The organism is Arthrobacter dokdonellae, assembly GCF_003268655.1.
In the GTDB taxonomy this organism is placed as follows: domain Bacteria; phylum Actinomycetota; class Actinomycetes; order Actinomycetales; family Micrococcaceae; genus Specibacter; species Specibacter dokdonellae.
The window spans coordinates 3,668,535-3,726,205 of sequence record NZ_CP029642.1 but is presented as its reverse complement, the minus strand read 5'-3'; the positions used below and the strand labels follow the sequence as shown (position 1 = coordinate 3,726,205).

Annotated in this window: 41 protein-coding genes (2 of these 41 cut by a window edge); 28 read left to right on the top strand and 13 right to left on the bottom strand. The window is 66.8% G+C overall.

Going from position 1 to position 57,671, the window contains the following annotated elements:
* The 4 genes from DMB86_RS16560 to DMB86_RS16545 form a co-directional block, all read left to right on the top strand.
* Positions 1 to 774: the 3' portion of an ABC transporter permease gene (locus DMB86_RS16560; RefSeq protein ID WP_113718754.1), read on the top strand. It extends 183 nt beyond the left edge of the window; the window shows 774 of its 957 coding nt (coding positions 184–957); its start codon lies beyond the left edge, outside the window; the stop codon is at positions 772 to 774.
* Positions 771 to 2,480, top strand: coding sequence for a dipeptide ABC transporter ATP-binding protein (locus DMB86_RS16555; protein ID WP_113718753.1), 1,710 nt, complete (start codon positions 771 to 773; stop codon positions 2,478 to 2,480). The genes DMB86_RS16560 and DMB86_RS16555 overlap by 4 nt, the downstream gene beginning before the upstream one ends.
* 81 nt (positions 2,481 to 2,561) lie before the next feature.
* Positions 2,562 to 3,053 carry a chorismate mutase gene (locus DMB86_RS16550; RefSeq protein WP_113718752.1) on the top strand — a complete coding sequence of 164 codons (492 nt, stop codon included), beginning with the start codon at positions 2,562 to 2,564 and terminating at the stop codon, positions 3,051 to 3,053.
* Positions 3,054 to 3,073: 20 nt separating this feature from the next.
* Positions 3,074 to 4,270, top strand: coding sequence for a uroporphyrinogen decarboxylase/cobalamine-independent methonine synthase family protein (locus DMB86_RS16545; protein ID WP_227878446.1), 1,197 nt, complete (start codon positions 3,074 to 3,076; stop codon positions 4,268 to 4,270).
* 510 nt (positions 4,271 to 4,780) lie between these two features.
* On the opposite strand, the gene DMB86_RS16540 is transcribed toward DMB86_RS16545, so the two are convergent.
* From DMB86_RS16540 to DMB86_RS16520, 5 genes are read right to left on the bottom strand one after another with little or no spacing between them, the layout of a single operon-like run.
* Positions 4,781 to 6,073 carry a DUF58 domain-containing protein gene (locus DMB86_RS16540; RefSeq protein WP_113718751.1) on the bottom strand — a complete coding sequence of 431 codons (1,293 nt, stop codon included), beginning with the start codon at positions 6,071 to 6,073 and terminating at the stop codon, positions 4,781 to 4,783.
* A 14-nt stretch (positions 6,074 to 6,087) separates the two neighbouring features.
* Positions 6,088 to 7,101: an AAA family ATPase gene (locus tag DMB86_RS16535; protein ID WP_113718750.1), complete on the bottom strand. Its 1,014-nt coding sequence runs from the start codon at positions 7,099 to 7,101 to the stop codon at positions 6,088 to 6,090.
* Positions 7,098 to 8,393, bottom strand: coding sequence for a DUF4350 domain-containing protein (locus tag DMB86_RS16530; protein WP_113718749.1), 1,296 nt, complete (start codon positions 8,391 to 8,393; stop codon positions 7,098 to 7,100). The genes DMB86_RS16535 and DMB86_RS16530 overlap by 4 nt, the downstream gene beginning before the upstream one ends.
* Positions 8,390 to 9,091, bottom strand: coding sequence for a DUF4129 domain-containing protein (locus tag DMB86_RS16525; protein WP_113718748.1), 702 nt, complete (start codon positions 9,089 to 9,091; stop codon positions 8,390 to 8,392). Before DMB86_RS16525 ends, DMB86_RS16530 begins: the two co-directional genes overlap by 4 nt.
* Before the next feature lie 14 nt (positions 9,092 to 9,105).
* On the bottom strand, positions 9,106 to 10,671 hold the full coding sequence (locus DMB86_RS16520; protein WP_129545576.1) for a DUF7847 domain-containing protein: 1,566 nt from the start codon (positions 10,669 to 10,671) through the stop codon (positions 9,106 to 9,108).
* A gap of 325 nt (positions 10,672 to 10,996) precedes the next feature.
* Here DMB86_RS16520 and mtrA point away from each other — a divergent pair, with 325 nt between their 5' ends.
* From mtrA to secA, 7 genes are all read left to right on the top strand, one after another.
* Positions 10,997 to 11,671: an MtrAB system response regulator MtrA gene (mtrA, locus tag DMB86_RS16515; RefSeq protein ID WP_113718746.1), complete on the top strand. Its 675-nt coding sequence runs from the start codon at positions 10,997 to 10,999 to the stop codon at positions 11,669 to 11,671.
* Between the two features lie 37 nt (positions 11,672 to 11,708).
* A complete protein-coding gene (gene mtrB, locus DMB86_RS16510; RefSeq protein WP_227878445.1) occupies positions 11,709 to 13,679 on the top strand; it encodes an MtrAB system histidine kinase MtrB in 1,971 nt (656 codons plus the stop codon).
* The gene (locus DMB86_RS16505; protein ID WP_113718745.1) at positions 13,676 to 15,463 is read left to right on the top strand and encodes an LpqB family beta-propeller domain-containing protein; all 1,788 of its coding nucleotides are present in this window, start codon (positions 13,676 to 13,678) and stop codon (positions 15,461 to 15,463) included. Before mtrB ends, DMB86_RS16505 begins: the two co-directional genes overlap by 4 nt.
* Before the next feature lie 167 nt (positions 15,464 to 15,630).
* Positions 15,631 to 16,632 carry a ComF family protein gene (locus DMB86_RS16500; protein WP_171814531.1) on the top strand — a complete coding sequence of 334 codons (1,002 nt, stop codon included), beginning with the start codon at positions 15,631 to 15,633 and terminating at the stop codon, positions 16,630 to 16,632.
* A 114-nt stretch (positions 16,633 to 16,746) separates the two neighbouring features.
* Positions 16,747 to 17,451: a ribosome hibernation-promoting factor, HPF/YfiA family gene (hpf, locus tag DMB86_RS16495; RefSeq protein ID WP_113718743.1), complete on the top strand. Its 705-nt coding sequence runs from the start codon at positions 16,747 to 16,749 to the stop codon at positions 17,449 to 17,451.
* A gap of 82 nt (positions 17,452 to 17,533) precedes the next feature.
* On the top strand, positions 17,534 to 18,778 hold the full coding sequence (locus tag DMB86_RS16490; protein ID WP_113718742.1) for a winged helix-turn-helix domain-containing protein: 1,245 nt from the start codon (positions 17,534 to 17,536) through the stop codon (positions 18,776 to 18,778).
* Between the two features lie 136 nt (positions 18,779 to 18,914).
* Positions 18,915 to 21,722 carry a preprotein translocase subunit SecA gene (gene secA / locus DMB86_RS16485; protein WP_113718741.1) on the top strand — a complete coding sequence of 936 codons (2,808 nt, stop codon included), beginning with the start codon at positions 18,915 to 18,917 and terminating at the stop codon, positions 21,720 to 21,722.
* Here secA and DMB86_RS16480 read toward each other — a convergent pair.
* Together DMB86_RS16480 and DMB86_RS16475 are read right to left on the bottom strand one after the other, a co-directional pair.
* On the bottom strand, positions 21,719 to 22,342 hold the full coding sequence (locus tag DMB86_RS16480; protein ID WP_113718740.1) for an Rv3235 family protein: 624 nt from the start codon (positions 22,340 to 22,342) through the stop codon (positions 21,719 to 21,721). The two genes, secA and DMB86_RS16480, sit on opposite strands and share 4 nt — an antisense overlap.
* 106 nt (positions 22,343 to 22,448) lie before the next feature.
* Positions 22,449 to 23,249: a LysM peptidoglycan-binding domain-containing protein gene (locus DMB86_RS16475; protein ID WP_113718739.1), complete on the bottom strand. Its 801-nt coding sequence runs from the start codon at positions 23,247 to 23,249 to the stop codon at positions 22,449 to 22,451.
* Positions 23,250 to 23,432: 183 nt separating this feature from the next.
* Here DMB86_RS16475 and DMB86_RS16470 point away from each other — a divergent pair, with 183 nt between their 5' ends.
* Complete coding sequence (locus DMB86_RS16470; RefSeq protein WP_113718738.1) at positions 23,433 to 23,993, top strand: hypothetical protein; 561 nt, start codon at positions 23,433 to 23,435, stop codon at positions 23,991 to 23,993.
* On the opposite strand, the gene DMB86_RS16465 is transcribed toward DMB86_RS16470, so the two are convergent.
* The gene (locus DMB86_RS16465; RefSeq protein ID WP_113718737.1) at positions 23,990 to 24,226 is read right to left on the bottom strand and encodes a helix-turn-helix domain-containing protein; all 237 of its coding nucleotides are present in this window, start codon (positions 24,224 to 24,226) and stop codon (positions 23,990 to 23,992) included. The genes DMB86_RS16470 and DMB86_RS16465 overlap by 4 nt on opposite strands.
* Positions 24,227 to 24,472: 246 nt before the next feature.
* Here DMB86_RS16465 and DMB86_RS16460 point away from each other — a divergent pair, with 246 nt between their 5' ends.
* The 4 genes from DMB86_RS16460 (at position 24,473) to DMB86_RS16445 (ending at position 33,507) form a co-directional block, all read left to right on the top strand.
* On the top strand, positions 24,473 to 25,108 hold the full coding sequence (locus DMB86_RS16460; RefSeq protein ID WP_113718736.1) for a CpaB family protein: 636 nt from the start codon (positions 24,473 to 24,475) through the stop codon (positions 25,106 to 25,108).
* A complete protein-coding gene (locus tag DMB86_RS21165) occupies positions 25,105 to 27,027 on the top strand; it encodes a nucleotide-binding protein (RefSeq protein ID WP_227878444.1) in 1,923 nt (640 codons plus the stop codon). Before DMB86_RS16460 ends, DMB86_RS21165 begins: the two co-directional genes overlap by 4 nt.
* A 58-nt stretch (positions 27,028 to 27,085) precedes the next feature.
* Positions 27,086 to 31,966, top strand: a complete 4,881-nt coding sequence (locus tag DMB86_RS16450; RefSeq protein WP_113718735.1) for an NAD-glutamate dehydrogenase — start codon at positions 27,086 to 27,088, stop codon at positions 31,964 to 31,966.
* A 65-nt stretch (positions 31,967 to 32,031) separates the two neighbouring features.
* A complete protein-coding gene (locus DMB86_RS16445) occupies positions 32,032 to 33,507 on the top strand; it encodes a sensor histidine kinase (RefSeq protein WP_113718734.1) in 1,476 nt (491 codons plus the stop codon).
* A 36-nt stretch (positions 33,508 to 33,543) separates the two neighbouring features.
* On the opposite strand, the gene DMB86_RS21160 is transcribed toward DMB86_RS16445, so the two are convergent.
* Positions 33,544 to 35,493, bottom strand: a complete 1,950-nt coding sequence (locus DMB86_RS21160) for a glycoside hydrolase family 3 N-terminal domain-containing protein (RefSeq protein ID WP_227878443.1) — start codon at positions 35,491 to 35,493, stop codon at positions 33,544 to 33,546.
* Between the two features lie 317 nt (positions 35,494 to 35,810).
* Positions 35,811 to 36,059, bottom strand: a complete 249-nt coding sequence (locus DMB86_RS16435; protein WP_038469266.1) for a WhiB family transcriptional regulator — start codon at positions 36,057 to 36,059, stop codon at positions 35,811 to 35,813.
* A 381-nt stretch (positions 36,060 to 36,440) separates the two neighbouring features.
* Here DMB86_RS16435 and DMB86_RS16430 point away from each other — a divergent pair, with 381 nt between their 5' ends.
* Entirely contained in the window at positions 36,441 to 36,797 is a 357-nt protein-coding gene (locus tag DMB86_RS16430; RefSeq protein WP_113718733.1) for a hypothetical protein, read from the top strand.
* A 9-nt stretch (positions 36,798 to 36,806) separates the two neighbouring features.
* Here the strand turns inward: DMB86_RS16430 and DMB86_RS16425 are convergent, their stop codons facing one another.
* Complete coding sequence (locus DMB86_RS16425) at positions 36,807 to 41,318, bottom strand: FHA domain-containing protein (RefSeq protein WP_171814530.1); 4,512 nt, start codon at positions 41,316 to 41,318, stop codon at positions 36,807 to 36,809.
* Positions 41,319 to 41,762: 444 nt separating this feature from the next.
* Between DMB86_RS16425 and glf the strand changes: the two genes are divergently transcribed.
* The 11 genes from glf to DMB86_RS16365 all read left to right on the top strand — a co-directional run bounded on the left by glf (position 41,763) and on the right by DMB86_RS16365 (position 56,131).
* Entirely contained in the window at positions 41,763 to 42,947 is a 1,185-nt protein-coding gene (glf, locus tag DMB86_RS16415) for a UDP-galactopyranose mutase (protein WP_236783341.1), read from the top strand.
* Positions 42,944 to 44,956: a glycosyltransferase gene (locus DMB86_RS16410; RefSeq protein ID WP_418202284.1), complete on the top strand. Its 2,013-nt coding sequence runs from the start codon at positions 42,944 to 42,946 to the stop codon at positions 44,954 to 44,956. The genes glf and DMB86_RS16410 overlap by 4 nt, the downstream gene beginning before the upstream one ends.
* A gap of 4 nt (positions 44,957 to 44,960) precedes the next feature.
* Positions 44,961 to 45,839 carry an ABC transporter permease gene (locus tag DMB86_RS16405; RefSeq protein ID WP_113719644.1) on the top strand — a complete coding sequence of 293 codons (879 nt, stop codon included), beginning with the start codon at positions 44,961 to 44,963 and terminating at the stop codon, positions 45,837 to 45,839.
* 1 nt (position 45,840) lies between these two features.
* Positions 45,841 to 46,569, top strand: coding sequence for an ABC transporter ATP-binding protein (locus tag DMB86_RS16400; protein ID WP_113718729.1), 729 nt, complete (start codon positions 45,841 to 45,843; stop codon positions 46,567 to 46,569).
* Positions 46,570 to 46,634: 65 nt separating this feature from the next.
* Complete coding sequence (locus DMB86_RS16395) at positions 46,635 to 48,659, top strand: acyltransferase family protein (RefSeq protein WP_236783380.1); 2,025 nt, start codon at positions 46,635 to 46,637, stop codon at positions 48,657 to 48,659.
* Positions 48,656 to 50,773, top strand: coding sequence for an acyltransferase family protein (locus DMB86_RS16390; RefSeq protein WP_113718727.1), 2,118 nt, complete (start codon positions 48,656 to 48,658; stop codon positions 50,771 to 50,773). Before DMB86_RS16395 ends, DMB86_RS16390 begins: the two co-directional genes overlap by 4 nt.
* Positions 50,774 to 50,925: 152 nt before the next feature.
* Positions 50,926 to 52,215 (top strand): nucleotide sugar dehydrogenase, encoded by a 1,290-nt coding sequence (locus DMB86_RS16385; protein ID WP_113718726.1) that lies wholly within the window; start codon positions 50,926 to 50,928, stop codon positions 52,213 to 52,215.
* A 45-nt stretch (positions 52,216 to 52,260) separates the two neighbouring features.
* Complete coding sequence (locus DMB86_RS16380) at positions 52,261 to 52,857, top strand: acyltransferase (RefSeq protein ID WP_113718725.1); 597 nt, start codon at positions 52,261 to 52,263, stop codon at positions 52,855 to 52,857.
* Entirely contained in the window at positions 52,854 to 53,945 is a 1,092-nt protein-coding gene (locus tag DMB86_RS16375; protein WP_113718724.1) for a DegT/DnrJ/EryC1/StrS family aminotransferase, read from the top strand. Before DMB86_RS16380 ends, DMB86_RS16375 begins: the two co-directional genes overlap by 4 nt.
* Before the next feature lie 3 nt (positions 53,946 to 53,948).
* On the top strand, positions 53,949 to 54,941 hold the full coding sequence (locus DMB86_RS16370) for a Gfo/Idh/MocA family protein (protein ID WP_113718723.1): 993 nt from the start codon (positions 53,949 to 53,951) through the stop codon (positions 54,939 to 54,941).
* The gene (locus tag DMB86_RS16365) at positions 54,941 to 56,131 is read left to right on the top strand and encodes a glycosyltransferase (protein ID WP_113718722.1); all 1,191 of its coding nucleotides are present in this window, start codon (positions 54,941 to 54,943) and stop codon (positions 56,129 to 56,131) included. Before DMB86_RS16370 ends, DMB86_RS16365 begins: the two co-directional genes overlap by 1 nt.
* Before the next feature lie 72 nt (positions 56,132 to 56,203).
* On the opposite strand, the gene wecB is transcribed toward DMB86_RS16365, so the two are convergent.
* Positions 56,204 to 57,268, bottom strand: coding sequence for a non-hydrolyzing UDP-N-acetylglucosamine 2-epimerase (gene wecB, locus DMB86_RS16360; RefSeq protein WP_113718721.1), 1,065 nt, complete (start codon positions 57,266 to 57,268; stop codon positions 56,204 to 56,206).
* A 9-nt stretch (positions 57,269 to 57,277) separates the two neighbouring features.
* Positions 57,278 to 57,671: the 3' portion of a glycosyltransferase family 2 protein gene (locus DMB86_RS16355; RefSeq protein ID WP_113718720.1), read on the bottom strand. Its footprint extends 743 nt past the window's final position; the window shows 394 of its 1,137 coding nt (coding positions 744–1,137); its start codon lies off the right edge, out of view; its stop codon occupies positions 57,278 to 57,280.

The window sequence follows — 57,671 nt, the reverse complement described above, 5'->3', positions numbered from 1 at the left end:
GCGCCGCCGTCGGCCGCCCACATCTGGGGCACGACGGCGGGGGGCTACGACGTGTTTTCCCGCACCATCTGGGGGACCCAGACCGCGGTCCTCGTGATTGTGGTGGCCGTGGCGCTGTCCATCTTCATCGGCGTGATCCTCGGCCTGCTCTCCGGCTACCTTGGCGGCTGGCTGGACAGGATCCTGGTGGTGGTGGCGGACGCCATCTACGCGTTCCCCACGCTGCTGCTGGCCATGGTCATGTCGATCGCCATCAGCAAGGGCCAGTCCAACCTGTGGTCGGGCGTCTTCTCCGCGGCGATCTCCATCACCGTCGTCTTCATCCCGCAGTACTTCCGCGTGATCCGGGCCGAGACCATCCGGCTGAAGGCCGAGCCGTTTGTGGAATCCGCCATTGTGGTGGGCGCCTCCAGCGCGCGCATCATGGCCCGGCACATCTACAAGAACGCCACCCGGACGCTGCCGCTGATCTTCACGCTCAACGCGTCCGAAGCCATCCTGACCCTGGCAGGGCTCGGATTCCTTGGCTTCGGCATCGAGCCGTCGTCCGCCGCGGAATGGGGCTACGACCTCAACCATGCCCAGACCGACGCCGCCTCCGGCATCTGGTGGACCGGCGTGTTCCCCGGCGCCGCGATTGTGCTGACGGTGCTGGGGCTGACACTGCTGGGAGAGTCCATGAACGACCTCAACGACCCGAGGCTTCGCGGGCGCAAGCGAGCCGGGAAGAAAAAGAACGGCCCTACCAAGAATGAGGAGCTGGTGGACGCATGAGCCGCCTTGACAAGCAGGCACCCGTCGAGGGGCACGGGCTGCGGCCCGTCCTGGACGTCGATGACCTCAAGGTTACCTTTGCCACGGACGCCGGGGACGTGTTTGCCGTCAAGGATGTCTCCTTCACGGTGGCACCCGGGGAGATCGTGGCCATTGTGGGCGAATCCGGCTCCGGCAAGACCGTCACGGCCAAGGCGATCCTGGGCCTGCTACCGGAGACGGCGCAGAGCAGCGGCGCCGTGGTGATCAGCGGCAACGACGTCATCAGCGTCAGCCCGCGCCAGCTGCGGCAGATCCGCGGCCGGGACGTGGCCATGGTGTTCCAGGAGCCCTCCACGGCGTTGAACCCCGTGTACACGGTGGGCTGGCAGATCGCCGAGGGCCTGCGCGCGCACCGCCCCGAGGGCAGGCGGGTGGGCCGCAAGGAAGCCCGCGGGCTGGCCATCGACGCGCTGCGCAAGGTGGGCATCCCCGAACCCGAAAAACGGGTGGACTACTACCCCCACCAGTTCTCCGGCGGGCAGAAGCAGCGCGTGGTCATTGCCGCCGCGCTGGCGCTGAACCCGGGGCTGATCGTGGCAGACGAGCCCACCACCGCCCTCGACGTCACCGTCCAGGCCGAAATCCTGGAACTGCTCCGGGAGCTGCGCGACCAGTTCGGCACCTCCATCGTGCTCATCACCCACAACATGGGCGTGGTGGCCGACCTGGCAGACCGCGTAGTGGTCATGTTTCAGGGCGACGTGGTGGAGGAGGCGCCCTCCCAGGTGCTCTTTGACGCGCCGCGGGAGGAGTACACGCAAAAGCTCCTGGCCGCCGTGCCGCACCTGGGCCGCAACTCCGCCTCGGAGGGCTTCACGGAGCGGGCGTTCCAGGACAAGGACGTGCTGGTCCGCGCCACGGACCTGGAAATCGAGTACCCGGGGCGCCTCGGCAGCCCGGCCTTCCGTGCCGTGGACAAGGTCTCGTTCACCATCAGCGCCGGCGAGGTGTTCGGCCTGGTGGGGGAGTCCGGCTCCGGCAAGACCACCATCGGCCGGGCCATCGCCGGGCTCAACCGGACCACGGGCGGTTCGCTGAAGGTGCTCGGCTACGAGATGCGCAACTACCGGGAGCGCACCTTCCGGCCGTACCGCAAGGACATCGGCTTCGTGTTCCAGGACCCGGCCGCGTCCTTCAACCCGCACCTGACCATCGGCGAGTGCGTGGCCGAGCCGCTGCTCATCCACACTGACCTCTCCGGCGGCGCGGTCACCAGGAAGGTGGAGGAACTGCTGGAATCAGTCCAGCTGCCGCGGACTTACGCCAGGCGCTTCCCGCACGAGCTTTCCGGCGGGCAGCGGCAGCGCGCGTCGCTCGCCAGGGGCCTGGCCCTGAAGCCGAAGCTGCTGATCGCGGACGAGCCGACGTCGGCCCTGGACGTGTCGGTCCAGGCCAAGGTGCTGGAGCTTTTCCGCGAGATCCAGCTCGAGATGGGCTTCGCCGCCCTGTTCATCAGCCACGACCTCGCCGTCGTGGACATCCTGGCTGAATGGGTTGGGGTGCTCTACAAGGGCAGGATGGTGGAGCAGGGGATCGGGAACCGGATCATGGGCAACCCGCAGGAGGACTACACCAAACGGCTCCTGGCCTCGCTGCCGGTGCCGAACCCCGCCGAGCAGGCAGAGCGGCGGGCCGCCCACCAGGCCCTGCTGGCCCAGCGGTAGGTTTTTGACGGCGCCATCTTGGGTGGTGCGCCGGCGTGGACACAGGTTTTGTCCGCCCGGTGCACCACCTAAACTGTTTTCATGACCGAACCGAGCCACGCGCACCACCTCTCCGTCGAAGATTTCGACCCGGCCGCCAGTTCCCTCACCGGCTCCGTGGATCCGGCCGTCATGGCCGAGCTGCTCTCCATCCGCTCCAGCATCGACAACTTCGACGCGACACTGGTGTACCTGCTGGCGGAACGGTTCAAGGCCACCCAGCGGGTGGGCATCCTCAAGGCCGCCCATCACCTTCCCCCGGCCGACCCCACCCGTGAGAAGGCCCAGATCCAGCGCCTGCGGGCCCTGGCCGAGTCCGCCCACCTGGACCCCGCGTTTGCCGAGAAATTCCTGAACTTCATCATCAGCGAGGTCATCCACCACCACCAGGCCATCTCGGAAAGCCACTCCGCCGTGGCCGCCACCGGCGTGGTCCCCGTGGTCAGCCAGGACGGCCAGGGCTTTGTGGGCGCCCCGGACGCTTTACGGCGGCCGGACGACGGGCAGACGCACGACGGCGGCGCGAACCTGTAGTGGGCACCGAGACGCGCCCGGTGGTCGATCCCCGGACGGTCCCCAACCTCGCAAGCTCGGCCGCGGACTCCTCGCGCCCGGGGCCCCATGTCGAGGCCCGGCGGAGCGAGGCCCAGGATTCCAGCTCCGAGGCCGTCACCGCCACCATGCTTGGGCCTTGGCCCGGCACCGACCCCGTCGAGGCCGCCAAGAATTCCCTCGGCCTGTTCACGCCGCCACACCTGCCCTCGCTGCCTGAGCTGCCTTCCCGCGGCATCGGCTCGGATGCCGTGGGACGCACCGCCGGGCTGCTCGTCGAACTGCCCGTGGACGTCCAGCCATACGGCTGGCGCTTCACGGACCGTCCAGGCGGCGATCACCGCCGCGCCGTCTCCGCCCTGTCCACCGACGTCAACGTGCTGGCCGATGTCGCCGGTGCGTCCGAGCGTGCACTTTCTGAATTGAAGGTGCAGGCGTGGGGGCCGGTCTCGCTGGCGGCCGCCATCCATCTGCACTATGGCGAACGCGCGCTGCGCGACTACGGTGCGCGCCGGGACGTGGCCCAGTCGCTGTCCGCCGGGTTGGCCCAGCATGCCGAGAGGCTGCGCGCCGCCGTGCCGGGCGCTGGACTGATCCTGCAGATCGACGAGCCCGAGGCGGCGCGTGCCCTGGCCGGCACCATCCCCACGGCTTCCGGGTACCGCACGCTGCGCTCCATCCCCGCGTCGGAGCTGCGCCAAACGTGGACGGCCTTCGTTGCCGCGGCGCGCGATGCCGGATTTGCCCAGATCGCCATCAACCTGGCCCGGCCGCACGTCGAGGCCGCCGAGAACAGGTCGGTCGAATCCGGGCCGGGTGGGACCAAATCCGCCGAATCCGATGCCTGGCGGAAGGCTTTGGAACTCGCCTTGGAATCCGGCATCGACGCGGTCGCCGTGCCGCTGGACCAGCTCGACACCGGCCACTGGGAGCAGCTGGCCGGAGCCATCGAGTCGGGCATGGGCCTGTGGGGCGGGACGGTGCCGGTGCGCCCGGACCAGGTGCCGCCGCCGTACTCGACGTTGCTGGAGCGGGTCTTGCGGCCGTGGCGCGGGCTGGGTCTGCCTGAGTCGTCCCTGACCGCGCTCCGCATCACCCCGGAGGATGGACTCGCAGGCGTTTCACCGGCGGAAGCTCGGGCCGTCGTCAACCGGACGCTAGAGGTGGCCGCAGCCCTGACAGACCTCCGCAACGCCTGACGCAGTCAGACGCTCCTGCAGATTCGGGGCGTTTTCCCTCGACGCTCCTGCAGATAGGGGGCGTTCTGACGGCACCCTCCTGCACTGCCGGTCCGAGCGTCGCCGGTTGCCGAGCGCTGTCAGGAACCGGGTGGCCGGGTGAAATCCCGGGGACGCTGGCGCGGCTTGGCTGTTATTGTCCCCCTCGCCCGATTCGGCGGTGCAGCTCCTGCAGGGCGCCGGCCGGTTTTGGATTCGGCGGTGCAGCTAATGCGCCCTTTCGGACCGGAAGGGCGCATTAGCTGCACCATCAATTCCACTCCCGGGATCCAGCCCCGATGAGCTGCACCACCAAATCGCCAGAGCTCAAACACCTACGCCACCGAATCCGGCGGCGTACGGATTGACTTACTGGGCCGGCCCCGGGAACTCGACCTGCTTGGGATCGGGAATGCACGGCCACCTGCGTGCACCCGCAGATGGTGCACGAGCGTCGGAAGGGAGGGCCCCGGATCTGCAGGAGCGTCAGATTTAGAGGCGGCCGCTGGCCTTCAGCCGGATGTACATGTCCGCCAGTTCGGGCGGGAGATCGTGCGGCGCGGCATCCACGACCTCGGCGCCGGACCGCTTAAGGACTGCCATGATGGCCGCGCGGCGGTTGAGCGCGTGTTCGGCGGCGGCGGCGCGGTACGCGAGGGTCGCCGTCGACCGTTCCAGCCGGGCCTCGTCGAGGGCAGGGTCACGGACGGAGGCGACCACCACCACATGCCTTTGGGCCAGCCGTGCCACCAGGGGGATCAGTCCTTCCTCGGCCGCGCCGGCATCGAGGGAGGTCACCAGCACCACCAGCGCCCGGTGCGCCGTCACGGCACGGACCTGGCCCGGCACGCCGGCGGAGTCCAGCTCGATCAGCTCCGGCTGCAGCGGCGCCAGTCCTTGGACCATGGCGCCGAGCATGTTGCCCTTGCCGGAGGAGGAAACGCGGGCACGGACGCGGCGGTCGTAGGCGATGAGGCTGACCCGGTCGCCGCCACGTTCGGCCAGCACCGCCAGCAGCAGCGACGCCTCGATGCCCGTGTCCAGCCGGGGTTCGTCCCCGATCCGCGCCGCCGACGTCCGCGACGTGTCCAGCACAATGACGACGCGGCGGTCCCGCTCCGGACGCCAAGTGCGCACCACCACGTCGCGGCGGCGTGCGGTGGCGCGCCAGTCGATGGATCGGACGTCGTCGCCGCGGACGTAGTCGCGCAGCGAGTCAAACTCGGTGCCGGCGCCGCGGATCTGCACGGCGGCCCGGCCGTCCAGCTCGCGCAGCCTGCGCAGCTTTGACGGCAGGTGCTTCTTGGCATGAAACGGCGGCAGCACCCGCAGCGTGCCCGGCGCCGCGATGGTCCTTTGCCGCGCGGCCATGCCCAGCGGCCCGAAGGAGCGGATGGTCACATGGTCCGTGCGCAGGTCGCCGCGCCGGACGGGGAGCAGGGAAACCCGGACGACGGCGCGTTCCCCGGCCGGGATGCGCAGCGCCTGCAATGCGTCGGCCGCCCCCGCGGACGGCTGCCAGCCGTCCCGCACCTGGCCGCGCAGCAGGCGGGGTGATTGGTTCGCCAACCGGAGCGCCGCCGTCGTTCCTTCGGAGAGGCGCACGCCGGTGGGAATCTCACGGCGGACCCCAATGCGGCGGGGGGAGGCAGCCAGCAGCAGGTCGACGGCCGCAACCACCAGCAGCACGGCCAGGGCAGCGGCCCAGGTGGCGGCACTGGGCGCGGCAATGACGGGCACCACCGCCAGCAGCGCCAGGAGGAAGAACCTGCCCGAAATGGCCATGTCTGGTGCCGGGCCTAGCGGGGGACCGGGACGGTGGCCAGGATGGAGAGCAGGATCCCGTCCGCCGAGACGCCGTCCATCTCCGCCTCCGGGCGCAGCGAGACGCGGTGGCGCAGGGCGGGCAGGGCGAGCGCCTTGACGTCGTCCGGGGTGACAAAGCCGCGGCCGCACAGCCAGGCGTACGCGCGGGCGCACTTGAGCAGGGCTGTGGCCCCGCGGGGCGAGACACCCAGCTGGAACGACGGCGCCGTGCGGGTGGCGCGGGCCAGGTCCACCACGTAGGCGAGCACCTCCGCGGCGACGCTGACCCGGGCGACGGATTCGCGGGCCCGGGCAAGGTCCGCGGCGCCGGCCACGGGGCGGACGCCGGCAGCGTGGAGGTCCTGCGGGTCGAAGCCGATGCTGTGCCGGCGGATCACCTCGATCTCCTCGTTGCGCGCCGGCAGGTCCATGGACAGCTTGAGCAGGAACCGGTCCAGCTGCGCTTCGGGCAGGGGATAGGTCCCCTCATACTCCACGGGGTTCTGGGTGGCTGCGACCAGGAAGGGTGCGGGAAGTTTCCGGGACACGCCGTCCACCGACACCTGGTGTTCCTCCATGGCCTCCAGCAGCGACGCCTGCGTCTTGGGCGGGGTGCGGTTGATTTCATCGGCCAGCAGGATGTTGGTGAAGACCGGGCCCTGGCGGAACGTGAATTCGGAGGTGCGGGCGTCGAACACGAGCGATCCGGTGACGTCCCCGGGCATGAGGTCCGGGGTGAACTGCACGCGCTTGGTATCCAGGCTGAGGGCCGCCGACAGCGCGCGCACCAGCAGGGTCTTCGCCACGCCCGGCACACCTTCGAGCAGGACGTGCCCGCCGGCCAGCAGGGCCACGAGCAGCCCGGTGACGGTGGCATCCTGGCCCACCACGGCCTTGGCCACTTCCGCACGCACCCGCAGGAGCGCCGGCTCGGGCGGTCCGGCATGGGGGGCCGGCTGCGTCTGCGCGGGTTGCGGTTGCTGTGTTCCGGGGTGTTCTGCCGTCATCGTGGGGCGACTTCTTCCTCTAGGGCAGCCATTTGTGCGGCCATGGCCAACATTTGTTTGTCGTTCAGGGGGATGTCCGTGATGAGGAGCGCTTCCAGGTCTTCCCGCGGACGACCGGTGTGGGCGGCCGCCGCGTCGACCACGGCGGATGGGGCGGCGCCCGTTCCGAGGCGCAGCCGCTGTGCAAGCCGCGTCAGGGTGGCACGTTGCAGGGTTTCGACGGCGGTGTCCTGAGCCTTCGCGTCCTGGTAGAGCCGCGCCCGTCCGGTCACGGTCTCCGACGCCTTAACTATGACGGGCAGCGGCTCGGTGACGAGCGGCCCGTGCCGGCGTCCGCGCCACAGCATTCCGATCAGGGCCACCAGCAGCAGCCAGGCCGACGCCGGGAAGATCCACCCCGGCGTCAGCTCCGCCAGGGTCGGCGCATGGCTCGCTGCGGGCACGTCCCGCAGCGACGCCGTGTACCAGATCAGGTGCGGACGGCTGCCCAGCAGGCGGAACGTGAGCGCCGCGTTGCCTTGGCTGGCCAGGCGCTCGTTGCTGACGACGCCGGGACTCCCCAGGACTGTCACGTCGCCGGCGCGGTTGACCGCCATGAACCCGGCGGTGCCCCCGCCGGGGGCGAAGCAGGTCGCCGCACCGCGGTACAGGAGCAGGGACGGACTGCCGGCGGCGCCGATCCCGTCCACCCCGCGGACGTCGATCCGGGCCGCCGCCACGACTTCGCGGTTGGCGCAGCCCGGACCGGCGGCCACGCCGGTGCTGGAGTCCGTGGCGGCGGCTGTTCCGGCGCTGGCGATGTCGGGGCTGAGGTTTTTCACGGTCAACGGACCCGGCGCCAGGGCAACCAGGGCCGCGGCGGCGTCCTTCGCCGACCCCGCCAGCCGTGCCGCCTGTGCGGGCTCCAACAGGGACAGCGGGTCGTAGACCAGCACCGTGCTGGCGCCGGGTCCGCCCGCCGCCAGCGCCCGCCGCGTGGCGTCGAGCGAATCGGTGGCCGTGACCTGCACGCCCTGCTCCCGAAGCACGCTGGCTGCCGCCTGGCCGCCGTTGGGCGCCGGGTTGGTGATGGACAAGGGGTCCGCGCTTTGCCCGCCGAGGAGGGACGCGGCCAAGCCGCCCACCGTCACGGCCGCGAGGGCGGCACCCACAACAATCCACAACCTGTTTTTCCGCCACCATGTGGCGGCGCGTTGCAGGGCCGTGCCTCCACCCGCACGGAACTCCCGGGCATCGGCCGTGTCCTGGCTGGCCATGTCCCGGCCGGCCGGGACGCTCACGGGGGCGCTCACGGTGCCGCCGCGCCGTCGACCCAGCCGCCGTCGACGATCTCAATGCTGCTGTCCGCAAAGGCCGGCTTCGCCGCCGCCACGGCCTTGTCCGTTGCTGCCAGCTGGTCGTACATGGCCCGGGTAGGCTCCGTGTGGCCATATCGGACGGTGTTGAACAGCCCGGCCGCCCGCTGGAGGGCCGGCCCGTGCCCTGGAAAGGCCCGCTGCAGCTCGCCCGCGACCTCGGCCGCGGTCCGTCCGGGCGCGGGCGAGGTCGCGCCGCGCTGCTCGCCGGAGCGCACGATTGCCCGAAACTGCTCCGTGACCGCTGTGGCCAGGTCCCCACGTTCGACGGCGGAACGGGCCAGGTCGCGGTGTTGGCCGGCACTGAGTGTGGCAGGGCCGTCAAAGACCTCCGCCCGCTGTGCAGCCCTGCGGTTGAGCCTGGGCCGGACCACCATGACGGCCGCTGCGACGGCCAGCACCACGACGCACAAGGCCACCAGCAGCCCCGTGTTGCCGCCCAGCGACCCCAGCCCGTGCAGAAAATCGGTGACGGCCTTCTTCAGCCAGGTGAGTAGTTGTGCGCCCAGGCCAGGCTTGGCGTCCTGGTAGGCCTTTTTGGCCAGTTCCTCCGCTGCCCACCGGCGCGCGTCGTCGGCCCCGGGGATGACGGGGACGTCAAGGGGCACGCCAGTGCCAGGGGTCAGGGTGGTCATGGGGCGCCGGGCACCTACTGGCCGGGGTGCTGGGACGGTGGGTACTGCTCCGGGGACCCGCCGGGCGGCTGCTGGCCGGGTGGGTTCTGGCCTGGGTAGGGGGCGGGTGGGTTCTGGCCTGGGTAGGGGGCGGGTGGGTTCTGGCCTGGGTAGGGGGCGGGTGGGTTCTGGGCAGGCGGATGGTGGGCGAACGGCGGGTAGGCCGTTGGGTATTGCTGCGCGTGGGAGGTTCCCGCGGCGGCCGGCACCGCCGCGCCGCGGCCGGGGATGCCGCCGTCGTCCGTCCCGGATTCGGATTCCTTGAGCAGGGTGACATCAAAGCCGTCGCGGCGCATCCGCAGGTCAACATAGATCAGCGCCATGACACCGGTCTGGAACGCGACGGTCACCGCGCCGACCAAGGCCCCGATGAGGGAAGAGAAGACGCTGGCGACGGCGGAGGTGCCCATCGCCTGGTCGGGGCTCGGCGACATGACCGGCAGCAGCAGGCCCAGCAGCAGGCCGACCGGGGTGGTGATGATGGCGCCGATGACGCCGGCAATGATGGCCGCAAGCGCCGCGATGCCGAAGGTGCGCCACCAGTTCTGCCCGGTCAGCTGCCAGGAGCGCTTGATTCCCGCAAAGACTCCGATGTTCTCCACCACCACCGACGCCGGGGCCAGCATGACCTTCACGCCCGTCCACACGCCGGCCGCCAAGAATGGCAGGCCCAGCAGGAACCCGATGCCAAGGGCGGCGAGTCCGGAACCGGAGCCCATGCTGTTGCTCGCAAAGAGCAGGCCGATGAGAATGCCGGCGTACACAGCGATGGCAAGAAATGTCGCCGCGGCGTAGACCAGCGCCAGCAGCAGCAGAGTTCCGATGCGCGGCTTGACGAGCCGCCACATCTGCCCGAAGTCCGTCTTGCGGTTCAAGGTTGCGCGCAGGACGGGGACCACCAGGGCGCCCTGCAGCACCATCTCCATGAGCGCGGAGATGAGCGAGACCGCCCCGACGCCGATGAACAGCTGAAGCATGGATCCGGCCAGGCTGTTGAGCTGGGCTTCCGTGGGAGCCGTTTGGGAGAGCGAGTCGCTGAAGATGTTCGAGGTCAGCCGGCCCATGGAGGAAAGGGTGACGGCGAGCGTGAGGACGGCGGTGATGAGTTGGAAGATCAGGGTCGAACCGAAGACGGCCTTGCCGTTGCGGCGGGCGGCCTGGAACGCGCCGTCGAGCACCTCACCGAGCCGCAGCGGGCGCAGCGGGATGACGCCCGGCTTGGGCGGGGCAATGTATTGGTTGTAGCCGTACTGGCTGTAGCCGTAAGGATTTTGGCCATATGGAGCGGCGCCTGGAGCGGCGCCAGGCTGCTGTGTGTACTGCCCCCACTGTGGCTGTCCGGAAGCCTGCCCGGGCGAGGGCTGGCCGGGAGGCTGCGGCGCATACTGCCCCCACTGTGGCTGCCCCCACTGTGGCTGCCCGGGCGCGGGCTGCCCCCATGGGGGCTGCCCCGGGGCCTGCCCGGACGTGGGCGGAACGGGGGAGCCCGCCGGTCCGTGGTCCGGATCGGCCGGCGGCTGCTGTGGTTCCTGCGTCATCATGCTCCAGTGTCTTGTTCCCCAGTCACAGTGGTCGCGACACCAATGGCCGATGCTCCGTTGACGGGCTCAACGCGCCGGTCCGGGAGCAGCCGGTCCTGATGCGGCTTCCAAGTTCAACCCTATCGGCAACCGCCGCATTTGCAGCGTGAACTGACGGGGAGAATCCGTGGCGGGGCAACCTGACCGCGCAGGGCCGTCCGGAACGGCACCGATAGCGCGCCAGTCCACCGCAAACCGGCCGCTCCCAGCCAGCCTGTGGCTTCTTCTGGCCCGCCTTGGAGGGTCGGAAAGCGACTTTCGGCCGTGGATAGGCAAATATAGAGCTATGAAGGCACGCATTTTAGTAGTAGACGACGACGAAGCACTGGCAGAGATGATCGGCATCGTCCTTCGCAATGACGGTTTTGACCCAGTCTTTTGTTTCGACGGCGCCAAGGCGTTGGAGACGTTCCGTTCCAACAAGCCGGATCTGGTCCTGCTGGACCTCATGCTGCCGGGGATGGACGGCATCGAAGTGTGCCGTCTCATCCGGGGCGAATCGGACGTGCCCATTGTCATGCTGACCGCAAAGTCCGACACCTCCGATGTGGTGCGCGGCCTGGAGTCGGGTGCCGATGACTACGTGGCGAAGCCGTTCAAGCCCGCAGAACTGGTGGCCCGGGTCCGTGCCCGCCTGCGGCCGGGGGACGTCAAGGCCCCGGAAACCCTCACCATCGGCGAGATCACCATCGACGTGGCCGGCCATGCGGTCCGACGCGCCGGCCAGCGCATCCTGCTGACGCCGCTGGAGTTTGACCTCCTGGTGGCGCTGGCCCGCAAGCCGTGGCAGGTCTTCACGCGCGAACTCCTCCTCGAGCAGGTGTGGGGCTACCGCCACGCCGCAGATACGCGACTGGTCAACGTCCACGTCCAGCGCCTGCGATCCAAGATTGAGCGGGATCCGGAGGCTCCCGAGGTGGTCCTGACCGTGCGCGGCGTAGGCTACAAGGCCGGGCAATAGCGGCTTCGGCGGCATGGGAATCAGCGGCGAATCAACAATGAGCAGGAACCATGGCGGGCCGGCGGGCCCCGTGAACACCAGTCCCGGCGTCCCACCCGCAGGGAAGTCCGACGCCGGTGCCCCCGTTGGGCGGAGCCTGCCGCCTTCCGCCGCCATGCCGGCGGATGGTGCCGGCGGCGCGGCTGGGGCCCGGCCGGCCGGCCGGGCCTGGTTCGCGGTACGCCGCGCCCTGGCCCGGGCCGGGATATACAGCTGGCGGGCACTCCAGGGAGGCCAGCGGGTCATCTCGCGCAGGTGGCGCACCTCGCTGCAGTTCCGCACCGTCCTGACCACGCTGGTCATTGCCTCCATCGCCGTCATAGGCGTCGGTGGCTACCTCGCCGGGCAGATCTCCAACGGCCTGTTCAAGGAGCGCCTGGCACAGGCACAGCTGGAATCCACGCGCGGGGCCACACAGGTCCAGGAAAGCTTTTCCGGTGCCAGCCTGAGTGACCAGCCGCGCGTGTCGACGTATGTCAAGGACGAGCTCAAACTGCTCGAGGTGGGCGGCGCGGATGACAACCGCAAGTACCTGATGGTCAAGGTCCCCAAGCAGGACAGCACGTTGGCCGTCAGTTCAGTGGACTCCGGCGGCGTCACCTCCGCCATCATCCCGGACGAACTCCGCAAGGCCGTGCAGGGGGACAAGACGGGGCAGTACTGGCAGTCGATCGAACTGCCCACGGGCTCATCCGGCATGCATCCGGCGGTCGTGATCGGCAGCCAGGTGGAATTGCTGAACACGAACTATGAGCTGTACATGATTTACGACCTCAACACCGCGCAACTGACCCTGAATTACATCCAGTCGGTGCTGTGGCTGGCCGGTGCCATCCTGCTGGTCTTGATTGGCGCCATCGCCTGGTACGTGACGCGGATGGTGGTCCAGCCGGTCAGCCAGGCCGCCGCGGTGTCGGAGAAGCTGGCAGCCGGCCGGCTGGAAGAACGCATTCCTGTGGAGGGCGAAGACGAAATGGCCCGCCTGGCCACCTCCTTCAACAAGATGGCCACGTCGCTTCAGGACCAGATCAACGCCCTCGCCGCGCTTTCAGAAATGCAGCAGCGCTTCGTCTCCGACGTCTCCCACGAGCTCCGCACTCCCTTAACAACTGTCCGCATGGCCGCCGAGGTCCTCTATGACGCCCGCGACGACTTTGACCCGATCAACAAGCGCTCCTCAGAACTCCTCTTTCACCAGGTTGAGCGCTTTGAACTTCTGCTGGCCGACCTGCTGGAGATTTCCCGGTTCGACGCCGGCGTGGCCGACCTTGACATTGAATCCCTGGACATCTTCTCAGTGATCCATTCAGTGATGGAGGCAGCCGCACCCGTGGCTGAGGCCAATAGCAGCGAGCTTTCGGTGGTCACCCGGCTGCGCAACCACAAGTGCATTGTGGAGATGGATGCCCGCCGCATCGACAGGATTCTGCGCAACCTGGTGCTTAACGCGCTGGAACACAGCGAGGGACGTCCGGTGAAGATCTTCGTCTCCGCAGATGAGAACGCCCTGGCCGTGGCCGTGCGGGATTACGGCATCGGCATGTCCCCGGATGCCCTGGAGCATGTCTTCGACCGCTTTTGGCGGGCGGACCCGGCGCGGGCACGCACCACCGGCGGCAGCGGCCTGGGCCTGTCGATTGCCATGGAAGACGCCAGGCTGCACGGTGGCTGGCTGGAGGCCTGGGGCGTCCCGGGGGATGGGGCCTGCTTCCGGCTGACCTTGCCGCGCAGGCGAGGCGGGGCGCTGGCGTACTCTCCAGTTCCCCTGCCGCCCGACGGCGGGGGAACCGCGGCGGCTTCCCACCTCAACACCGGACCCATCATGACCAACACCGGCTCTTTCGGCGTGGTGGGCGCACTGGGTACGATTAATCCCGCGAGTGCCGCAGCAGCCAGTGCTGCATCGGGGAACGGCGCCGCGACGAACGGGACGCCGTCAGGCGGCGGCGCGCCAAGGGCGGAATCATGAAAATCACAGTGCCAGGCATGAAGCCGGTGCCGGCGAAGCCGGCGTCCTCCGGGCAGGCGCGCCGCCCAGGCCGGCCACGGCGCAAGGGACTGCTGTCGCTGCTGGCGACGGCCGCCGTCGTACTTTTCGTGGCGGCCGGGTGCGCGGCGATACCCACCGACGGGCCGGTCGGCAAGAGCGACCCCCTGAGCCCGCGCACCAACTCCGTCAACGTCAACTACACGCAGTACAAGCCGGTGGCGGGGGCCTCCCCGGAGAGCATCATCCGCGGCTTTATCGACTCTGGGACCGGGATCGAAGACGACTTCCAGACCGCCAGGCAGTACCTGGCAGCCGGCCTGGCGCAGTCGTGGGCCGCGGACAAGCGGACCTTGGTGTACACCAATGCGTTTGCCGTCAAGCCGGGCAAGACCAAGGACTCCTACCTGGTCACGTTCGACACCGTCTCCTCCGTGGACTCGATGGGCGTCTTGACGCCGCTGCCGGCCGGCTCCACGGAAACCATCGAAATGGATTTGGTCCAGGTCAACGGTGAATGGCGCATTGCCAAGGTTCCCGACGGCCTGGTGCTCAGCCAGGACACCTTTGGCGTGCTCTTCAAGCCGGTCTCGCTGTATTTCTACGATGCAAGCTACACGTACGGGGTTCCGGACGTCAGGTGGCTGGCCGCGCGCTCCTCCGGGACGGCAACGGCGATTGTCCGCGCCATGCTGGACGGGCCCGCGCCGTACTTGAAGGGTGCGGTGGTCAGCGCTTTCCCGACTGGCATGGCGCTGGCGCGTGATTCCGTGTCGGTCAACAATGGCCTCGCCAAGGTCGGACTGACCTCCCAGCCGCTGCTGGAGTCCAGCGTGCGCCAACGCCAGCAAATGCATGCCCAGCTGCTCGTCACACTTCAGAAGACTCTCAACGACGTCACGGAAGTGCAGTTTCTGGCCGACGACCGCGAGGTGGACATGGGCGGATCCAGCGACGCCGTGCCCGCGATGGTCATTGACAACCCGGTCCCCCCGGTCCAGGTCGGCCTGTCCAAGAACGCGCTGGCGACGTACGACGGCAGCACGGTGGCCGCGGTGCCGGGCCTGGCCCCCATCGCCGATCTGGGGCCGAATGAGCCGGCCATTTCCTACAACGGGAAAGAGTTCGCCTTCCTCTCTGCGGACGGCAACCATGCGTTCACCGTCTCGGCGGGGCACGAGCCGGCCAACCTCCTGGCGGGCGTGGCCCTGACGGCGCCGTCGTTCGCCCCCAACGGCTGGCTGTGGTCCGCTGCGGGGGACGGCTCCGGAACAGTCCTGGCGGTCAACCCCAACTCAAAAGCCAAGGACCCGGCGCCGGTGGTGCTCAGCGTTCCGTGGCTGGTGGGCCAACAGGTCACCACGCTGCGCATTTCCCGGGACGGCACGCGCGCACTCGTGATCTCCAACGCGAACGGGGAAAGCCGGGTGTCCATCACCGGCATTTCCAGGTCCGGCGACGTCCCCAAGGAACTGACAGCACCGATCAACCTGGCCCACGAGGGAGCGCCGACCCTCGGCGTGTGGGCCGGCGAGACCAGCGTGGCCGCGATCGCACCCTCGGCCAAGTCCGACGTCGCCGTCCAGATCCTGGACCTGTCCCGGGCGCCCGCGAAGCTTGCTCCCATCAAGGGGATCACGTGGATCAGCGCCGGTGCCGGCGTGCGCAACGTGCATGCGCAAACGCCGACGGAAATGTACGCGCTGGTCGGCAGCAACTGGCAGGTCGCCACGAAGGGGCTGGGCCAGGCGTCCTTTGCCGGCTGATGGTCCGCCTGCGCCTGCGCCGTTGTCCGCCGGAGCGGTCGTCGGCCCTTCATGCGGTGCATGTGGTGGATGCGGTGGCCCCTCCACAGGGGGAGCCGGCGGGGACACGGTGCACATTGCCGCGGCGGCCGCTGGCGGCGTCGCAAGGCGCCGGGAATGCTGGTCCCATGGAACATTATCGCAGCGCCTCGCGACCCCCGGACGACGCCGTTCCGGCTGTCTTGCGGCCGCCTCCCAGCAGGCATGCGGCCCTTACCGCCGGCAACAGCGCCGCGGCCCGCGCCAATGGTTCGCCGACAGGCATGCACAGGGGCCGGCCGCGCCGTTGGTGGGCCCGTTCGGTGTTCTGGTGGGACGGCGCTTGGCGGGACTTCCTATATCTGGTGATGCCCGCCGAGTGCGTGTCGTGCGGCAGTGACGACTCAGCCCTGTGCGCTGACTGCTCCGCCGGGTTGCGTAGGCTGACGTGCCGACCCTTCCGCGCCGAGGGTACCGCCGACGCGTTGATGAGCGTCTTTGGGCACACGACGCTGCCCGTGGTGGCCGTGGGCGACTACCGCGATGTCCTGGCGTCTGCCATCCTCGCCTTCAAGAACCACGGCCGCACGGAGCTGGGTCCCCTGCTCGGCCGGGCGATGGCCCGGGGCATCGTCTCGCTGCCGGCCCTGTTGCCCGGGCTCGAGGGCAGGGAGCTGCTGCTGGTCCCGGTGCCCAGCACCGGCAGGGGCTGGCGCAGCCGCGGCTACGATCCCGTCGCGCTCCTGCTGCGCTGCCTGTCTGCGGAACGCAGACTGCCCCACGGCGTGTGCGTCGCACCGGTTCTCGCCGTCCGCGCCCGGCTGCCCTGGCGCCGGCGGCACCAAAAGGGACTGGGCCGGTCGGCCCGGCGCGCCAACGTCCGCAACAGCATGCGAATCCGGCGGCGGTGCCGCGGGATTCGCCCGGCAGGGCTTCTGGCCCGGGCCGCCGTCGTCGTGGTCGACGACGTGCTGACCACCGGCTCCACGGCCAGGGAGGCGGCCCGGACACTGGAGGCAGCGGGCGCCGTGGTGTGCGGCGCCCTGGTTCTCGCGGCGGCCCGCGCACCCGACCAGTCAGCCCCTGCAGCCCCGACTAAAAGACTCGCCAAAAATAGTTTTGGGCAAAAGATGAATAAAAGGTTTCGGTGAACTAACGTGAGTAAACGGGTACCTCTTGCGAGAGGAAACCACCCGTCGGCGGCCAGGTTCGGTACTTGGATTGCGAGCCGGCCGCCGTGTCACCGAAGATATTTGGAGGGCACCATGGAGTTCATGATCAGCGGTCGCAACTTGAGTGTGTCAGACCGTTTCCGCGAGTACGCCGGGGAAAAGCTCACGAAGATCGAGCAGCTGGCCAACAAGGTCCAGCGCGTCGATGTGAAGATTTCCAAGGAGACCAAGTCGCGTTCGGCCGAGTCTCCGCTGACGGTGGAATTGACTGTTTTGGGGCGCGGCCCGGTGATCCGCGCCGAGGCAGCTGCATCGGACAAGTTCGCGGCCTTTGACCTTGCGTACGGGAAGCTGCTGGAGCGGCTGCGCAGGGCCAAGGACAGGAAGAAGGTCCACCACGGCCGGCATGCACCAGTGGCCGTCAACGAGGCAACCGGGGCTCTGCCTCCCGTCAGCAGCGCGGAACCGATTTACGCGCAGACCACGCCGGACGCCGTGCAGGAGCGTTCGCCCTATGAAATCGAAAATGACATCCCTGCGGGTGATTCACCGGTGCTGATCCGCCGGAAGGTTTTCCCGGCAACATCGCTGACCGTCGATGATGCCGTCGACAGCATGGAACTGGTGGGACACGACTTCTACCTGTTCATCGATGCCGCCACCGGCATCCCGTCCGTGGTGTACCGCCGCAGCGGCTGGACCTACGGGGTCATCTCCCTGGATCCCAACGCGGACGAAGGAGCGGCCGCCGCGGAAATCTCCGCCTACCGCTCACCCGACGAACCCGCACGCGTGTAGCCGAGCGGCGTCCACCCGGCGACCCCGTCGGGAAAGCACCAGCAGTCAACCACGAGACCCGTCAACAGAGGAGCCAGGAAGCATGGGCGCACGCCTGAGCCTGCCACAGGCCCGGCGAATCGCACTCAACGCCCAGGGACTTGCCGGGGTCCGGCCCACCCAACCCGTGAACGCGCGGACGGTGGGCCGGACCTTTGCCCAACTACAGCTCGTTCAAATTGACTCCGTCAACGTCATCTCCCGCAGCCACTTCCTGCCGTTCTTCTCCCGGCTGGGGACGTACGACCGCGCCATACTTTCCACGCTTTCCGGCAGCGCCCCGCGAAAAATGATGGAGTACTGGGCCCACGAGGCCAGTTACATCAGGCCTGAGCACTTCCGTGACCTCACCTTGTGGCAAAACCGGAAATGGGTTGGGTCCTCTGGTCTCGATCCCCAGCTCCGTGCCGGCCTGGAAACGCAGATCCTGTCACTGCTGGCACGCAGCAGGCCCCTGACGGCCCGCGAGGTCAAGAGCAGGATTGGCCACGAGGAGGAAAGGAACCACGAAGGGTGGGGCTGGAACTGGAGCGCCGTCAAGCGGACCCTGGAAGGCCTTTTTGAGCGGGGGGTCGTGGGAGCCGCGTCACGCAACGACCAGTTCGAACGCCGGTACGCCCTGGTGGAGAAGGTCCTGCCCCCGTCCCTGCGCAACGGGTCCGGCGCGGGGGAAGGGGCAGTCCCCTCCGATGGTGACGCGGACCGGCGGGCCGCGATGGACAGGCTGATCGAGGCATCGGCGCGCACCCACGGGATCGGCACCCTGCGCTGTCTTGCCGACTACTTCCGCCTGCCCGCGGGCGCAGCGGCCGGCTCGGTGGACCGTCTGGTGGCGGACGGGACGCTTGAGGAAGTGGAGGTGGCCGGATGGGGTGCGCCAACCTACCTGCATGCCGCGGCGAAAATCCCGCGCAAGGCGCGCGGCCGCGCACTGCTCAGCCCCTTTGATTCGCTGGTCTTTGAACGGCGCCGACTGCTGGAACTGTTCAATTTCCACTACCGGCTGGAAATTTACACCCCGGCGCCAAAACGAAAATACGGCTACTACGTGCTGCCGTTCCTCTTGGGAGAGTCCTTGGCTGCCCGCGTCGACCTGAAGGCCGACCGGCAGGGGAGCAGGCTGCTGGTGCGCGGTGCCTTCGCCGAGCCTGATGCGCCGGCGGAAACGGCCCCGGAGCTGGCGGCCGAACTGGCGCTCATGGCACTGTGGCTGGGCCTGGACGACGTCGTCGTGGCGCCCCACGGCGACCTGGCCCAGCAACTCGGCGTGGCAGTGAAGCGCGGCTAAATGCCCCGCGAGGGGAAGGGGGCCGGCGCTGCCAGGAATTTCCATGCCGGGCATGGCAGACTGGCCCGAGGCTGTGCCCGTTCTCACGTAGACTGGTCACGCCACTTTTAGGCAGCCACAGATTGGGAGCAATTTCGTGCCATCACTTCTTGAGCGGGTCCTTCGCACCGGCGATCGCAAGACGCTCAAACGCCTCAACGTGCTTGCTGACGCCATTGATTTGCTGGAGGAGCCCTTCCAGACGTTCACGGATGCCGAGCTGCGCGAGGAAACGGACAAGCTGAAACTGCGCCACCAAGACGGAGAGTCGCTCGACGACCTTCTGCCAGAGGCGTTCGCAGCGGTCCGCGAGGCATCGTCCCGCACCCTGGGACTGCGGCACTTCCGCGTCCAGCTCATGGGTGGCGCAGCACTCCACCTGGGCAACATTGCCGAAATGAAGACCGGTGAAGGCAAGACCCTCGTGGCGACGGCCCCGGCCTTCCTCAACTCGCTGACCGGCAAGGGTGTCCACGTGGTCACCGTGAACGACTACCTGGCCGAATACCAGTCTGACCTCATGGGCCGCGTTTTCCGCTTCCTCGGCCAGAGCAGCGGCTGCATCATCTCCAACCAGGACCCTGCCGTGCGGCGCGCACAGTACGCCGCGGACATCACCTACGGCACCAACAACGAGTTTGGCTTTGACTACCTGCGAGACAATATGGCCTGGAGCAAGGATGAGCTGGTCCAGCGGGGCCACAATTATGCGATCGTGGACGAGGTCGACTCCATCCTCATTGACGAGGCCCGCACGCCGCTGATCATCTCCGGGCCTGCGTCCGGGGACGCCAACCGCTGGTACAGCGAGTTTGCCAAGGTGGTCCTGCGCCTGGACGTCGAGGACGACTACGAAGTCGACGAGAAGAAGCGCACCGTGGGCGTCCTGGAGAGCGGCATTGAAAAGGTCGAGGACTACCTGGGCATATCCAACCTCTACGAATCCGCAAACACGCCGCTGATCGGTTTCCTCAACAACGCCATCAAGGCCAAGGAACTGTTCAAGCGCGACAAGGACTACGTCATCATGGACGGCGAAGTCCTCATTGTCGACGAGCACACCGGCCGCATCCTTGCCGGCCGCCGCTACAACGAGGGCATGCACCAGGCCATCGAGGCAAAGGAAGGGGTTGAGATCAAGGCTGAAAACCAGACTTTGGCCACGGTTACCCTACAGAACTACTTCCGCCTCTACGACAAGCTCTCCGGCATGACCGGCACGGCCGAGACCGAGGCCGCCGAGTTTATGGGCACCTACTCCCTCGGCGTTGTCCCAATCCCCACGAACATGCCCATGAAGCGCGCGGACCAGCCGGATCTGGTGTACAAGAACGAGATCGTCAAGTTCGACGCCGTGGTGGAGGACATTGCCCAGCGGCACGAAACCGGGCAGCCGGTCCTGGTCGGCACCACCAGCGTGGAGAAGAGCGAATACCTCTCCAAGAAGCTGGCCGAAAGGGGTATCAAGCACGAAGTCCTGAACGCGAAGAACCACGCCCGTGAAGCCGCGATCGTGGCCCAGGCGGGGCGGCGCGGGGCCGTTACCGTCGCCACGAACATGGCCGGCCGCGGCACCGACATCATGCTCGGCGGAAACGCCGAGTTCAACGCCGTCGCCGCCCTGGCCGCGAAGGGCCTGGACCCGGAGGAAACCCCGGAGGAGTACGAGGCTGCCTGGCACGAGGCGTTCGAGGCCGCCAAGCTGGCTGTCAAGGATGAACACGAGGCCGTGCTGGAGGCCGGCGGACTGTACGTGCTGGGTACCGAGCGCCACGAGTCGCGCCGCATTGACAACCAGTTGCGCGGCCGTTCCGGACGCCAGGGCGATCCCGGGGAGTCGCGCTTCTACCTCTCGCTCACCGACGACCTGATGCGCCTGTTCAATTCCGGTGCGGCGGAGCGGCTCATGTCACGCTCCTCCATGCCGGACGACGTCGCACTGGAGTCCAAGCTGGTGTCCAAGGCCATCGCGTCGGCCCAGGGCCAGGTGGAGGGCCGCAACGCCGAACAGCGCAAGAACGTCCTGAAATACGATGACGTCCTGAACCGCCAGCGCGAGGCCATCTACGGGGACCGCCGTCGGATCCTGGAAGGGGACGACCTGCATGAAAAGGTCCAGTTCTTCCTGGAGGACACGGTCAATGAAATCATCGACGCAACCCTCAGCGGGGGGCATCCGGGAGACTGGGACTTCCACTCGCTGTGGGCCAACCTGCGTACCATCTACCCTGTCACCGTCACGGTGGACGAGATCGCCGAGGAAGCCGGCGGTGAGGGCCGCATCACCGCCGAGATGCTCAAGACCGAGCTGCTCTCCGACGCCCAGGTCGCCTACCGCGAACGCGAGGCCGCCCTGGGCTCGGAGACGATGCGCGAACTGGAGCGGCGCGTGGTGCTCTCCGTGGTGGGCCGCAAATGGCAGGAACACCTTTACGAGATGGACTACCTCAAGGAAGGCATTGGGCTGCGGGCCATGGCGCAACGCGATCCGCTCGTGGAATACCAGCGCGAAGGCTTCGAGATGTTCCAGTCCATGATGGCCGCCATCCGCGAGGAAAGCGTGGGCTTCCTGTTCAACCTGGAGGTCCAGGTTGAACATGCCCCCGAGACTGCGGTGGGCGTCGTAGCCGGGGCTCCGGCCGGATTGATGGAGCGGGTGGCCGGAGTGGACGCCGAGGTTGCGCATGCGGCCGGCGAGGCGGCGGAGCACGGCGCGGTGCGGATCATGGCACCCGGTCTCGAGGCCCCGGAACGCCCCGCCCAGCTCCAGTTCACGGCCCCGGACGCCCAGGGCGACGCCGAGACGCACGTGGAGCGGCGTTCCAGCGGCGACGGCCTGCCGCCGTCGGCCAAGCGTGCCGGCAACAAGAACGCAAAATCGGCCAAAAAGAAAAAGAAGCGCTAACCGATCTGCAGCGCCGTCACCTTCCAGGTGCCCCGCGTTTCCTCGAAGCGCATGGCGATGGCCCGGAACCTCGCCTTGTCGGCGACCACGACGGACGTCTCGTAGATTCCGGGGGCTATGGCGCTGCAGTGGGTCGAATGGACGATGGGCTGGTGGTGGAGGACGCTGACGTTCCCCCCGTGTCCCGTCTCGGAGCGGTGCCTGCTTTCCGCCTGACAGGCGGCGGCGTGCAGCCTGGCCCGCGTGGTCAGTGCGCTGAAGCATCTGGTGTCCAGCCAGCGTGAGAGCTGCTGGACGGAGCGCACACCGCTGAGGACCTCCAGGGCAGCCTGCGCGATGCGGCGCGACATCTCGGCCACGAGGGCACGCTCCGGTGCTCTGGGGTCCAGCACGGTGGCGCCGCCGTGCGCCGACGTGCCGCTGTGCAGATCGGCGCCACTCCTGTGCAGATCGGTGCGGCCCTGCGCAGCGGTTCCGCGGCCCGGACGCGGCGTCATTTTGACCACCGCTCCTTCCGTGCCCGAGCCACTGTCACGGCCAGTGCCCTGGAGGGCCGGGGCCGGACGTGCGACCAGCTTCGCGCTCGCCGGCGCGGTCTCCTCGATGGCCCTGATGTTCATCGTGTCTCCTTCGAACGTTCGTCGCTGTTCCTGTAAATCGATGTCCCGGTAAGACGGACCGCCGGCGCTGTGGCGCCGTGGCGGCGTGAGGGCCGTGGGACCAGCCCTAGCCGCCAGGGGCGTGCAGCACCTGCCCGGGCAGGATGATGTTGGGATCGCTGCCGATGACGCTGCGGTTGGCGCGGTACCACTCCGGCCATGCTTGGGCCACCTCCACATCGGTGGCATAGGGGCCAAGTGCGGCAGCAACGATGCTCCACAGGCTGTCGCCGCCGCGCACCACCACCTCGCCGTTGTCGGCACCCTTAGCGACCGCGTTCCGCGGCGGGCGTGACTGGCCACGGGCCAACGGGCCGGGGTCCACGGCAGGGGCCTGCGGGGTCCACGCGGGGTGGGCCCGCTGGGTCCCGGGCCGGGCCTTGGACTTGGCTGGGTCTGCGGCCTCGGCGGTGGATTCCGCCAAGCCGGGCGCTGCGGGATGGGCAGTCTTGACAATGAAGGGCGCCTCCGCCGCGGGGCCCGCGTGCCACGTCGGGTCGATGGGCCCCGGGCCGTCTGCCATCGCCGCCGGGGCCGCCATGAGGTTGAGTCCCAGCACCACCGCCGCCAGCCGCCGCATGAATGCCGGAGTCCAGGCGCCGGTCAGGGAGGCCAGACGGGGCCTGCCATGCAGCCGGGCCAGCCCGGAAATAAAGGCGCATGCCAGGGCGGCCAGCCACCACAGGGCGACGGCAAAGCCGATCCCCGCTGCGGCGGCACCCACCGCCTCCGCGAGATCCAGGGGTGCGGACGGGTGCGGTCCGCTGCTCCGGCGGCGCAGCACGGCGCCCCCGGTAAAGACCAGCGACGCACCGAGGAAGAGGATCGCGGCCGTCATGACGGCGTCCGCAGCAGCCTGTCTCTTCATGGTCCGGACTCCTCCTCGTTATGTTTTGACACTGTTTAGTGCAGTTTGATGACTGTGGAACTATTTTGAACCAATACGCGTCGTGTTGTCCAGCCCCGGCCAAAGTGCTGTGGACAACGTGACGTGCCAGGCGGGCACTGTGGGGTGGTTGACGATGTCCCGCGCGGAGCCTAACGTGGCGGAATGCGATGGGACGCACTGTTTGGGGACTTGGATGCGCAGTGGCATGCCGCCACACAGCAGGAACTCGAGCGCCACGTCAACGAGCTAGCCCGGGTGGAGGCGTCACAAGTGGGGCTGGCGGACGCTCTCCGGGGCTCGCTGGGACGTGACATTGCCGCTGTGTTGCGGGACGGCGTCGTCCATCATGGGACGCTGCAGCGGGTCGAGGCGCAGTGGATGCTCATGGACACGGGCGGCTTGTCGGTGGTGCTGCCGCTGGCGAAGCTCATGCAGGTGCGGGGGACGGGCGCTGCCAGGGTCGTCCCGCAGGGTAGGGTGCGCTACAGCCTGGCCTCTGCCTTGCGCATCTTGGCGCGCAACAGGACGGTGGTGATGCTGGGCCTGGAGTCTGCGCAGCCGGCCGGCGTGCGCGGGGTGCTGGACCAGGTGGGCGCGGACTTTGTGGTGGTCGCGCAGTTGGCCGACGGCGAGGCTAGGGCCCGCGACAACCGGCAGGGCAGCGTCATGGTCGCGTTGGACGCGGTGATGTCGGTGACGTCCTCACGTGAGAACGAGTTCTAGCCGGCGGACTCCGAGTGTTCGCGACCCGGGTGGCTGCCGGTTGCGAGCATGTCCCGGGCCGCGGCGTGCCGGTCATCGATGAACTTCTCGAACTTGGCGGCATCGACCCGCCACTGTCCGCGCCCGCCGATCTGGAAGGCTGGAAGTTCACCGCTGCGCACCAGCGAGTAGCATGCGGCGGCCGAGATCTGGAGTTCTTCGGCCACATCGGCCAGGGTCAGGAATCTAGGCATGCAACCATTATCACTCCCTTTGCAATCTTTTGTTCCGGTTATCCACCGTTTGTCCCCCCCTGACGACCGGCCAGCGCCGTTCGAATTGTCCACAGTTTTGGTGCGGGGTCTTTCACGGCAGGCCATTCAACGGTAGAAATGAAGGCAATGCGGTCCGCGCCTACGCGGCCGCTGCAGTCCACGCGGCCACTCCCCGTGTCTGGGGAGGCCCCGGCGTGGCGGGTCTCGCCAGGAGGAACCACGCGGATGGACGCACAAGGAAGGGCGCCACGACTGGCCAAGCCCTCATGGAAGGATCCGCGGTTTTTCGTGGGGATACTGCTGGTCCTGGCGTCGGTTGCCGGGGTGGTCGCCTTGGTGGGTGGGGCCGACAGGACCGTTCCCGCCTACGTGGCGAAGGACGCGCTGGTGGTTGGCCAGACCATCACCCGTGATTCATTTGACATCGTCCAGGTGCGGCTGGGCGATCTTGAGGCGAAGTACCTGGACCCAGGAAGGGCTCTGCCCGGGCACGCCGTGGCCGTGCGCATGGTGCCCAAGGGCGAACTGGTGCCGGCCAGCAGCATCGGTGGCACCGACGCGCTTGATCGCAAGACTGCGCCGGTGAGCGTCACCGAACCGCTGCCGAAGGAAGTTGTCGCCGGCTCGCATGTGGACGTCTGGGTTGCCCTGCCGGATGAACGCAACGGGTACCGGGAGCCGGTCCTCATGTTGCCCGGTGCCGAAGTGGCCGCGGTGAATGACGCCACCACCAGCTTGGGATCGGGCAAGAGCACCCAGTTGATGGTCCTGGTGACCGACGTCCAGATGCCCAAGTTCCTCGGGGCCGTCGCCAACAAGGCGAAGGTGTCGGTCGTGTGGAATCCAGGGGGACCGCGATGAGCCCGGTGACAGTGGTGGCGGTGGGGGACACCGCGGACAACGCCGTTGCGGCGCTGGAGAGCAGCCGCGGGCCAGTCGCGGTGGTCCGGCGCTGCCCCGAGCTGCCCGGGCTGCTGGCGGCCTGTCAAAGCGGACTGGCGCAGGTGGCCGTCGTGGCCGCGGGCACGGACGGGCTGACGGCGACCTTGGTCGACCGCCTGACCGCGGTCGGCGTCAGCGTTGTGGCCGTGGCAGCCACCCCGGCCGAGGCGGCACGGCTGCGCAGCATCGGTGCATGGCCCCTGAGTGGAATCGCGACTGCCGAGCAGCTCACCGAGTCCGTGCTGGCTGCGGTCAGAGCCCGCCGGCACCATCAGTCCGCATCCTTTGGGTTCCCGATGGCGGTGTCGCCTTCCGCTGGTTCCTTGTCGCCTGACGACGCCGGGCGGGAGGCGTCCGCCGTTCCGCAGCCCGGCGGCCAGGTGGCTCGAAACCACAGTTCCGCCGCCCGGAACCCCGGTTCCGCCGACGGGCGCACCGCAGACTGGGCTGCGGGCGACGGTGGCGCCCGGAATGACCTCGCCGGGCGTAAGGGCTCCGGCTCCAGCAGCCCCGGGCGGGCGCCTGGAGGGCGGGCGCCGGCGGCCGACGGGCAGGAGGGGTGGGCCGGCGTCGACCCCGTGCCTGTCCAAGGCGCGGCAATGGCAGCCAGTTCACCGGACACGGTCGGGACACCGGGCGCGGACGGGACGGCGGACGTGGGTGGGGCGCCGTCGGGCCAACTCCGGGACGGTCCACGTGCCGTCCACCGGACCGAACGCGGCGGCCCGGCCGGTGCCCCGTCTGGGAACGGCAAATCCGGGGGCGCCCCTGCCTCCGGCAGGAGTGGCCTTTCAAGGCTTGCAGCCCTGGTGGCAGCAGCCGTCCCGGGGCCGTCACTGCTTCGTCGACGGGGCACCCTGCCGGGAGGCGGCCGTGCCCGCACGAAGGCAGCCGGCGCCGGCGCTCCAACGCCGGAGCGCCGGCGGGGCAGCGCCCAGGCGGCCGCGGCAGGAAGCGCGGCCGCTGCCAGCGGACCCGCCGCTCCACGGATGTTTGCCGTGTGGGGACCGATCGGGTCGCCGGGACGCACGCTCGTCGCGGTCAACATGGCGGGCGAACTTGCCGCGCAGGGGCGCCGTGTCATGTTGGTTGACGCCGACAGCTATGGGGCCAGCGTTGCGGCCAGCCTTGGCCTACTGGACGAGTCGGCGTCCTTCGCGCAGGCGTGCCGGGTGGCGGACCAGGGCCTGCTGACTGTGGACGAACTGGCGCGCATCAGTTCCGAGGTGGTCTGTGCAGGCGGCACGTTTTCGCTCCTGACGGGCCTGACGCGCTCCGACAGGTGGCCGGAACTCCGTGCGGCCGCGGTGGAACGGGTGCTTGAGGCTGCGCTCTCCCTGGTGGACACCGTGGTGGTTGACTGCGGTTTCTGCCTGGAAACCGATGAGGAACTGAGCTATGACACCATGGCGCCGCGGCGCAACGCGGCAACCCTCGCCGCGCTGGCACAGGCGGACACCGTCTTCGCGGTGGGAAGTTCGGACGCCGTGGGCATCCCCCGGCTCATCCGGGCGCTGGCGGACCTGCCCGAGGCCTGCGCGGGGGCGGACATCAAGGTGGTGTTGAACAAGGTCCGGAAAAGGGCTGCAGGAGGCTCGCCCGTGAAGGCGGTGGAAGACGCCTGGCGGCGCTTCGGCCCGGTGCTGCCCATCAGCCATGTGCTTCCCTGGGAGCCCGACGTCCCGGCGCGGGCATTGCTGGAAGGCAGGCTGCTGCAGGAACTGGCGCCGGACTCGCCGCTGCGCCTGGCCATCCGAGACATGTGTTGTGCACTTGTCCAAGGGAATGCGAGAACTGCTGTATCAAGCGCCACAGCGAGGCCCGGGAATCCGGGCTAGGCTCGGGATGAGGCCGCAAAGAAGCGGTCTTTTACTCTTTGACGGAGGCGTTTATTTTATGTCGTCCAATTCCCCCACGACCGGGTCACTGCAGGATTCCGCCCAAGCGGTCTCCACTGACCAACAGTTCATCACCGACTACTACGTGCAGCTGTCCGACGAAGACACTGCCGAGTATGACGCCGCCATCCTCAATGCCCGGGCGCTGACCCACAGGGCACTGGCCGCGGAGCGGGCCTCCGGCACGGTCAAGGTGGAGGTCTTGGACGAGCGCGACGCCAGCGTGGTGTACATCGTGACGGACGACATGCCGTTCCTGGTCGACTCCGTCAGCGCAGAGCTGGTACACGAAAACCTGGCCATCCACCTGGTGACTCACCCCATGTTCGTGGTGTCCCGGGACAGGGGGACGCACGTCCTGGCCGCCATCCACAAAGTTCCCTCCCACGCCGGTGTTGCCAGCGGCGACACGTCCACCATGCCCAGCATTGCCCACCTGGTCGCTGACGGCGACAACACCTCGCACCTCGAATCATGGATTGCCGTCGAAATCGACAAGGTGGACGACGACGCCAAGGCGCGCCTCGTGGAGGGGCTCACCAAGGTCCTCGGAAATGTCCGTGCCGCTGTCGAGGACTGGCCGGCCATGCGTGACAAGGCCCTCAGCCGGGCCGAGGTGCTGGCCACGGAACTGGCCGGCGAACATATTTCCGACATCCGCGAGGCCGAGGATTTGCTGCATTGGATGGACGCCGGCAACTTCACGTTCCTGGGCTACCGCGAATACGACTTGGTCAAGCAGGACGGCGAGGACGTGTTGGTCAACCGCGAGGGCAGCGGTTTGGGCCTGCTGCGGGACGGTTCCAGCCACCCCACTGTCCAGCACCTGACCACCACCGGCCGGCGCAAGGCCCGGGAGAAGCGGGTCCTGGTCATCACCAAGGCGAACTCCCGCTCCACGGTGCACCGCGCCGCGTACCTTGACTACATCGGCATCAAGTCCTTTGACTCCCAAGGCAACGTCAACGGCGAGCAGCGCTTCATCGGACTCTTTGCCTCGTCCGTGTACACCGGCTCCGTCCGCAACATTCCCGTGGTGCGTGAAAAGGTCGACGCCGTGTTGCGCCACTTCGGCTTCCCTCCGGACTCGCACTCGGGCAAGGACCTGTTCGCCGTCCTGGAAACCTATCCGCGCGATGAACTGTTCCAGATTGAAACTGCACAACTGATTGAAACCGCCGAAGGCATCCTGCGGCTGCAAGAGCGCCGACGCACCAGGCTGTTCCTGCGCCCGGACATTTACGGGCGCTTCATGTCGGCGCTCATCTTCATCCCCCGCGACCGCTACACCACGGCCGTGCGCCGGCGCATTGAGGACGAGCTCACCCGGACCTTCGACGCCGTCTCCATCGACTTCGAGGCCAGGATGAGCGAGTCGGCACTGGCCCGGCTGTTCTTCCGCATCCGCCTGTCCAAGGACTTCCACGTCCCGGCCGATCTGCAGTCAGCCGAACTGGAACGGCGCCTGGTCATGGCCGCCCGCTCCTGGCCCGAGGGCATCGCCCAGGTGTTGCGCGAGACCCAGCCGCTGGAAGTGGCTGAACACCTGGCCGCCAAGTGGTCCGATGCCTTCCCCGCCAGCTACCGCGTGGACTTCGAGGTTGAGGACGCACTGGAGGACATCAGGCGCTTCGAAGACTTCGACAGCCAGTACAAGCAGGTGGCCGAAACCGGCGGGACACCGGAGGCGTGCGCGCCCGGGATGAACGTCTACCTGCCCGGCGGCGCCGTCGACGGCCGGCCGGGCGACGCACGCGTCAAGCTGTACATGGCCCACCCGCAGAGCCTGAGCCAAATCCTCCCCTTCTTCCACAACCTCGGCATCGAGGTCATCGATGAACGGCCCTTCGAAATTGAAACCTCCGACAGGCGTGACTTCTTCCTGTACGACCTCGGCCTGAAGTACCCGGCCGGCGTCGACCCGCTCGAAACCGCCGCGCTGCTCACCGGAGCCTTCGGTGCCGCCACGACGGGGGCCAGCGAATCGGACCTCTTTGACCGGCTGGTGCTGACCGAGGGCATGGAATGGCGGCAAATCGTCATCCTGCGCGCCTACGCCAAGTACCTGCGCCAAATGGGAAACACCAACTCCTTCGGCTTCATCGCCGACACCCTCCTTCACAACGTGGCCGTGACGCGGGCGCTCGTGGAGCTCTTTGAAACCCGATTCGACCCGCGGAGTGAGGACGCCACCCGCGCCGGGCGCGTTGCGGAGGTGCACGGCCGTCTGGACGCCGCCCTGGAAAGTGTCCCGACCCTGGACGCCGACAGGGTGCTGCGCACCATCGCCAACCTGATCGACGCCACGCTGCGCACCAACTATTACCGCGGCCGCGACTTCCTCAGCCTGAAGTTTGACCCCTCGCAGATCGCCGGGCTGCCGTTCCCGCGCCCCATGTTCGAAATCTGGGTCTACTCGCCCAGGGTCGAGGGCGTGCACCTGCGCTTTGGCAAGGTGGCCCGGGGCGGGCTGCGCTGGTCGGACCGCCGTGAGGACTTCCGCACCGAAGTCCTCGGCCTGGTCAAGGCCCAGACCGTCAAGAACGCCGTGATCGTCCCCACCGGCGCCAAGGGAGGCTTCTTCCCCAAGGCGCTGCCCAACCCCTCCGTTGACCGCGGGGCGTGGATCGCCGAAGGCCGGGAAAGCTACAAGACCTTTATTCGTGGACTGCTGGACGTCACCGACAACCTGGTGGCCACGGAGGGCGGCGAGGTGGTGGTCCCGCCGGAAAACGTGGTGCGCCACGACGCCGACGACACCTACCTGGTGGTGGCCGCGGACAAGGGCACCGCGTCCTTCTCCGACACCGCCAACGCCATCTCCGCGGAATACGGTTTCTGGCTCGGCGACGCGTTCGCCTCCGGCGGCTCGGTGGGCTATGACCACAAGGCCATGGGCATCACCGCCCGCGGCGCCTGGGAGTCCGTCAAGCGGCACTTCAGCGAGTTCGACGTCGACACCCAGACCGAGGAGTTCACGGCTGTTGGCATCGGGGACATGTCCGGGGACGTGTTCGGCAACGGCCTGCTGCGGACCCGCCACGTCAAGCTGGTGGCGGCGTTCGACCACCGCGACATCTTCCTGGATCCCCATCCCGAGCCCGGCATCGCCTATGACGAACGCCAGCGGCTGTACAACCTGCCACGCTCGTCCTGGCAGGACTACAACAAGGAGCTGATCAGTGAAGGCGGGGGGGTCTACTCCCGGACGTTGAAGTCGATCCCCATCACCGAGCAGGTCCGGACCGCGCTGGGCCTGCCGGACGGCACGGTCAAGCTCAGCCCGCCGGAACTGCTGCGCGCCGTCCTGCTGGCGCCCGCCGACCTGCTTTACAACGGCGGCATCGGCACGTACATCAAGGCCAGCACCGAGAGCAATGCGCAGGTGGGGGACAAGACCAACGACGCCATCCGCGTCGACGGCAAGGACCTGCGCGTGAAAGTCGTCGGTGAAGGCGGAAACCTGGGCATGACGCAGCACGGACGCGTCGAGGCTGCGCTGCACGGGGTCATCCTGAATACCGACGCCATCGACAACTCCGCCGGAGTGGATTGCTCGGACCACGAGGTGAACATCAAGATCTTTGTGGACCGCATGGTGGCCGCCGGAAAGATCGAGCCAAGCGAACGCACCGACTTTCTCATGTCCATGACGGACGAAATAGGGCATCTGGTCCTTGAGGACAACATTGACCAGAACGTGCTGCTGCTCAACGACCGCCAGCGCGTGGTCGAGTGGAGCCCCAGCTACGAACGGTTCATGGACTGGCTGGAGGAACACGGTGATCTGGACCGTGCCATCGAGGCCTTGCCCACCAACGATGAACTGCATGAGCGGCTGCAGGGCGGGCAGGGGCTGACATCCCCCGAGCTGGCGGTGTTGGCGGCCTATGCCAAGATGGAGCTGGCCACCGCGCTCTCCGCAAGCGACCTCGCCGACGATCCCTGGTTCAAGCGGACGCTGCGCCGCTACTTCCCCCGGGAAGTGGCCGCACGCTTTGACGCGGAACTCGATTCGCACCCGCTGCGCCGCGAAATCATTGCCACCGTTGTTGCCAACGACATGGTGAACCTGGGCGGGATCACCTTCGCCTTCCGGGCCATGGAGGAATCCTCGGCGGACGAGACCGCGATCGCGAAGGCGTTTGTGGCGCTGCACGAGATCTTCGACTTCCAGTCCATGACGACGGCCCTGCGCGAACTGCCGCCGTCGTTCCCCACGGACCAGTGGTGCACCGTGCAGCTCGACATGCGCCGCCTGCTGGACCGAGCCCTGCGCTGGCTGGTCAACGAACGCAGCGGCCAGCGCAGCATCGAGGAGGTCATCGGCCAGTTCAAGCCCGTGGTCGCCTCGGTGGGCGGGCGCCTTGCCGGCTTCGTGCAGGGGGTCGACGCCCTTCGTGTCCAGTCCTGGTACGACCGTGCCAAATCCTTCAACATGCCCGACGCACTGGGCCGGCAGTGGGCGGAACTCTTTGAGTCCTTCCCGCTGCTGGACGTCGCCAAGGTCAGCCGCGACATCGACGAACCCATCGATGATGTGGCACGCGTCTACTACGCGCTCTACAACAGGTACGGGGTGGATGAGCTGCTGGAACGCATCACGGCGCTGCCGCGCAACGACCGCTGGCAGGCGCTGGCACGTGCCGCCCTGCGCGACGACCTGTACGCGACCACCGCGGACATGACGCGGAACGTCATGCACAACACGGAGAAGGGCCTCTCCACCGAGGACCGCATTGCCGGCTGGGAGGCTCAGAACAAGGAGCAGCTGGCCAGGGCCACGAAGATGTTCGCGGAGGTCAACGAGCTCGAACAAGACGACATGGCCTCGTTGTCGGTAGCATTGAGGCTCTTGCGTTCAATCGTCCGGCGCTAGCCGAACCGGGCGGCGGCGGCTCCCCGGGGAGCCGCCGCCGCCCTCCACCTCATAAGGAGCCGCGCGTGGCCATCTTTGCCGACATGATCAGGGAAGGTGCTGATTTTGGGCCGGGGGATGCCGAATGGCTGCACCTGCTGGTGGGGGATTGGCAGCTGATCGCGGATCTGTCCTTTGCCGACCTGGCCCTGTGGTTCCCGGACCCGGACAAGGGCTACGTGGCCCTGGCGCACGTCCGACCGTCCACCAGCCACACCATGTTTCACTCCGACTTTGTGGGGGAGGGGATCAGCCAGGACCTGGAACCGCTGGTCCGGGCCGCGTGGCGCAGCCAAATCATTGAACGCTCCAGCGAAACCGGCATTTGGAACGCGGACCTCGCCATGCGCGTGGAAGCCATCCCCATGGTGCGCAACGGCCGCACGCTGGCCGTCATCACCACCCACATGGACCTGTCCAGTTCCCGCATGCCCTCGCGCCTCGAACTGACCTACCGTCAGTGCGCCTATGACCTTTTGAAGATGGGAACGTTGGGCCTGTGGCCGGACTTTGCCTCGCCCACCGGATCCCGGCGGGGCGCGCCCCGCGTGGGGGACGGCGTCCTGCGCCTGGACGTCGACGGCATCGTCCAGTACGCCAGCCCCAATGGCGTCTCCGCGTTCCGGCGCCTGGGCGACGGCGAATCGCTCGAGGGCCGCTCGCTGGCGGAAGTGACCACCGGACTGCTCAAGGACCGCCGCATGGTGGACGAAACGCTGCCCCTCGTGGTCACGGGCCGCATGCCATGGCGCACCGAAATTGAGTCACGCGGCGTGAGCCTGTCCCTGCGGGCCATCCCACTGCGGGATGCCACCGAGCGTTTCGGCGCCTTGGTGCTGTGCCGCGACGTGTCCGAGCTGCGCCGCCGCGAGCAGGAGCTTGTCACCAAGGACGCCACCATCCGGGAAATCCACCACCGGGTAAAGAACAACCTGCAGACCGTGGCGGCGCTGTTGCGCATGCAGTCCAGGCGCATGCACAGCGAAGAGGGCCGTCAGGGGCTGGAACAGGCCATGCGCCGGGTGTCCACCATTGCGCTGGTCCATGAAACGCTCTCGCAGGGCCTGGCCCAAAGCGTTGACTTTGACGAGCTGATCGACCGCCAGTTCCGGCTCTCCGCCGAGGTCGCCTCGCCCGCCCAAAAGGTCAGCACCGAGCGCGAGGGAGCCTTCGGCGAACTGCCCAGCGACTTTGCGACGCCCCTGGCCCTGGTCATCAACGAACTGGTCACCAATGCGGTGGAGCACGGTCTTCAGGACCGTGAGGGAACCGTGTCCCTGGCCGCCCGCCGATACAAGAACGACGCCGGGGACGACGCCCTTGCTGTCACGATCGCCGACGACGGAGTGGGCCTTCCCGAGGGACACATCAGCGAAGGGCTGGGCCTCCAGATTGTCCGCACCCTGGTCACCAGCGAGCTGGGCGGCACCATCGAATGGATCGCGCGCGAGCACGGAGGCACGGCCGTGCTGCTGGACATGGCACTGATCCGCCGCCACTGACGCCACTGACACGACGCCGCAGGTCCAGATTCGACGCTAGAAAACCGCGGTGAAGTTGTTCCAGCCGTGGCCTATCTGGGACGTGGCCTGCCAGCCGCCGTGTCCGTTGCCTGGGTACAGCCACAGGTTTCCTGCGCTGTCGCGCGCGATCACGTCGGCGGTGCTGTCGCCATTGAAGTCCCCGGGGCTGAGGATGGTGGTGAAGTTGTTCCAGCCGTGGCCTATCTGGGACGTGGCCTGCCAGCCGCCGTGTCCGTTGCCTGGGTACAGCCAGAGGTTTCCTGCGCTGTCGCGGGCGATCACGTCGGCGGTGCCGTCGCCATTGAAGTCCCCGGGGCTGAGGATGGTGGTGAAGTTGTTCCAGCCGTGGCCTATCTGGGACGTGGCCTGCCAGCCGCCGTGTCCGTTGCCTGGGTACAGCCACAGGTTTCCTGCGCTGTCGCGCGCGATCACGTCGGCGGTGCCGTCGCCATTGAAGTCCCCGGGGCTGAGGATGGTGGTGAAGTTGTTCCAGCCGTGGCCTATCTGGGACGTGGCCTGCCAGCCGCCGTGTCCGTTGCCTGGGTACAGCCAGAGGTTTCCTGCGCTGTCGCGCGCGATCACGTCGGCGGTGCCGTCGCCATTGAAGTCCCCGGGGCTGAGGAAGGTGGTGAAGTTGTTCCAGCCGTGGCCTATCTGGGACGTGGCCTGCCAGCCGCCGTGGCCGTTGCCTGGGTACAGCCAGAGGTTTCCTGCGCTGTCGCGGGCGATCACGTCGGCGGTGCCGTCGCCATTGAAGTCCGTCATATAGGGCGTGGCACCGGGACCAAAAGCCTCTGCCAGGGCACCCGACTTCAGCTCAAGGACCTTCAGTACCGCCGCGTTGACGGCTGAGTCGAAGCCGAGGTTCGTTTGGGCGAGGGCGAGCACCGACCGATACATGGTGGGAATATCCCCGGGATCGGCGCACAGCAGCATGGTACCGCCGGCGGTGAAGAAGTCGACGGCCCGCGTGCCCAGACTCCACGGACTCAGCTGCTTTGCGCTGCAGAGGTCATCGGAGACTATGACGCCGGTAAATCCCATATTGCCGCGAAGCATGGTCTTCATGATGGTTTGAGAAAAGGGGCCGATATGGCCTGGATCTATCCGGTCATAATAGGCGCTGGAGACCATGACTGCACGGACCCCCGCGGCAATGCCATCGCGGAACGGCTGCAGGTAGGCGTCGGTGCTCGTAGTGACGGTGTCATGGACATTGGCACTGGTGTCGGTATTAAGCGTCACCCGGCCCAGACCCGGAAAATGCTTGGCCGTGGGAACTATCGACGCCTGCCGGAGCCCATTGGCGAAGGCAACCCCGTGGCTGGAAACGGTCGCAGGCGTGTAACCATATTCCCTGTCGTAGTATCCGATCGGGGCATTTGACGGCGCGAACTGGGCGCTGGGAACCGTGTCAAGCACGGGAGCAAGATCCATGTTCAAGCCGGCGCTAACCAGCTGGTTTCCCCACGTTCGGGCGTCAGATTGAAGGGCCGACGGCGCCAGCCCCCCCTGGCTCAACGCCGTCGGAATGGTTGAGAAGCCCGGGCCGCTCAGGACCTGGACGTAGCCGCCTTCCTGGTCCGTCGCCACAAGCAGCTTGACGTTGCCCGTGGTGGTGCCCGATACGGTGGACGCCATGCGATTGACGACGGCGGCGGTGGCCGCGGTGCCCGCGGCGCTGCGCCCGGAAAGGTAAACATTGCCCACGTGGAAGTTGGACAGATCGGACATCGTGTTGGCATCGGCGCCGGTGGCAGTGGCGGCGACCAGGAAAAGCTGCCCGACGCGCTGGGCCATGCTCATCCGGGCCAGCTGTTGCGACGGGGTCAGTGCCGCCGACGTGGCCGCTTCCGGCACAGTGGACACCACCCCCGTGCCGACCAACACTGGGGACACTCCCAAGGCGGCGATCATTGACAACGCGGCCCCGCCGCCGGCCAAGGTTCTAAGGATCTTTTGCATAATTCACGCGGCTTCACGTAGCTGGTATCCCGTCCCCTACAAGAATAAGTCCGGAGCCGGTCGGCGCATATGGCCCGCGTGCTAATGTCTCGGCCACGATGCGCATGTCCCGGTCCACACGCATGCCGAGACCCGCCTCTCCTGGCCGAAGTTGGGACCCATCCCCGAGCCGAGCCACAAGCCCATTCCGGGCAGCCCATGCTACCCGCCGCCCCTCCCGCCGGAGCTTAAACAACTGACCCGCATTAGTCGTCGAAAAAACGACAAAATCGTCAATTTTTCGACCGCTATTGCGGGTCAGTTTATGGAACGGCGTGTTAGCTTGCGCGGCGGGCGCGGGCGGCGCGGCGCTTCATGGCCCGACGCTCGTCTTCGCTCAAGCCGCCCCAAACGCCGGCGTCCTGGCCGGATTCAATGGCCCACTTCAAACAGGTGTCGATGACCGGGCAACGACGGCACACGCTCTTGGCTTCCTCGATCTGCAACAGGGCCGGGCCGGTATTTCCCACCGGGAAAAACAATTCCGGGTCCTTGTCGAGGCAGGCTGCGCGACTACGCCAGTCCATGCTGATCACTCACTCCTTTAGAAGGTAAGGTTATTTGTGAAATATTTCACGTTAGGCCACATAAGAAAGGGGCCGCTGTCGGCCCCTTTAGGTCATTGAGTTAAGCGTGTCATGTTAACTCCATGTAAACAAGGGGTTGTGGTGCTTTTATTGGCACGGGACCGTGAGCGATGCGTCACACGAGGAGCCGCAGCCGGCGGCCGGACACGGGTTTTCGCCGACTATCTCCGGTAAGGTGCAGTTGTGTCAAGACCTCCAATGAACCCCGCGGAACAGCCGGATCCAAGGCGGCGGGACAACTCCCCGCCCGGTGGGCCCGGTGGGAGTGAAAATGAAGGTGCACCGCGCAGGCCGCTCGGAGTCTATGTAATCGCCAGTATCGTGGGGCTTCAGGCGCTCGCGCTCGCGGTGGCCGGTGTCGTCTTCACTTTCGCCGCCTTCAACCAGCCATCAATTTCCATCGCCGGCACAGTCTTCCTGATCGTGCTGGTTTTTGCACTCGCCGCGGGGCTGGCTGCCGTCTCCGTCAACGCGTTCAAGGGCTTCCGGTGGACCCGGTCGGCGGCATTCGTCTGGCAGCTGCTCATGGTGGCGATTGCCGTTCCCGCCCTGCTCAATGGTTCCACCTTGACGGGCCTGGTGATGGGGGTGCCGGCGATTGCCGTGATCTACTACCTGTTCACGCCCAGGGTGGTCGCCTACTCCTTGCGCGCAGGAGGGGGTCAACAGCTTCTGTAGCCGGTGACGTCAATTTCCGTTCCGCTGCCGGGGGAACTGGAACCACTCTGTTTGCCCGTGGTCGACGAGCACGGCACGGCCTCGAGGTTCCGATCCGGCCGTATCGAGACGCAGACCGAACAATTCCCCATCCTGCTGCCTGCGTGGGGTGAGGACGATGCCTTGTTCGGCATTGCGCAGGCCCCATTCCAGCGGGAGCCTTGCCAGGGAAGGCAGATGGTTGGGAACGGCCACCAGCGCTGAACTCCCGGCCGCCACCTGCCGCGATACGGCCTGCAGCTGGTCGGGCGCCAGCAACACGGCGTCGTCGACCCACAAAATTCGCTCCGGTGCGCCGTTGAGTTCCCGGACCGCAGCCATGAACGTGGACTTGCCGGAGCCTGGCCCACCGAGCACCGGCAGGACGATCCCTGGCGCAAGGCGCAACGTGACGGGCGTGCAGCAGTCCCCGCCAAGCCCCACCGTGATCGACGGCAGACCCTGCGTTCCAGGCGTCGAATGTCTTGCTGTGTCGGAGTCCGTGTTTGAACCCCTCAGCCCTTCTCCTGAGGCCTGCTTTGCGCCCGGCACCCGGTCGGCGTCGCCCATGGCGAGCCTGGCGTCCGCCAGGCTGAGAACATCCGGAAGGGCCCTCACGACCAGGGGCGGGGCGGCAGTGTCAGGCGCCCGCTGACGCAGTTTCGCCACGCGGTCTCCGTCCGCCTCGCCCAGTTGGGCCAGATGGGGATCGTCCGGCGCCCCCTGTGCCGCTGCGGCATTGACCGGGCCGAAGATGACCGCCCTGCCGGGCCGCGGGGCGAAGCGGGGCATGGTGGGCCACATCAGCCGGGACTCGGCAGTGGCTCCGAAGGGTAGGAACAGGCGGTTGGGAAGGGCCGCCATGAAGGGAGCTGTCAGCACTTCGCGGTCGCCGCCCAGGACCACGGCCACATTGGGGCGGCTGTGGCGCACCAGCGCGGTGACCGAGTCTTCTGCCCAGGGCCAGGGACTCGATCGGAAAGCGGCCACCCAGCGCCCCCAATCGCTGACAAACACCGCAAGGTGGGCTTCCGTCGAAGTGGCGCGCTCGGACAACCGCTGCAGCAGGCGTGCCGCGGTACGGAGGTCTGACGGCCCCACATAGCTGCCAACCCACGGGCTGCGCGAGAGGGCCTGCATCGACCTGTCCCCGTCCAGGACGTAGAAATATTGCGGCGGAGCGTCGGCCCTGCCGGCGTTGGCGGCCAGCAATTGGGCTGCGAGAAGCCCGACTCCGGACGACGACGCCGCGCGGGTGCCTATGCACGCCACGTGGGAATGCGTCGACGGCGACCACATCAGCGGCTCCAGCAATTGGCGTTCGGGCACATCCACCAGCCCCAGCAGCACGGCATCAGCGCCGGCGCCCCTTCCTGGCAGGATGGTTCCGGCGCCCGCCCGGTCGGCGGGGCCTCCCGCCGCTCCAGCGTGGTCTCCAGCCTCGCTGTCCGACACGAGCCGGACCTGCACGTAGCTCAGCTCAAGTCTGGCGGGAAGTTCCGGGGCCACGATGGCCGGCGCCGCCCTCCACCTGACACGAGGGGTGTCGACGTACGTCGGCGGCGTCTGACTGCCAGGTTGTGGCGGCTGGCTGCCAGATTGTGGCGGCGCCTGACTGTCCGCTGAATGGTCTTGCTGCGTGTCCACTGCCGACGCCGGCGGCCGTTGAGAGTGCGGCGTTGGAGCGGCCGTGCAGGCAGCGGGTGCAGTTGGACCGCACGGCTGGGCGAGCATCGTCCATGCGGCTGTGAGCAGGCCGGCAACGGCGTCAGTGTTGCTGTGCGCCATGGCACTGCCTTGTGGTTCGGGTCCGGCCGATGCAGGGCACCGGCCATCGCCGCTCTGCGGACCCGCTTCATCGCCGGGCAGGGCAAGCGTTGTGCGGTTGGCCTGCTGACGCAGGCGGTCGGCAGCCGGTTCCGCGACGGGAGGCACGTGGCCACGGGCTGCCGGAAGCCTCAGTGTGGCACTCTGGAATTCGGTGGGAGTGCCTCCGGCACGGCTGATAAAGGCCCGTCCCGGCGTGTCGACGCCGATGAATGCTGCAACGCCGGATCCGATGACGTCTTGGGAGTCGAAGGTGGTCTGAACGCGAAGGCACACCGAGGAAGTGACGTTGGCCCGGATGTCCGTGCTTACGGCGCCTTGCGGGCGTTGGGTTGCCATGACCAGGTGGATTCCCAGCGACCGGCCCACAGCCGCGATGCGCATGAGCTCGGTCATGGCGTCCGGATACTGGTCCACGAGCACCCGGAATTCGTCGATGATGATGACCAGGTGGGCCATGCGGGCGCCGCGTTCGACATCCACACTGGTTATGGTCCCCAAGGCGCCGGTCCCGGCACGGTAGGCGTCGGCGTCGGATGTCCCTGCGTGGTTCAACACGGCTTCACGCCGCCGGATCTCGCTACGCAGGGATGCCAAAGTGCGGTCCATTCCGCGGCCGTCGAGGTCAGTGATGAGGGCAGACGTATGCGGGAACTTCTGCAGGGGTCGCAGCCCGGCTCCGCCCTTGAAGTCAATGAGGATAAATTGCAGGTCCGCGGGGGAGTGGGTAAGCGCCAGGCTTCCCGCCAGCGTGCGCAGAAACTCCGATTTGCCTGAGCCTGTGGTGCCGCCCACCAGCAGGTGAGGGCCGTCGTCCGCGAAGCTGAAGTTTTCATGCCCTGTGACGGACCGCCCGACGGGAACCGGCTTGAGAGGACCAACTGCGTTGACTTTCCAGGCGTCCGCCACGAATTGCGGGTGGCTGGCTTCGGGTAGCGGGACACAGCAGGAGGCGAGAGGATCCTCCGCCAGTGCAGGCCTGCCTGAGCCCGCCCTGGCACGCGCGTATTGGTCGAAGATCGCAGCCGGCACCCCATCCGGGACAAAGGCCACGGCGCCAAACCGCGCGGAGGAACCGTTCCCCTGGCTGTGCAGGCGCACATCGGGGTCCCCGGCGCCTCCCTCGGCAATATGATGGGCGAAATGGATGGACGGGATCCCGGGGTACAGCCTCCGAATTTCGTCAGGATCCTCCTCGAAGGACACCAGCACGCAGTCCGGGGCCGCCGGGGCAGCACCCGTGCGCGTTGCAGGGGCGCCCGGTCCAGGGCCGGAGGCCTCATTTGCAGCGAAACCCGCATCAGTCGCCGTTCCCTGGATGGCCAAACCAGCCGCGGCGTGGCTGCAGGCCAGCACAGTCAGCGGTAGAAATCTCGCCGTCAGGGGAAGCTCGGCCACCGGACCCAACAGCACCACCGGCACGGCTGCAGCGTCCAACTGCATCAACACAAAGTGAAGCAGCACGCGCAACGGGCCCACGGCACCGGAAATCCGCACCGGAACCGGACCAAGTTCCACGGTGACGGGCAGCGCGCTCGACAGGGGGACCTTGAAACTGGGGCTGCCGGCCACCGGCTCAAGCGCCGCCCGCTGATCGGCCGTTCCCACACGGAGCGCGACGTGCCTGTCCGGGCGTCCTGATGCCTGCATGCCCGCAGTCCCCGGACCAGCATCCAGAGGCGGCTTTCCCCTGCGGCCTGGATCTCGAGGACCGGGTACCGGGCCGCCATGCTCCGGCGGACCCGGACCCGGGCCCAGCGCGGCCGCGACCAGCACATCGGCGCCCGGGAAAACCGCCAAGCGGCGGACCGCATCCTGCACGGACGCGGCCACCACCCCTGCGCGGAAAGCACGACGCTGTCCGAGGCCGCCCAACAGCGGCGGAATGACGGCCAGCGCGGCCATGGCGGCCATGGCCAGGAACATCCACGAACCGGTCAACCAGGCAAGCAGCACGCCCGCTGCCAAGGGGACCAGACCGGCCGCGAGTGACGCCCAGCGGCCGCGTGGAGGCCCGGCAGCGCCGGACAGCTTCACGGGAGCAAGCGCGGCCACGTCGAGGAGGCCGGAATAGTCCGCGCTGCCCCGCGCATCGTCGGAGTCCGGGGCGGAACCGCAACCGCGAGCTTCAGATCCCCCGCGCCCACTCCCGACGGCCGCAGGCAGCGCCAATGCCAGGACAAGCCCGGACATTCCGCAACGTATGAGGTCGCCTGCGTCGATCGTGGCCATTCCCTTCACCGGCACGGCGGCCACGAGGGGATTTTCCCGCCATCCGCGCAGGATGCTGAATCCAGTTGAGCCCGGCGCCGCCGACAGGGTCACGCCGCGCTCGCCGACGGCCAACGTTCCGTGGTGCCTGGAGAGGGTTGGATCGGCAATGGCAATGCGGCAGTGGCCGCGCCCGAGACTGTATGTGCCGCGATGCAGGGGGAACAGGAGGCCCGCGCCCGGACCGGAGTGAACTGCGAGCACCGCCGGCGCGCAGGGGCGTGGGGCCGCAGGCCTGTCCGGCGGTGGACCGGCCCTTCCATGCACGACGACGACCGCGCCGTCCGTGAGCGGCCGTCGTCCCGCGCTGAGGTTGCCGAGAGGCACGCCGGCCACCGTGAAGGCAGCATCCGGCCAGCGCGCGTGAAGGGCGTGCGCGACTGCCGCGCCTCCGCCATTGACCACGGGGGGACTCTCGGCAAGCGAACTGTCCGCACGTAATCTGTCGGCAGGCGACCGCTCCGGATCTGAACTGCCTGAACGCGAGCTGCCAAAAAACGAACCCTCCGGCAGCGAAACGCTCAGTTCAAGGGGCTCAAAGGGTCGCGCTCCCGGACCGGCCACAGCCGTGATTTCCAAACGCACCGCCACTCCCTTCCAAACATGCAGAAGGCTGCCAAACCTCCGTGTCCTTTGAGACTAGGCGGGCGGGACGTGCCCGGAAGGTCCGGCGTCGACCGTTGTCGACAAGGCCTCCGCCGACTCCGTATGTGGAGGAATGAAGTGGTCAAACGTGCCACGGGTCATAGGCTCCGCGGAGAGGCTTTGGATAACGTTCAGGTAACCTAGGACGGTAGGCGTGGCACTGCTGTGCCTGTAAACCGCCGCGCAAGGAACACAGGAGAGTTTGTGAACGCTGACCTAATCGTCGTCGGATCGGGTTTCTTCGGCCTGACCATTGCAGAACGTGCTGCCACGGAATTAGGCCTGAAGGTGGCCGTGCTGGACCGCCGCCACCACATCGGCGGCAACGCATACAGCGAGAAAGAGTCCCAGACAGGCATTGAGGTGCACCGCTACGGCGCACACCTCTTCCACACCTCCAACGAGCGCGTATGGGAGTATGTGAACCGCTTCACCAAGTTCACCAGCTACCAGCACAAGGTGTACACCGCCCATAACGGCGAGGTGTACCAGATGCCCATCAACCTCGGCACCATCAACCAGTTCTTCCGTTCCGCCATGGGCCCCGGCGAGGCGCGCGCGCTGATCCAGGAGCAGGCGGGCGAGCTGGCCGGTACCGATCCGGCCAACCTGAACGACAAGGGCATCCAGCTCATTGGCCGCCCCCTATACGAGGCGTTCATCAAGCACTACACCGGCAAGCAGTGGCAGACGGATCCCAAGGACCTGCCGGCGTCGATCATCTCGCGGCTGCCCGTGCGCTACAACTATGACAACCGCTACTTCAACGACACCCACGAGGGCCTGCCCGTGGACGGCTACACGGCGTGGATCGAGCGGATGGCGGACCACCCGAACATTGAAGTGGTGCTGAACACGGACTTCTTCGACGCCGGGGAATACGGCCGCAAGGCAGTCCTGGGCCAGATCCCGGTCATCTACACCGGCCCCGTGGACCGCTATTTCGACTATGCCGAGGGCGACCTCTCATGGCGCACCATCGACCTGGAGCAGGAAGTGCTGCCCATCGAGGACTTCCAGGGCTGCGCCGTCATGAACTACCCGGATGAAGAGCAGAAGTACACGCGCATCCACGAGTTCCGCCACTTCCACCCGGAGCGGGAGTACACCAAGGACGCCACGGTGATCATGCGCGAATTCTCGCGCTTTGCTCAGAAGGGCGACGAGCCCTACTACCCGGTCAACACCGCCGACGACCGGAAGAAGCTGCTGGCCTACCGGGACCTGGCCAACGGCGAGCAGGACGTGCTCTTTGGCGGCCGGCTGGGCACCTACAAATACCTCGACATGCACATGGCCATCGGGTCCGCCTTGAGCATGTTTGATAACAAGATCAAACCGCACTTCACCGGCGGGGCGAAGCTGCAAAGCGGAGGAGTTGACGCGTGAGCGTAGCAACCAGGACGGAAAAATTGGACGGGGCTTCCGACGCCCGCAGCTGGCGCACTCTCCAGCGGGTCATCATGCCCGGCGACGCGGACCAGGAAACGCTGCCGCTGTACCTCGACGCGGGGTCGTCAGTTGGCGCATTTGGCGACGCGCCGACTACTGTTCGCGGCGAACGCCAGGCCAAATCCGCCCGCACGGCCGACGGCGCCAATACGGCAAGCTTTGAAGATGTGGTTTCACGAACGGAATCGTCTGCGCGTCCGGGACAAAGGCTGTCCTTTTCCACCTATTTCAATGCCTTCCCCGCGAGCTACTGGCGCCGCTGGACTTCGCTGCGCGAAGTCCGACTTCGGGTGCTTACCGAGGGGCCGGGAACCGTTTCCGTGTACAAGTCGAACGCCCGTGGCTCACTCCAGCACGTAGAGACAGCTAGGGTGACAGGAGCCGCGGAAAGTACCTTTGACCTGACCCTGGCCCCCTTTGGCGATGGTGGCTGGTATTGGTTCGACGTTACGGCCGGCGTGGAGCCCGTTGCCGTACGCGGCGCGGAGTGGCTGACGGATAAGGAACCACGGGCCAACGGGACCATTACCGTTGAGATCACGACGCTGAACAAGACGGACTTCTGCATTAACAACCTGAGCATCCTTGGGGCCCACCCCGAGGCACTGAAGTCTGTCCAGGAAGTCGTGGTTGTCGACCAGGGTACCCGGAAGGTCGCGGACGCGGACGGCTTTGCGGACGCGGCCGCTGCGCTGGGCGGGAAGCTGCGCATCATCAACCAGGAAAACCTGGGGGGCTCCGGGGGCTTTGCCCGGGGCATGTACGAGGCCGTGAAGAACGGCAGCGACTATGTCCTGCTGCTCGACGACGACGTCGTGGTGGAGCCGGAGAGCATCACCCGACTTGCGGTCTTTGCCGACTACTGCAAAAAACCGACCCTGGTGGGCGGTCACATGTTCGACCTTCACGACCGCAATGTGCTCCACACTTTCGGCGAGGTGGTCAACCCCTACGTTATCGGGCCGGCCGAGCCCAACCCGGAGCAGGAAATGCGCCACAACTTCTCGCAGGAAACCCTGCGTGAGACGGCCTGGATGCACCGGCGTGTCGACGTGGACTACAACGGCTGGTGGATGTGCCTGATCCCGACCCGGGTGATCAGTGAAATTGGCCTGTCGTTGCCCGTGTTCATCAAGTGGGACGACGCCGAGTATGGCGTTCGAGCCAAGGCCGCCGGCTACCCTACGGTGTCCCTGCCGGGCGCCGCTGTCTGGCACGTTTCGTGGATCGACAAGGACGACATGGTTGGTTGGCAGTCCTACTTCCACACGCGTAACCGATTCATTTATGCGCTGCTCCACAGCCCCTATGAATACGGCGGAGGACTGGTGGAAAACTCGCTGAAACTGGACCTCAAGCACAACATTTCCATGCAGTATTACACCGTCCAAGGCCGCATCGACGCCCTGCGGGACCTGATGAAGGGACCCGATGGCCTCCACCCCATGCTGCCCACCCGCTTGCCGGAGATCCGGGCCATGGCGGCCGGGTACTCGGAGACGCAGTTCAAGGCCGACGTCGACGATTTCCCGAGTGTCGCGTTGGCCAAACTGCCGCGTAAGGGGAAGGGCTTTTCCGTCCCGACGCTCGTCAAGCTGGCCCCCTGGCTGGCCAAGAATGTGATCCGCCAGGTTGCCACCCCCGTAAGCGAGCAGCGTCAGCAGCATCCGGAAGTCGTTGTGGCGCATCAGGACAACAAATGGTGGCGTATGTCGCAGTTTGACAGCGCGATCGTCAGCAACGCGGAGGGAAGCGCCGCGTCCTGGTACAAACGCGACCCGAAACTGGTTCGCAAGCTCCTCATGGACAGTGTCAAGGTCCACGGCGAGGTGCTGCGTGAATGGCCGCGTCTGAAGCAGGAGTATCGTGATGCCCTCCCAGGCATAACGTCCTTTGAAGCGTGGGAGAAGACTTTCGCCGAACATAGCGAATTCAGTGAAGACTGATTTCTTGGACACGTCAAATGAGGAGCTGGTACGTCCCGGAACCGGTGGCGGCCTGGCAGACGTCTACCGTGAGCGCTTTCTGCTGAAGCTGCTGGTTCGCAAGGAACTCAAAGTCCGCTACCGGGGCTCGGTCCTCGGCATCATCTGGTCCTATGTCAAGCCGGGCGTGCAGTTCATCGTTTTTTACCTGGCGCTTGGCGTATTTCTGGGACTCGAACAGAGCCCCACCAATAAGTCCGGGCTGCCGAACTACGCCATCTACCTGTTTTCCGGCATCATCCTCATCAACTTCTTCACGGAAGCGTTGGGGAACGCTTCCAGGTCGATCGTCGGGAACGGCGGGTTGATCAAGAAGATCTACCTGCCGCGCCAGCTATTCCCGGTCGCCTCGGTGTGGGTTTCGGCGGTGCACTTCTTCCCACAGCTACTGATCCTGGTCGTGGCCTGCCTCTTCTCCAGTTGGCACCCATCGTTGATCCACGTGCTCGCGGCAGTAGCGGGTTTCATCATTGTCGCACTGCTGTCCACAGGGCTTGGCCTTTTGTTCGGCGCAGCCAACGTCTACTTCAGGGACTCGGAGAACTTCGTGGACATGTTGCTGATGATTGCCACGTGGGCGTCTCCCGTCATGTATTCCTGGACCATGGTCCAGCACAAACTTGGTGAAACGTGGTACGCCATCTACCAGGTCAACCCCATCACGATCGCGGTGGAGACCTTCCATTACGCCTTTTGGCTCCCGACGACCGATGGTTCCGCAGGCATTCCGCCACACCTCCTGTCCCTCTGGATTCCCGTCGGATTGCTGGTGTCCGCTGCCGTCCTGCTGTGGGGCCAGCTGACATTCCGCAGGCTTGAGGGCCGCTTTGCACAGGAGCTCTAACATGGCAACGGCAATCGAAGTCAAGGGCATTAGCAAGCAGTTTGTGCTACGCCACACCCGGTCCCTGAAGGAAGCATTCATTTGGCTGATTAAGGGCCGTAAGGGTGATCTGTCCGAGAAATTTCATGCACTCAAGGACGTAGATTTGGTGGTGGGACAGGGGGAGACAGTCGCGCTGCTTGGATTCAACGGTTCGGGCAAGTCGACCCTCTTGAAGCACATCTCGGGAGTCATGATTCCTGACAGCGGAACCGTGCGAACGCGCGGGAAAGTCGCAGGACTAATTGAGGTCGGGGCCGGATTCCACCATGACCTCTCCGGCCGCGATAACGTCTATCTCAATGGCGCCATCCTGGGTATGAGCGAACAGCAGATCGACGAAGCCTTTGAGTCGATCATTGAATTTGCCGAGATTGGCCAGTTCATCGACACCGAGGTGAAGTTCTACTCTTCGGGCATGTATCTGCGGCTGGCTTTTTCCGTTGCAGTCCACACGAATCCTGAAGTCTTCCTTGTCGACGAAATCCTCGCGGTGGGTGACGAGCCGTTTCAGCGTAAGTGCATCGCCAAGATCCAGGAACTGGCAGCCGAGGGTCGCACCCTCGTGGTGGTGAGCCACGACCTGGACCTGGTGTCGCGGATCTGCGATCGCGGCGTGGTCCTGGATCATGGCAACGTCACGTTCGACGGTGCGATTGACGACGCCGTCGCCAAGTTGCGCGGCCAGTGACCGGGAGACCTGCCGCAGCCAGGGCGTCTCTCCGTCCTGATATCCAGGGCCTGCGCACCTTGGCGGTGGGCCTGGTCATCCTCTATCACCTGTTTCCGCAGAGGGTGACAGGCGGATTCATCGGCGTCGACATATTCTTTGTCATCTCCGGATTCCTCATTGTCGGCTCGCTTGTTCACGGTGCCTCGCGCACCGGCACTGTCCCGCTCTTGTCTTTCTATGCCCGCAGAATCCGGCGCCTGCTGCCGGCGAGCACTGCGGTGCTCTTGGCGACCATGCTAGCCGCCATCGTGATCCTGCCACAGAGCCGATGGCAGGACGTGGCGAGAGATGTCGTGGCATCCGCCCTGCAGGTGCAAAATTGGAACCTGGCCTTCAGCGCCGGAAGCTACGAAGCCGCAGGTTCGCTGGTTTCTCCCGTCCAGCACTTTTGGTCCCTGGCCGTTGAAGAGCAGTTTTATCTGTTCATTCCGTTGCTGCTGATCGTGGCTGTGGCGTGCGGGCGGATCATGGGCAAGAGTGCCATTGCCGCTTCACTGGTTGTCCTGATACTGGTGTCGGCCGTCTCTTTGGGCTATTCCGCCATCTTTTCCGTGCAAAGTCACGACATCGCGTATTTCGCCACCACCACCCGCATCTGGGAACTCGGTGTCGGTGGCATCGCGGCACTCGTGCTGCCGCGAATAGGGGTGCCCGGTGTGCTGCGGATTGCAGGCGGATGGCTGGGATTTGCTGCAGTGGTCACGAGTGCGCTGGTGTTTCAAACGGCCATGGCATTTCCCGGATACGTTGCCGTCTTGCCTGTCCTGGGGACGGTGCTGATCATCGGGTCCGGGATGGGGCCAACCGCCGGAGCGACGACGCCCGGGGCCAGGCGCTGGGGCGTTGCTGCCTGCTTGGGCTTGCGGCCCGTGACCTACCTCGGAGATATCTCCTACTCTCTCTATCTTTGGCACTGGCCTGTGATCGTCTTCTACTTGGAAGTCAGGGGCCGCACACCCGGCCCGTTGGGTAGTGCGGGAATTGTTGTGCTCAGCCTGCTGCTGGCGTCGCTGTCCTACCACCAGATCGAGCAGCGGTTTCGTTTTGGGAAACCGGTCAGGCCGGCAGGCGGACGCAGGTACCGCCCTGTTGTCCGAAATCGCGCCGCCTATGGACTCGCGGCAGTGCTGGTGACGATGAGCGTCATGGGGGCCGCCGTGCCGTGGACCGTGGTTCAGGCCAAAACGGAGTCGCTCGCGGAAGCGACTCTCAGGCCCGCCTATCCTGGGGCCATGGCCTACGATCCCAAAGCGCCGGCACCGGTTCCGGCCGGCATGCCGATCATTCCGGATCCGGCGGTCGCGGCCAAAGACATCCCACTGACGGCCAGGACAGGATGCGCCCGTTACGATTCCCGGAAACTTGACGATACCAAGTGCGTTTATGGAACGCCCGACGCCTCCAAGACGGTGGTGCTCGTGGGGGACTCCCACGCCGGGCAGTACAGTGACGCACTCGCCGCGATCGGGGAAAGGCATGGCTGGACGTTGCGGACAATGGTCCGCAACGGCTGCCCGTTTGCAACCGTTCCTCCCATTACTGTCCACGGTGCGCTGACCGACTGCTCAACACAGAACGCCCGGTCTCTCGATAAGATCCTCGCCATGAAGCCCCAACTGGTCGTCATGTCAGCGATGATGCCATACGGCTACAGACAGGCCCTCGCCTGGAACTGGAAAAGCCAACCGGACCTAGTTGACGGCTACGTACACAATCTTGACGCGTTGCACCGGGCAGGGATCAAGGTCAGTATCATCAGGGACCTTCCCTACCCGGGGTTGTCGCTGCCTGACTGTGTTGCAAGCCATGGCGCATCCGCCAAATTGTGCCAAGTGGATGAAAGCGGCCCCAACAGCACCCCGGACCCGCTCGTTCAGGCGGCCGAGCGCGTCCCGGGAACGAAGGTCGTCGATCTGCGCGCATATTTTTGCCGCAATAAGTCGTGTGCGCCCGTGGTGGGAAATGTTCTTGTCTACCGCGACAACCACATGACGGCGACGTTTGTGAAAACACTTGAAATTCCGCTGCAGAAGGCGCTCGGTCTATGAGTGCGTCGGCTGTTGGCCACGTGGACACTTTCAGGCCGCACAAATCCTCGCCAGGGCTGCAAACGCCCAGGCGCGCGGGCTTCCGGCCGGACATCCAGGCGCTGCGGGCAGTCGCGGTGACCCTTGTGGTCCTGACACACCTGTGGCCCAACCGGCTCACCGGCGGCTACATCGGCGTCGACGTTTTCTTTGTCATCTCGGGCTTCCTGATCACCTCGCACCTGGCCAAGGAGATCTTTGGAACCGGCACCTTGTCCCTTGCCCGCTTTTATGCCCGGCGCATCAAGCGGCTCCTGCCGGCCGCATTCATCGTGCTTGGCGCGGGAACCTTGGCCGTGGCGATCTGGGTACCATACTCCGAGTGGCAGCCAACCGCACGCGAAGTGATGTCAAGCGCCTTATACGTTGAGAACTGGTCCCTGGCAGGACAGTCCATCGACTACTCGGCCATCAACAACCAGGCAACGATTGCCCAGCACTATTGGTCCCTGTCAGTGGAAGAACAGTTCTACTTCTTGTGGCCCCTGGTCCTCTTTGGCCTGTACCGCCTCGGCGCCCGTCTTGGCGCCCGGCGCAGGACCCTCCTGGCGGGAATGGCCCTGCTGTGCGTGGCGAGCCTGGTGTACTCGATCATTTTCACGGCGGACAATCCGAACCCAGCATACTTCGTCACCCCGGTGAGGGTGTGGGAGTTTGCGGCGGGCGGCATATTGGCCATTGCTGCCGCCAAGGCGGCCCTTCCCCGGGTGCTGGCGGATTTGCTTGCGGTGCTGGGTTGGCTCGCCATAGGCGCTTCGGCACTGTATTTCAGCCCGCAGACGGAGTTTCCCGGGTGGGCGGCACTCCTTCCCGTCCTGGGCGCAACCGCCGTCATCGCCAGCGGCACGGGCCGGACACGCGTTCCCTTCCACCCGCTGGTCGCCTGGAAACCGGTCCAGTTCGTCGGAGACGTCTCCTACTCGATCTACCTGTGGCACTGGCCGATGATCGTCGTCGCACCCTACATTCTCCTGACGCCGCTAAACTCCTGGGCAAAGATCTGCATCATTGCCCTCTGCGTCCCCCTGGCGTGGCTGACCAAGGTGTTCGTGGAGGACCGCGGCAAGTCGTGGAAGGTCCTGGGCAGGCGCCCGCGCACCACCTTCCTCAGCATGGGCGCGGGCCTTGCCATCCTGGCCGTGCTGGCCGTCGGGATAACATGGGGCGGCTCACTGCAGGAAAGCCGGGCGGAGGCCGTGCAGGCACAACAAATGGGCCGGCCCTGCCTTGGGCCGGCGGCCCTGCCTGCCCAAAAGGGTTGCGCGAATGCCCTCGGACCGGCCGCCGTCACCGTCATGGGTCCCGCCAACCGGTACTACGCATCGGCACCGGAATGCGCCGTCGACCCCACCAGAAAAGCGCCCGGCGTGAAGTCCGTCACCCTTTGCGATTTCTCGGGCGGAAGGAAGGACGCACCCACGGTCTGGCTGACGGGGGATTCCCACGCCGAACAGTGGAAGCCCGCCCTCCTGGTGTTGGCGAAGAAGGACCACTGGAAGCTGACGTATTCCCTCCTGGGCGGATGCCCCGTCGCCGACGTCAGCTTCTCCGGGTATCACGGAAAGGGCGATCCCGCAGCGAACGCTGCCTGCATGGCAGGGGCACGGTCCGTCGCCAACATGATCGCGGCCGACAAGCCGGACAAGGTCTTTTACTCCATCTTTTCCCGCAAGGAGATGGTCGACGACGGCTCCGGACTGAGTCAGGAAGCCCAGTACGACGCCGGCCTGCCGAAGTTTTGGGGGCGCTGGACCGCCGCTGGCAGCACCGTCTACGTCATGGCCGACCCGCCCCTGAACGGCTACGTCCGCGATCCGCGGTGCGTGGCGCTCAACCCCTCTCGGCCCCTCAACTGTGCCGTTCCAAGGACAACCGCCCAGCCCGCGGACCCCCTTGTCTCTGCGGTGCGGCTCATGAAGTCGTCGCGCGTGAAATTGATAGACCTGACCGATCATTTCTGTGATGCCAGCAGGTGCTACGCCGTGGTGGGCAACGTCGCCGTCTACTATGACGCCGACCACCTCAACGGCGAGTTTTCCAAGCTCATGGCACCGTACATTGAGCGTCAGCTCTAGCGGTGTGGGGGGCGCGGCGTGGCAGTGCCCGGCGTGGTTTGGCTCTCACCTGGACCGGACCGCAGCGAAAGGTCGATATTCTGATAACACAACGCGGCGGTGCCAGGATGCCAGGCACGATCCCGGAAACGAAAAGAAGAGGCTAGTAAAACGTGAAGATTGCTGTCATCGCACTCGGTAAGATCGGCCTGCCACTGGCTGTCCAGTTCGCCTCCAAGGGACACGACGTGGTGGGTGTGGACGTCAACCAGGCCGTGGTGGACCTGGTCAACGCCGGCACCGAACCGTTCCCCGGCGAGGCGCACCTGCAGGAAAAGCTCTCCGAGCTGGTTCCGGCCGGCAAACTCCGTGCGACGACGGACTACGCCCAGGCGGTCCCCGGCGCCGACGCCGTGGTCCTGGTGGTGCCGCTCTTCGTCGACTCGGACGCCAAGCCGGACTTTGGCTGGATGGACGCCGCAACGGCCGAGCTGGGCAAGCACCTGACCCCCGGCACCCTGGTGTCCTACGAGACCACGCTGCCCGTCGGCACCACCCGCACCCGCTGGAAGCCGGCCCTGGAAGAAGTCTCCGGCCTGGTGGAGGGCAAGGACTTCCACCTGGTGTTTTCCCCGGAGCGGGTGCTGACGGGGCGGGTCTTTGAGGACCTGCGCAAGTATCCCAAGCTGGTGGGCGGCCTGTCCGACGCCGGCGCCGCCAAGGCCGTCGAGTTTTACAAGTCCGTGCTGGACTTTGACGAGCGCCCGGACCTGAACCGCGCCAATGGCGTGTGGGACCTGGGCTCCGCCGAGGCCTCCGAGCTGGCCAAGCTGGCCGAAACCACCTACCGGGACGTCAACATCGGCCTGGCCAATCAATTCGCCCGCTTCGCCGCGAAGACCGGGATCGACATCTACCAGGTCATCGCGGCGTCCAACTCGCAGCCCTTCAGTCACATCCACCAGCCCGGAATCGCGGTCGGCGGCCACTGCATCCCCGTCTACCCGCGCCTGTACCTGTGGAACGATCCCGACGCCACCGTGGTCCGCGCCGCGCGTGCAGCCAATGCGGACATGCCCGACTACACGATTGGCCTGCTGGAAGGCGCCTACGGGAGCCTGGCCGGGGCACGCGTCGTCGTGCTGGGCGCGGCATACCGCGGCGGAGTCAAGGAAACGGCGTTCTCCGGCGTGTTCGACGCCGTCGAGGCCATCAGCACCCGCGGCGGCACCGCACTGGTCCACGACCCCATGTACACCGATGCCGAGCTGAACAAGCTGGGCTTCGACGCGTACCACCTCGGCGAGCCGGTGGACGCGGCCGTGGTGCAGGCCGACCACGCGGAGTACCGCGAGCTGGCGCCCGCGGACCTGCCGGGCGTGAAGGTCTTTATCGACGGCCGCCGGGTAAGCTCGGCGGAGAAGTGGGATGGCGTCACCTATCGCGTCATCGGCAAGGCCTAAGGCAACTGGCCGGCACCCCAACCGATCGCGATCAGGAGTACAAGCATGACTTACATAGCCCCCAGCGCCGACGTGGCCGAGCAGGCAGTCCTCGGCGAAGGCACGAAGATCTGGCATCTGGCCCAGGTGCGCGAGGACGCCGTCCTTGGAGCCAACTGCATTGTCGGCCGCGGCGCCTACGTCGGCACCGGCGTGCAGATCGGCGACAACACAAAGATCCAGAACTACGCGCTGGTCTATGAGCCGGCGGTCCTGGGCAAGGGTGTGTTCATCGGCCCCGCCGTGGTCCTCACCAATGACACCTACCCGCGGGCTGTCAGCCCGGACGGGTCCCTGAAGAGCGCCCACGACTGGACGCCCGTGGGGGTCACGATTGAGGACGGCGCCTCGGTGGGAGCACGGGCCGTGTGCATCGCGCCGCTGACCATTGGCCGGTGGGCGACCATCGCGGCCGGCTCCGTGGTCACCAAAGACGTTCCCGCGTTCGCCTTGATGGCGGGCGTTCCCGCCCGCCGCCTGGGGTGGGTCGGCAAGGCCGGCTTCCCCCTCAAGGAGGACGGCGGTTTCTGGGTCTGCCCGGAAACCGGGGCAAAATATAGTGAAGATGGAACTTCCCTGAAAGAGGCAGAGGACAACGCATGAGCCAGGACTTCATTCCCGCAGCAAAACCCATCATCGGAGCCGAGGAACGGGCAGCGGTCGACGCCGTCATGGCCACGGGCATGCTGGCACAGGGGAAGCAGGTGGCCGACTTTGAAACGGAGTTCTCCCAGGTGCTTCTGGACGGGCGTGCCAGCGTAGCCGTGAATTCCGGGACCTCCGGACTGCACCTGGGCCTGCTGGCCTCCGGCGTGGGGCCGGGCGACGAGGTCATTGTCCCGTCCTTCACCTTCGCCGCCACCGGCAACTCTGTGGCCCTGACAGGGGCCACGCCCGTTTTCGCCGACATCGAGCTGGAGCACTACGCGCTGGACGTGGACCACGTGGAATCGCTGATCACGGACAGGACCAAGGGCATCATGCCGGTGCACCTCTATGGACACCCCTTCGCCGCAGAGGCTTTCGCGGCGCTCTGCGACAAGCACGGGATCGACCTGTACGAGGACGCCGCCCAGGCCCACGGTGCGGCACTGAACGGCAGGAAGGTGGGCACCTTTGGGAAGTTCGGCATGTTCAGTCTGTACCCGACGAAGAACATGACGTCCGGCGAGGGCGGCATGGTCTCGACGTCGGACGCCGAGGTTGAGCGGAAGCTGCGCCTGCTGCGCAACCAGGGCATGGAAAAGCAGTATGAAAACGAACTGGTTGGCTTCAACAACCGCATGACGGACCTGCATGCGGCCATCGGCCGTGTCCAGCTGACCAAGGTGGAAGGCTGGACCAAGCAGCGCCAGGACAACGCCGCCTTCCTCAGTGCCAACCTCGAAGGGGTGGGAACCCCCAAGGTGGCCGAGGGCGCCGAACACGTCTACCACCAGTACACCATCCGGGTGCCGGAAGGCCGTGACGAACTGCACGATCGCCTGCGTTCCGAGTACAACATCGGCTCCGGCGTCTACTACCCCGTGCCCAACCACCGCCTGCCCTCCTTCAACCGCACCGAGGACCTGCCCAACACGGAGACTGCCGCGAAGGAAGTCCTTTCCCTGCCGGTCCACCCGTCGCTTTCGCAGGACGACCTCGAACGGATTGTCACCGCCGTGAACACGCTCGTCAAGGCAGGTGCCTAAAGCATGGCGAACCTGCGCGTAGGACTCATCGGCCTGGGCATGATGGGCCGCCACCACGCACGGGTCATCCGTGAAGTGGAAGGCGTGGACCTGGTGGCCGTGGCGGACGCCTTTGGCGACCCTCACGGCGTGGCCAAGAACCTGCCCGTGCTGCACAGCGTGGAGGAGCTCATCGCCGCCGGCCTGGACATGGCCGTGGCGGCCGTGCCCACCGGCATGCATGAGGAAGTGGGCCTGGCCCTCGCCGAGGCCGGCATCCACACCCTGGTGGAGAAGCCGATCGCCGCCAGCGTCCCCGCCGGCCGGCGACTCGTGGAGGCCTTCGCCGCGAAGGGACTGGTCGGGGCCGTCGGCCACATCGAGCGCTTCAACCCGGCCCTGCAGTCCCTGCGGAGGCGCATCGCCGACGGCGAGCTCGGCGAGGTCTACCAGATCGCCACTCGCCGGCAGGGACCTTTCCCGTCCCGGATCGCCGACGTCGGCGTCGTGAAGGACCTCGGCACGCACGACATCGACCTGACCGCCTGGCTCGCCCAGAGCCGCTTCGAAACGATCTTCGCCCAGACCACCACCCGCAGCGGACGCCCGCACGAGGACATGGTGGCCGCGACCGGCAAACTGGAGAACGGCATCATCACCAACCACCTGGTGAACTGGCTGTCCCCGATGAAGGAACGCCTGACCATTGTCACGGGTGAAAGAGGGGCGTTTGTGGCGGACACCGTCACCGCCGACCTCACGTTCTACGAAAACGGCACGATCGCCACCGAATGGGACTCCATGGCCGCGTTCCGCGGCGTGTCCGAAGGCAATGTGACCAGGCTGGCCATCGCCAAGCCCGAGCCGCTGCGTACCGAGCACGAGGCCTTCCGCGACGCCGTCCTGGGACTGCGCACCGACGTCGTGACCATGGCCGAGGGCCAGGACACCCTCGTGGTGGCCGAGGCCGTCCTGGAGTCGTCCCGCACAGGCGCCACCGTAAGGATCCCGTCTTAGTGGCCAAACAAAAACCGTTGAAGGTCGTCGTCGCCACCCGGCTCTATGCGCCGGAAGTGGGGGCGGCGGCCTTCCGCCTGAAGGCCCTCGTTGACGGACTCGTGGAGCAGGGCGCCGAGGTGGAGGTGATCACCACGCGTGCCCCGAAGGGCGCGGGCGTGTTCCGGCCCCCCTACAGACTCACCCGCTGGCCGGTGCTGCGCGATCCAGGCGGGAACGTCCGCGGCTATGTCCAGTACCTCAGTTTCGACATCCCGGCGTTCTTCCGGCTCCTGGCGGTGAAGGCGGACATGGTGGTCTCGGAACCGCCGCCCACTACCGGCCTGGTGGTGGCACTGTCCTCGCTGTTGCGCAGGCGTCCGTTCGTCTACTACGCAGCGGACGTGTGGACGGAGGCACTCTCCGCCATGGAGGTGCCGGAGACGGTTAAAAGCGTCATGGGCGCCCTGGAGGGCTTCGTGCTCCGCCGCGCGGCCAAGGTCATCGCCGTCTCCGAACCGGTGGCAGGGCAGGTGGCCCGATTCAACGTTCCTGCCGAACGCATCCACGTAGTCGGCAATGGCGTGGACAACGGCGTGTTTTCACCGGACGGCCCGGTGGCAGCTGTCGCGAAGCCGTATTTTATCTACACCGGCACCATGAGCGAGTGGCAGGGTGCGGGCATCTTCATCGAAGCCCTGCCGCTGGTCCGCGAGCGGTTCCCTGACGCTGAAGTCCGATTCTTTGGCCAGGGCACGGACGAGGCCAACCTGAAGGCGCTGGCGGCAGCGAAGGTCCCGGGAGCAGTGCACTTTGGTGGAGTCATTGCTCCGGCGGAGGTCGCCCCATGGATCCGCGGCGCGGCCGGCGCGCTGGTCAGCATCAAGCCCGGGCAGGGCTACGACTTTGCCAAGCCCACCAAGATCTACGCGGCTGCAGGGTGCGGAACGCCCGTGGTCTTCGCCGGCCAGGGCGACGGCGGCGCCATCGTGGCGGAAGGCGGGCTTGGCTCCGCGGCCCCCTACGAGGCGCAGGCAGTAGCGGAAGCCATGAGCGCAGTCCTTGCCGATTCGACCCTCGGCGGGATGCAATCGGCGGACGCCAGAGTCCAGTGGGTGGCGGACCATGCGTCGCTGGCGGCGTCCGGGCGCGTTGCCGCCGAAGCCGTGCGTACTGTTGTTCGCCGGCCGGCGGGCACGAAGGCGATCTAGCCGGGGACGGCGTGGCAAGCATCAGCTAGCCGGGCCGGCGTGGAAGTCCTGCAGGCGTACTCGGGTGCGAAGCTACTTTGCAAACGCCTCGAGCAGCGCGTCCACCGTCCGTTGGGCCGCGTGGCCGTCGCCGTAGGGCGCCGCATCAGTCGCGGCCGGGGCGGGGCGTTCCACGGCGCCGGCCAGTTGGGACAGATCGTCGTTGACCAGCACGTTCCAGCCCAACTCCACGGTTTCCACCCATTCGGTTTCGGGGCGGATGGTGGTGCAGGGGACGCGCAGCAGGAAGGCCTCCTTCTGCAGGCCGCCGGAATCGGTCACGACGCCGGCGCTGTTGGCCACGGCGTTGACCAGCTGCGGGTAGGCCAGGGGCTCATGGAGCACGATGGAACCGGCCGCAAGGTCGATCCCGTGCGATTCGGCCAGCGCCTTCAGCCGGGGGTGGGCCAGGAGCAGCACGGGCTTGCGCAGGGCGGCCAGCGACTCCACAATTACTTTCAGCCGCGCGGGGTCGTCCGTGTTGTCCGGGCGGTGGATGGTACAGACATAGTAGTTGCCCGCCGTGATGCCATCGGGCAGGGTCTGGCCCTGTGCGGCAAGCTGGTCGCGCACGGTGTACAGGACGTCGGTCATGACGTCGCCCACCATGCGCGACCGCTCCGCCAGGCCCTCGGTCGCTAGGTGTTCCATGCCCACCTGGGTGGGGGAGAGGAGCAGGTCCGAGGCGTGGTCGGTCAGCACCCGGTTGTGTTCCTCGGGCATGCGACGGTTGAAAGAGCGCAGGCCGGCTTCAAGGTGCGCCACGGGAATGTGGATCTTTACGGCGGCGAGGGCTGCAGCCAGCGTGGAGTTGGTGTCCCCGTAGACCAGCACCACGTCGGGCTCGGCTTCCTCGAAGACCTTTTCCAGCCCGGCAAGCATGGCGCCGGTCTGTTCGCCGTGCCTGCCCGAGCCCACACCCAGGTTGTAGTCCGGCGCCGGGATGCCCAGGTCCTGGAAAAAGACGTCGGACATGAGCTCGTCGTAGTGCTGTCCGGTGTGGACAATGACGTGTTCGGCCCGGCCCTCCATGGCCTTTGCGATCGGGGCAAGCTTGACAAACTGGGGGCGCGCGCCCACCACACTCAAAATTCGCATGGTTCAAGCCTAGCCGAGGGTGAAGACTCCCGATTTCGTGCGCCGGCGCTCCGCTACGTAGTGCCGCAGGACTGAATCGGCGCAGAACATGGCCAGCGGGTTGTCAGTTGCCAGTTCCCCCAGCCGGCCCGCCTGGGTATGACTGACGACGGCGGCACGCAACTGTGATTCGTCTCCCGCCTCGGCGGCGGCTCGCGAGAGGGCGGCATCGCGCCGTGAGAGTGCCGGCAGCGATCCGCCGGCCAGGTCGAGGAGTTGCATCCGGGCCTTGGTCCAGGCCGTCTGATCGGCGGCTGACCACACTGGTGAGCCATGGGATTCGGGCATGGACCCGCGCCGGACCAGGGCTCCGATGCCGTGGATCCGCAGCAGCTTCAGCGCGATCGCCCGGCGCTCGGCAAGG

What these genes read in the sequence shown, in the direction of transcription:
- DMB86_RS16555 (WP_113718753.1), top strand. Translation starts at nt 771, where the DNA reads ATGAGCCGCCTTGACAAGCAGGCACCCGTCGAGGGGCACGGGCTGCGG.
- DMB86_RS16550 (WP_113718752.1), top strand. Translation starts at nt 2,562, where the DNA reads ATGACCGAACCGAGCCACGCGCACCACCTCTCCGTCGAAGATTTCGAC.
- DMB86_RS16540 (WP_113718751.1), bottom strand. Translation starts at nt 6,073, where the DNA reads ATGGCCATTTCGGGCAGGTTCTTCCTCCTGGCGCTGCTGGCGGTGGTG.
- DMB86_RS16535 (WP_113718750.1), bottom strand. Translation starts at nt 7,101, where the DNA reads ATGACGGCAGAACACCCCGGAACACAGCAACCGCAACCCGCGCAGACG.
- DMB86_RS16525 (WP_113718748.1), bottom strand. Translation starts at nt 9,091, where the DNA reads ATGACCACCCTGACCCCTGGCACTGGCGTGCCCCTTGACGTCCCCGTC.
- DMB86_RS16520 (WP_129545576.1), bottom strand. Translation starts at nt 10,671, where the DNA reads ATGATGACGCAGGAACCACAGCAGCCGCCGGCCGATCCGGACCACGGA.
- mtrA (WP_113718746.1), top strand. Translation starts at nt 10,997, where the DNA reads ATGAAGGCACGCATTTTAGTAGTAGACGACGACGAAGCACTGGCAGAG.
- mtrB (WP_227878445.1), top strand. Translation starts at nt 11,709, where the DNA reads ATGAGCAGGAACCATGGCGGGCCGGCGGGCCCCGTGAACACCAGTCCC.
- DMB86_RS16505 (WP_113718745.1), top strand. Translation starts at nt 13,676, where the DNA reads ATGAAAATCACAGTGCCAGGCATGAAGCCGGTGCCGGCGAAGCCGGCG.
- DMB86_RS16500 (WP_171814531.1), top strand. Translation starts at nt 15,631, where the DNA reads ATGGAACATTATCGCAGCGCCTCGCGACCCCCGGACGACGCCGTTCCG.
- hpf (WP_113718743.1), top strand. Translation starts at nt 16,747, where the DNA reads ATGGAGTTCATGATCAGCGGTCGCAACTTGAGTGTGTCAGACCGTTTC.
- DMB86_RS16490 (WP_113718742.1), top strand. Translation starts at nt 17,534, where the DNA reads ATGGGCGCACGCCTGAGCCTGCCACAGGCCCGGCGAATCGCACTCAAC.
- DMB86_RS16480 (WP_113718740.1), bottom strand. Translation starts at nt 22,342, where the DNA reads ATGAACATCAGGGCCATCGAGGAGACCGCGCCGGCGAGCGCGAAGCTG.
- DMB86_RS16475 (WP_113718739.1), bottom strand. Translation starts at nt 23,249, where the DNA reads ATGAAGAGACAGGCTGCTGCGGACGCCGTCATGACGGCCGCGATCCTC.
- DMB86_RS16470 (WP_113718738.1), top strand. Translation starts at nt 23,433, where the DNA reads ATGCGATGGGACGCACTGTTTGGGGACTTGGATGCGCAGTGGCATGCC.
- DMB86_RS16465 (WP_113718737.1), bottom strand. Translation starts at nt 24,226, where the DNA reads ATGCCTAGATTCCTGACCCTGGCCGATGTGGCCGAAGAACTCCAGATC.
- DMB86_RS16460 (WP_113718736.1), top strand. Translation starts at nt 24,473, where the DNA reads ATGGACGCACAAGGAAGGGCGCCACGACTGGCCAAGCCCTCATGGAAG.
- DMB86_RS21165 (WP_227878444.1), top strand. Translation starts at nt 25,105, where the DNA reads ATGAGCCCGGTGACAGTGGTGGCGGTGGGGGACACCGCGGACAACGCC.
- DMB86_RS16450 (WP_113718735.1), top strand. Translation starts at nt 27,086, where the DNA reads ATGTCGTCCAATTCCCCCACGACCGGGTCACTGCAGGATTCCGCCCAA.
- DMB86_RS21160 (WP_227878443.1), bottom strand. Translation starts at nt 35,493, where the DNA reads ATGCAAAAGATCCTTAGAACCTTGGCCGGCGGCGGGGCCGCGTTGTCA.
- DMB86_RS16435 (WP_038469266.1), bottom strand. Translation starts at nt 36,059, where the DNA reads ATGGACTGGCGTAGTCGCGCAGCCTGCCTCGACAAGGACCCGGAATTG.
- DMB86_RS16400 (WP_113718729.1), top strand. Translation starts at nt 45,841, where the DNA reads ATGGCAACGGCAATCGAAGTCAAGGGCATTAGCAAGCAGTTTGTGCTA.
- DMB86_RS16390 (WP_113718727.1), top strand. Translation starts at nt 48,656, where the DNA reads ATGAGTGCGTCGGCTGTTGGCCACGTGGACACTTTCAGGCCGCACAAA.
- DMB86_RS16380 (WP_113718725.1), top strand. Translation starts at nt 52,261, where the DNA reads ATGACTTACATAGCCCCCAGCGCCGACGTGGCCGAGCAGGCAGTCCTC.
- DMB86_RS16375 (WP_113718724.1), top strand. Translation starts at nt 52,854, where the DNA reads ATGAGCCAGGACTTCATTCCCGCAGCAAAACCCATCATCGGAGCCGAG.
- DMB86_RS16370 (WP_113718723.1), top strand. Translation starts at nt 53,949, where the DNA reads ATGGCGAACCTGCGCGTAGGACTCATCGGCCTGGGCATGATGGGCCGC.
- wecB (WP_113718721.1), bottom strand. Translation starts at nt 57,268, where the DNA reads ATGCGAATTTTGAGTGTGGTGGGCGCGCGCCCCCAGTTTGTCAAGCTT.